Raw genomic sequence first — 47,400 nt, 5'->3', positions numbered from 1 at the left:
TCAATCGGTCGGTTCAGGAACTCCTGAACCTTCTCATCGAGATCTTGCGCAATCCGGGAGACAGCTGAGGGCGAGATCCGGTCCACGCCGAGGTGAGAGACGATCTCCTGAATCTTCCGGGTCGATACGCCCTGGAGGTAGGATTCGATGATAGCATTCTCCAGGGCCTTCTCGACTCGGGAGTAGCGCTCGAAGACCTGCGTCTCAAAGGGGAATTCCCGGAATTGCGGTTTCTGGAGGGTGAGTTCTCCGACTCGCGTCTTCAGCGACCGATCTTTGTATCCGTTCCGATGGGCCTTTCTTCCATCGGTCCTCTCGTACCGGGCAGCTCCGGCCTGTTCCTCCGCTTCTGTCTGCATCACCTGATTCAGGAACCCGGTGAGAAGCTGGATCATCCCCTGCTTGTTGTCGATAAGGTAATGTCGTATGACGTCCTCAGGTACCATTGCCCTGTGTCCCTCCTTTGGTCAATTGGTGTTGGATACAGGGCAATTTCAATTTTACAGAATTATCGGGACACTACCAGAATTTTTCAGTGCAATGCAATTAAATTCCTTTTCGAATTTCTAATCTTTGAATTCTTATAAGTATAGGATATCGGAATAGTAGATCACGACGGTTATTGCATAGGCGCCTGATGATCAAGGGCGCTGTTCGAAAGATGCTGGGGCAGGGCCATATCACATCGTGCAGGGATATCGGCACATGCGGGAAGGACGGACAAAGGAATCGAGCGTTTCTATCAATCCATCGCTGCAAATACGAAGGATCTGGATGCCTGTATGGGCAAGGGGGCCTGCCTGATCAAGATGGGCCACCGTGCACCGCCCCTGAACTGCTTCAACAGAGTGCTTGAGCTTGAGGGCATCTGGGAGCTGCCTTCCGGAAGGGGGGTGTGCCCGGTCTACCTAGGCCTGATCGACGAAGCGCTCAAAAGTTTCGATCTCGTACTCGAGATCAACCCCCGCTACGACGCCGCGTGGGACAACAAAGCGGTCTGTCACCAGCCCCCGGGCAACCGCACCAGGGCCGAAGAGTGCATCGCCATCGGGATGCAGCTCCGCGGCGAGCATCGGGAATACCAGCCCCTGCTCGGGAGCTGGTACACCTCGCGCTGATACCTCGCGCTGATCACTTTGGAAAATTAACCCGCGGAACGGCACGCATCTGCCGAAGTCTACCTCACCATCCCTCTGCATCCAGGCTCCGTTCCATGGCGGAGGCGAGATTCTCCGCAAGTTGAAGACCGGTATCCGACTTTGACAGCAGGCAATCCTTTCGGAAGGACCCTCCGGAACGTACGCTCTCCCCGACCATGCATGATGATGCGAGGATCGTTTGCCGAGGGCAACTTCCCAGTGATCTTTGCGAATGGATCGAAATACCCGTGAATCCAGAAGATGCGAGGGAAGGGATTGCCAAACGCCACTTCAATGCTTTTTTTTCATGGCGACGCGCGCAATATCCACCTGCCCAAACCATATTCCCAACACCCGTGCCGCATTTCCCCGGCAGGAAAACCCCTGCTGACGATTATTTTGACATTATCAATATTTTTAGGGATAGACGAAACATAGACAATATGCATGTCTATATTCTCTTCACTCACCCGAGCAAAATATCCTTCAATAGGGAGGTTCTCGATGCATTCACTCGAGGTCTCAAAGAAGCGGGGCATACATACGAAATTGGCGATTTATACGCGATGGGATTCAAATCAGAAATGGATGCAGACCAGTATCACCGGGAAGTCGGCCTTGATCCCGATGCACCGATACCACACGATGTCGCCAGAGAACAGGAAAAGATTAACCGTGCCGACGCCCTGGCGTTTATCTATCCGGTATGGTGGAGTGACTGCCCTGCAAAGCTCAAAGGTTGGTTTGACAGAGTTTTGACATACGGATATGCTTATTATTATGATGAAAATGGACAAAGGCAGACGAAGATTTCCATCAGAAGAGCAATAGTAATCTGTTCGACAGGTCACACAGGAGAACACCTCGAAGGGACGGGTATTGCCGAGAGCATGCGACGTGTCATGATAAATGATAGATTGCTTGGTGTGGGTGTGAAAGAAGCGACGATGGAAATTCTTGGAGGGATGATGCCGCAGGACAGGTCCTCAAGGGAGACAAATCTGAAAAAAGCCTACAATCTTGGCAAAAACCTATAAAAAGAAGGGTATTGACCATCCGATTCGAGAGGACAACCAATGCATGCCCTTTCATGAGTGGCATTCTGTCACGATAATGACCAGTGACTCCTCTTTTTGTCATACCATGACACTCCGACGCGGCATGGCGATCTTGAGATTTGAATACGATTATCAACAGGGGAGATTCATGGCATGAGACAGTTCCTCACCACACCGGCCGCGGGGAAGAGACTTATCGGCAAAGCACTGGCAGTGCATCCTGAAATGCGAAGGACACTTGATTGTGGGACTCTTGGAATCGTGGCAGGTACAACAAACGGTTACGTGGCCGAGGAAATATTTGCGACAATGAAAAGAAGGGAGGGCTTCAGTCGAACCCGGTTCTTCCGTGGCATCGCCCTTCCCCCATCTCATCCCACAACCGACACCGGACGGCCGCCCGATGAGAGCAAATTCCCCGGTGACGTGATAATCACCGACGGCGTTTGGCAGAAGGGCAAAACAATTTCTGCAATGCGACGCCAATCGTTCCTCCTTCGGGATGACCTATATAAATAGCCGCCCGTTTCCGATTCGGATCGAGAGCATTTGCCCCTTTCAGGATAATATCACCTTTTTTTTTTAAGTCGTCAACCACATCAGGCCGTAGTTGGCCGCCGCGTCCGTTTGATGGTGCCTGTCGGGTTGGAAAAGCGCATTTCTGGCGATCTTGATGACCTGGCAGGAAAATTAAATGTGCCAGGAGCGCATGGCCCACGCCTCCTTCCCGTACCCGGTCAGGTATTTACGGAGATCGACGCCATCGTCCTGTTGACTGGTGCAAAGGCAGAGCTGGTTGCCGGTGGCGGCGTTTGCGGAGCTGAAGGCAGCGTCTGGTTAGCTGTAAGTGGCGAACCAGAACAGGAAGAAGCCGCGAACAATCTCATGAGGTCGATATCTCGTGAACCACCATTTTCTCTCTGATGAGCTTAGTTCCTCTCCGTCATAGAAACAAAAGATTCCGCACTATTAACACATGAAAAAGTGCGCACCGACAGAGGGATTATTGAACGCGTTCAAATATGAGGAAAAACGTAGATGGGATACAATTGGCAATATCTGAAACGAATCAAAGAGAGGGAAGTGCTCAAAGATTTTTCAAAGAATGCCGTGAACCGGGCATGCTTCCTGTGTGCTGAAGCCAGGCATGAGTATCGTCACCGAAGGATTCTTGCCGGGTACCTGAAAAAGCCATTCGACGGAACTGAGATGGTCCATCTTTGGGAATAGAGAGGCAAGACACCTGAGAATATGCGAGGGATGGGATTTGAACCCAAGAACTCCTTCGAGACTGGCCCCTCAAGCCAGCGCCTTTGACCTGGCTCGGCAACCCTCGCTCGACTCTAGTACTTCGTGTTGTCATCTCAAATACCTTGCGTTCGGAGAGGCGCCAGCCATACGCCGGCAGATTGCCGCGGGAAGATCCGGTCTTGCGGCGCTCCGGCGCATGCAACCATCCATGTATATCCCTGTGCCATGCTAAGTAATCCGGTATGTGGGCGGATATCATGCGGGAGTTTCAGGACTCCCCCTCCCAGGCACGGGTGGTGCGGTTCCTGCTGGAGAACGGATTCGGGATCAGCGAAAGCGGGAAGATCGCCTGCAACGGCGTGGAGATTCCCGCCACGCACATAGCAAAGGCGATCGGGGCCGACAGACGGGTGGTGGATGCGACGGCGCAGCATATCCTGGATCGGCCGTTTCTGAAGGATATCTTCCTGAACATTCGGGCGACGCCCGATCTCTCGCGCGTCGCCGAACACCTCGGGCTCTCGGTGATCACGGTGCTCCCGCGCAACGCCCAGGAGCGGGGTATCGTGGGAGCGGTGGTGGGCGTGCTCTCCCGCCACAACCTCAACCTCCGCCAGATCTTCGTCACCGATCCCTACTTCAGCGAGGAGCCACGGCTGGTCGTCATCCTGGACGAACCGCTGCCTTCCGGCGTTCTGGAGGAGTTGAAGAGCCTCCCTGCGGTTCGGAAGATCATCCTCTGAACAGCTCCACATCCAGGCAGAGGCGGTAGATCCGCTTCCGATACCGCCTCTTCAGCCATGTGGACTGCTGCAGCAGCCGATAGATGGAAGCCTCCCGATCGCCTTCAACCAGATTATCCGCGTGGGCGACGATCCGCTCCTCGAGGGTCTGCGGCATGCAGTCTTTCGGGGGAATCTCCAGCAGGCTGCATTCGTCGGCGGTAAGTCCGCCGCCGATGTGCCGCTCCACGATCCGTGCGACCGGCTCCGGCAGACCCCGCGAGCGGCAGAGTGAGGCGCCGATCTGCGCGTGCTCGACCGAATGGGTGACGCTGCGTCCGATGTCGTGCAGCATCGCGCCCGCTCTCAATAGGTTCCGGTCGACCAGGGGGCTGCCCTCCCATGCCCGTGCGACGGCCGCGACGGCCCGGCAGTGAGCGAGCACTCCGGCATCGACACCTGTCTCGATGAGGATCCTCTCGGGGTCCCCGATCACTGCCCCAGACATTCTCGTATGGCTGCCGTCCTCTTTTTCAGGGCACGGAGCAGCATCTCGTTCTCGTAGTGAGCGACCTCCTGTCCGCAGCGGGGGCATATGAAGCCGAGATCGGCCACCTCGATAAAGGTGAACCGTCCGCAGTCGGCGCACATGAAGAAGTCGTTCTCCTCCTCGAACCGCTCACGGGCCTCGAGCTTCTCGAGAATCGCCCGCATATCTTCGCGGATGGCGTCATAGATCGCATTCAGGTTCAGTTTCCAGAGGTAGGTGAGCCAGCCGGTCTCGGCGTTCTTGATCCTGCGGTACTCGGCGAGCCTCCTCTCGTAGAGCGTATAGAGCGTGTGCCGTACTGTGTTCAGGTTGATACCGGTCTTGGCGGCCAGATCCTCGTCGCTGTACTCGCCTTCGTCGGGAAACCTTCTCAGCAGATCCAGACCCTCCTCTCCCACCAGGCGGTGCAGGTAGATCCGAATGGCTGGGTCCTCCAGAAGATCCTCTTTCTTCACCATGCCCGTCTCTCCGTGATCTATCCCCCGTATCGTAAATGATACCAAAAGCTACGTATGCATTGTGATGCTGCACTTAAATAGACTGCGCCTGCTGCCGTTCGGCTGGAGCGCTCTCTCGGGATCGAGAGTCCTCCGCACTCCCGTGAGGAAACCCGGGCAGGCGATTTTCTGCGGGGCTGGCGACCCCGTCCAGCTCGACTCGAGAGGGCATGCTGGGAGCGTTCGCGGCAGGGGGCATAGCCCCCTCACCATTGGCGAGATCGCGCCCGAATAGGGGAGGATGGGATTCTCTGCAACGGGTTGCGAACGCGATCCCTCTCTGAGGGCTGATCAGATCTGCGTTCCAACCGTGAGCGGGACGGGATCGGTCGTGAGTCTCCAAGAAAAATCCCGCAGGGAGCGGTGATACGGGAAGAGACGGCATATGTCGTTCACCCGGATGAATCGCGAGCAGGGGTGTGGGAGCGGAATGGCGGAGGGGAGCGCACTCCATCGCCCTCGTGTGCGATAAGGCATGCATCGCATCCGATCGTCGCCGGGAGAATGGCCCCTCACCGGGCAGGCTGTGCCGTTCTTGAATCCAGAGATCCCTCCCTCTCACCCCGCCGCTGTCTCGGTTTCTCGATGGGCTGCGGGATGACTGAGTGGGCGGATTCTTTCAGCCGTTACTGCAGCAGCCTCCGCACCTGATCAGTCGTCCTGTCGAGCATCCCGAACGCCGCTTCGGGGGTCTCTCCCCAGCCATAGAGGGATATGATCGCCTGCCCCTCCTCCACATCCGTTCCCGGCCAGGGGATGTCCGCCACCCGGGGGGAGAGCGGGGCCAGGTCCGCACGGATGGTCCGATCGCGCTCCGAGAACAGGATGCGGCGCACGGCGAACCGCGAGGGCGCCGGCATGCGCTCCGGCAGCCGCCCACGGCAGGCGTCCATATGGAGGCGGAAGAGGTTCAGCCCCGTCGCCATCTCCACGGTGTCCAGCGTTGCCTGGAACCGGGGATTGATCTCGATGGCGAAGGCGTCCTCACCCAGCACGAAGTCCACCCCGATGGATCCGATGCAGCCGCTTGCCCCGGCGATCTCCTCGGCAAGGCGGATCATCCGTGCGGAGAGCGGATGATTCGGGAGCGGCGTGAGGGAGCCGGAGAATCCAAACTGCCGCTCCCCCTCCCCCCGCAGCAGCTGGCGGTTGGCCGCCACAGCCCGCGCACGCGATCCGTCCGCCAGGCAAGAGACGCTGGCCGCCGTTCCAGAGACCATACGCTGGGCGATGTAGGGGTGATCGCCGAAGACCTCCCGCCAGCGCGCCTCCTCTTCGGTGTTGCGCACCATCTGGTTCCGCCATCCCCCCGCCCCCCGGCGGGGCTTCAGCATGGCGGGATACTCCCCCGCCGCGGCAAGAGGCGGTGCGGGGAAACGGTTCTCCTCCAGGAACCGCTGGATCTCCAGTTTGTCGAGGTAACGCTCGACTTGGCGGGGCGGGGTCCCGTAGAGGGGTACCGGGGCGGCGATCTCCTCGGCGCCCGATGTGACGACCAGGATGTCGATAGAGTGCAGACGCGCCATCTCCGCCACCTTCTCCCCGATCTCGTCCAGTTCCTGGAATTTCACGCACTCCTGCGCATACCAGCCGAGATCCTGATCGCAGAAGTGGTCGATCGCGTACACGGCGTAGCCGGCGCGGCGAGCCGACTGCACCACGTGCCGCGTGGCAAAACCCGCGACGAGAACCCGCCCTAGCATATTTCGTGCGTCTTCTTCCCGTGTTCGCTCGGCTCAACGCGGATGCGGGCGCCGGGGAACTCCCGCTCTAGTTCTCGCCCCTCAAAGAGGCGGTCCAGAAACACCGCGAGGCTGGAGATCTCGGAGTGCGGCTGACCCGTCACGGCGACGTTGAAGTCGGCGAGCCCGTATACCTCGCCCGGCACCTTCTCCGCCCCCACCACGACCAGCACCCGTTCGCAGGCGCGGATTCTCGCCACGACCTGCTGGACGGGCATCCCGTACATGGTGAGGTGGACGACAGTGCCGCCACCCCCCTTCCATTCCTGTATGCAGCGCCGCCATTTCACCCCGTCCTGCACGAAAAACTGCCCGCCCCAGCGCTCCACCACGTCTCGCAGGCTCTGGACGAGGCCCGCGTCCTCGGCCGCGATGTAGATCCCCTCTGCCCCGAAGGCCCGGGCTGCCAGCCCAACGTGCGTGGTCACCCGCTGATCCCGGACCGGACGGTGGCCAAGGCGGAGAACCGCGACGGCCGGCACCATCAGGGCATCCTCTTCTGTCTGACTTTGATCACGCCGTTCTCCACGTAGACGGGAAAGTCGTCGTTGTACCGGGCCTGGCAGCGCACGATGGACTCTCCGATCGAGAGCGCCCTCAGCTCCGCGCCCTCCCGCCCGATGAGAAGGCTCGCCTCCAGCCGCTGCAGGGACTCTTCGATGGTGTCCGGGTCCAGGTCAAGGATGCCGACGATCGACTCCCGTGTCGTTGCCCTGCCTCCGCTGATCAGGCAGTAGACCGCCCAGTCACGCTCTTCTTCTCGCACACATAATCTATCACTCTGGAGAGCGATATACTATCCTGCCCATCGCGGAAGGGGCGGTGGCTTGACAGGGAGGTGCTTCCGAATGGACTACTACGAACTCGCGGAACTGGCGGACGGGGTGCTGGAGATCGGCGGCGATTCGGTTGAAGATCTTGCGGAGGCGCTCGACCGCCTCTCCGAGGGCGAGCGGGAGGATCTTCTCCACTCCGATTTTCTCAACGCCTATCAGGTCTTCTACTACCATTTCCGCGAGAACCCCTCGGAACTGGGGCAGGAACGGCTGATCCTGACGCCGGCCTCCCTCATCGCGGGCGGGGTCCTGGTCGAGGAGGTCGACGACTACGAGATCCTTTTCCTGCTGGAGGGATCCGTTCCGATCGTCGCTGTCTCGGACGGCAAAGCGGTTCTGGCCCGGTTCGAGGGCGGGAGCGCCTACCGGGGTGCGTTCCGCTGGATCGAGGAGAGTTGATAGAGCGCTCTGCCGGCCGTGATTCGATCCCGCCCGACAGCGGCGGGGACGAGGGGCGGGAGATCCCCCCACTGTACCACGCAGTCGCCCATCACGATAAGGACCCCGATCACGTCGGTACCGGCGAGCCGCTCCAGGCAGCGCTGGTCCTGCGGCGTGACTTCGTTGCAGATCGCGGTTGCCCAGGCATCGGCGCTCGCCACATTCCGCGAGAGGACCGTAACGGCGTCCGCCATCCCGAAACTGATGGAGGGTCCGACCGTGGCTGACGAGGTGCAGATCCCGAGAATCTGCTCCTGGGGAGGGACGAGAAGCGCGATCCGGTCCGAGAGCGGTGAATCGCCCGCGTGGATGCCGACACGGAGACTCCGGTCGCTCACCAGGGCGATATCGCCCCCGTTGTCGATCACGGCGAATGGAGCGCCGCACGCCTGCATCGCTTCGACCCCCGCCCAGGCGATCGCCCCGGCAACCGCCGCCATCGGACCCACGCCGGGCGAAGCGGAAGCCTCTGCCATCCGCACCACGGTCCGCAGCTCGCAGCGGGGACGGTAGGCCTCGAGAGTGGCAGCAAAGAAGGGGTCGGCCGCGATGCACCGCTCCACCTCCTGGTGCGCCGCGATCAACCCCTCTTTTGCCGCGGCGACATGCTCTTCGCTGTCGGCGAGGATCGTCGTGATCGTCTCTTTGAACTCGAAGTGCTCCCGCAGCATGGTCTCCCGCTGTCCGTCCCCAACAGGTGGGGGCTGCCCGTACGATGGCTTCTTATATTATCAGTATCATCGTCTGCTCGAAAAAGGTAGCTTACCTGTCTGTAACGGTCCAGAGATTCCGATTGGCGGCGGACGCACGGGGTGGCAGGCCCATGGTAGAGGATGCGCTCGGGGAAAGGAGACGGAAGGCGGGAACGGGGGAATTCCGAGAGAGCAGCACGGTGTGCCCCGAGCGGGACGGCGTGCCGAAGTTCAGCCGCCTGCCCCGCCACATCGGAGTGATTCCGGACGGCAACCGCCGCTGGGCCATAGCGCGGGGTCTCCCCAGACACGCCGGGTATGAGAAAGGAATCGCTCCGGGATTCCAGCTCCTCGACCTCTGCATCGCACTCGGCATCGAGGAGCTCTCCGTCTACGGATTCACGCAGGACAACACCAAGCGCCCCCCGATCCAGCGGGAAGCCTATTCGAAGGCCTGCGTTCTCGCCGTTGACAAGCTCAAAGAGAAAGATGCCGCACTGCTGGTCGTGGGGAACACCGCATCCCCGATGTTCCCGAAGGAGCTGCTGCCCTATACCCGGAGGACGGTCTTCGGGCGGGGCACGATCCGGGTCAACCACCTGATCAACTACAGCTGGCAGTGGGACATTAACCAGCTGACCGCCGCCGGCGGCACTCCCCAGCGAGACGTGCTCTCCTCCATCGGATCCGCGGGCGTCTCCCGGATCGACCTGATCATCCGCTGGGGCGGGCGGAGAAGGTTATCGGGATTCCTACCCGTACAGTCGGTATATGCCGATATCTACGTGGTGGATGCACTCTGGCCCGACTTCCGCCCCGAGCACCTCTACCAGGCGCTGCAGTGGTACCAAGAGCAGGATGTGACCCTCGGTGGGTGAACTGTCCCCCCGTCGGGGCATACCTCACAAAGGTGCAGCATCCCGTTCAGCGCAGTCGAACCGTGGGGAAGAGGGGATGCGGTTCTGCGTCCCTGGAAACCTGCTGATCATCTCCTTCGGGACCTGCCGACATCGCGGATTCCCGTCTGCGCCCGCTCCCGATGTCCCGCCGTATCCCCTCCCGTTTCACCCTGCGCTTTCAGATTGTCTTCTGGACCTCCCAGATGTACTGAAGACGCCCGTTCCCTTCCACTTCCCGCCGTGCCGTCACGCCGAAGGGGAACCTCGATTTTCCCCAGGTCTGGTGGTAGAGGTAATTGAGGAAGTTGGTGAGGATCGGCACGTAGGATAGCGGGAGATCGTAGATCTCCCGCAGTTCGCGGGCATCAATCCAGATTCTATCCGCCCCCTTCTGGCCGAAATGCCGTATGATTACATTGACCAGGTTTTTTTGTATCTCAGCAGGCATATTCATGGACGAAAAATAATTACCCGCATATTTATATTTTACTGATTTAACTATTTTTATTATTGTTATAATATATGATAATATGATTATAGGGAATATTCCACCTGCGGTACATGTGCGATATGCATGGTGGGGAGACACATCCGTGGATGTGGCAATCGCCTTTGCCGTGAGGGGTGCCGAACCCCCCCCGCCGCAGGGTGCGGGGTCCTCCGGTACCGCATGTTTTATATGGGCGCCCGCACCTTCCCCTGCCATGGCAGATCCCGGGAATGCGGAAGGCTGGATCGAGAGGGGAGACGCCCTTTACGCCCAGCAGAAGTTCAAGGATGCGGCGGATGCCTATGCCAGGGCGGCGGAGCTCGAACCGGAGAACGCACGGGCCCACTTCAGCCGCGGGAACGCCCTCTTCTCAATGGGGCACTACGAGGATGCGCTGGACGCCTACGATCGGACTCTCTCCCTGGACAGCGGCCACGCCCGGGCCTGGAACAACCGGGGGATCGTGCTTGCAACCCTGGGGCGGTACGACGAGGCCCTTGCCTGCTACGAGAGGAGCATCGCACTGGATGCCTCCAACGTCTTTACGTGGTACAACAAGGGGCTCGCCCTCGCCAACAGCAATCGCTTCGAGGAGGCGATACCGGCGTACGACCGCGCCCTCGAAATCGACGAGAATAACGCGGAGATCTGGATCCTGAAGGGCATGGCATACCGGAAGCTGGGGCGGGGGGTCGAGGCCGATGCGGCCATGGCGCGTGCTGCCGAACTGAACGAGCGTTACCGCTGACCGACGGCTACCAGAGCCAGGCAAGCAGGAAGATCGCTGCCAGTACAAGCCCGTTCTGGAGCAGCGTGGAGACGATCATGATCTGGGTCCCGAGCCGCACCCCGAAGATGGCGATGTAGAACGATCCGAGCCAGCGGAAGGAGTAGATGACGCTGGAGAGGAGGTTGCCGACGAGGAGCGCCAGGACCGCATCCCTGCCGGAGATGTCCCCGGCCGCCAGCAGTGCGGAGGCCACGCTCGCCGCAGCGACGAACGAACCCAGTTTTGCGGCAACGATGCCGATCCCCTCCGCCGGGATGGGGAAGTAGCCCGACACCCCCCCCAGGTACGCGCCGATCGCCTCGAACACGCCCCCCTCGATGAGAAGCGCCACCAGGACGAGCGTCGGGATCATGATAACGAGAATTCTCCGCAGGGTCTGTGCGGAGGCTGCGAGGGCATCGCGGAGGACCGCCCTCGCGGATACCGCCCTCACCACCCCCGCCCCCTCCTCGGTGCCCGTCTCAACGGCGCCGCGGGGCGGAAGGAGCAGGTGCCCGGCGACCAGGATGATAGCGGTCTTTGCAAAGCCGACCGCGGTCAGGATGAGGAAGTAGATCAGCCCGTAGATTCCCATGAGGGGCAGGTAGACCGGCAGCAGGTAGCGCCAGTGCATCACGATGGCGGGGAACGAGTTCATGAGGGCCGAGAGTTTCAGCTCCCGCTCGCCGAGGCGCCCTGTGTGGTGGTAATCGACGAGCATCGCATCCGCCGCCTGTGAGGAGAAGAATGCCGTCATGAAGCTGACGCCGCTCTCCGGCGGGAGATGGGCAAATGCGGTGATCGGACGGGCGGCCCGGGAGATGCGCTCGGTGAACCGCAGGGCCATCAGAATCTCGGCTGCGACCACCCCCAGGATCACCGCCGGCACCGTCTGCAGGAGGAGCGTGGCGGCATGGACTGCCGCGTCGGCGAACAGCGTCATGGGCGGTTACCCGCGTGCGGAGAGGAGGTGCGGCCCCTCTCATACTCTCTGCGAGAGCGCACCGTGCGGACAGGCGAGTATGCACTTACCGCAGAGGACGCAGCGCTCCTCGCGGAGGCGGACGTGCCATTCGGCATCGTAGCTGAAGACGTCCCGCGGGCAGACGCTGATGCAGGCCCCGCAGTCGATGCACTCCTCCTCGTCCCGGAGGATGGAATCCTCGATCACCCGCACCTCTGCGCCCATCGCCTCCATCCTCTCCCGGAGCATGTCCGCCTGTTTGTCCGGCACGTCGATCAGCACCTCGCCGGAGGTGGAGTCGATATTGGCACGGTCGATGCAGATCAGCACCCCCGTCTCCCGGACCAGCCGCGCGATGATCGGTTCGCGGATCTGCCGCTTGGAGAACTTCACCAGGAGCTTCACTACGGTTCCCTCCGGCTGATGAGTTTGCCGAGATCGAGCGCCGTCAGCATCCCGACCACCTGGTCGCCGGCGTCCACCACGGGCAACGCGCTGATGTTGTTCTTCTTCAGTTTCTGGGCCGCCACATCCACCGCCTCGTCGGGGGTCGTCTTGATTACCCGCCGTGTCATGATATCCTTGACCTTGTGCAGCGTGCCGGGACGGAGCACCGCCTTCGATACATCGTATGTGGTGACGATTCCGACGAGCCGCCCCTCACGGTCCTCCACCGGAATGTGGTTGGTCTCGCCCTTGAGGAGCTTCTCGGCGGCGGTGGCGATCGCATCGTCTTCGAGCACGCTCACCACTGTGCGGTCCATGATCTCCCGCACGCGGGGCGAGCGGGACGTCTCCCGCATCGGGCGCGCGACCTTCCGCCCGTCGATGCGGCGGGTGGGGAGGGCAAGTGTAAAATCGCCCCTCTCTATCCAGCGCTTCAGCTCCTCTGCCACCTCGCGGGCCTTACGGAAGCTGGAGAGCGAGGAGGTCTTCACCTCCTCGCCGTTCAGATCGACCCGCCCGCTCTTCAGCTCCGCATATGTCACCGTGCGGAGCGAGGGCCGATCCCGCTGGGGAATGCCGTAGTCGATGATATTCGTCTGGATGTCGGCATCGGTTATTGCCGTGCTCCGCACGATATCGAGGTCCAGGACCGGGATGGGAACGCCCACGCCGATGTAGAGGGTGACGCCGTAGCCGTGCAGGACCGCCGCCCGCATGAAATCCTGGCGCATCTGCTTCATGTCGCCGCTCACCATCAGTGTTCCGAAGCGGCTGCCGGGGGAGTGCTGCGTCCCCTCCCCGACGATCATCCCCTCGGCTCCGCCCAGGAAGATGGGAACCCCGCGTCCGATGGTGCGGAGCGCGGGATCGTTGGAGATCGGGGAGAGCACGCCGGCCCCGGAGTAGGTGATGTTGCCGCAGTGGGGGAGGAGCATCCCCATGTAGGTGAAGAGCGTGCGGTCTGTGGAGTTGGTCGCGGCGTTGTAGCGCTGATAGGCGTTTCTGGGGTTGCACATGATCGCCTGGTTGAGATCCTCGATCTGGAGCTCGGTCGTCAGCGTTCGGCGGGGATAGCAGTCCGTGCCCCGGGAGACGGCCCGGAGTTCCACCACGTTGCCGGCGACGAACTCCTCCAGCACGTGGGCTCCACCGTAGGAGTCTTCGCGAGTGGTCGAGGGCTGTGTGGCCCCGAGGAACGCGTCGACCGCCGCAATCCCTCCGTAGGCCTCCACGTCATTCAGCCACAGCCGCTCCATCCGGATGGGCGGATCAGCATGGCCGAAGTTCAAAAATGCACCAGACGAGCACATCGCCCCGAAGGTCCCCGTCGTTACCACGTCCACCTCGCGGAGAGCCTCCTCCTCACCAAGCTCACGCACCAGGAGGGGCATCTCTTCCGCCGTCACGACGCGGGCGCTCCCATCCCGGATTCGCTGATTGATGAGCTCGATGGATTTGTCCATATCGTATTGTAGTGAACGGTATTACTTATAGATGTGTTTATCCCGCCAGGTAATACAATCTATTTAACCTCCCGGGGCGTATATATTCTATGAATATTCGGGCAGCCATCCGGGATCTGGAGCGCATCGCTCCTCCGGACCTGGCGGATCCGATGGATGAGGGAAGGATCGGCCTTATCATCGAGGGGCGCGAGGAGATCGAGCGGATCGGCTGTGCGCTGGATGCCACGCCCGCCGTAGCGGAGTCTGCAGTCCTTTCGTCTATCGATCTCCTGGTTGTCCACCACACCCCTCTCTTCACGCCCACGACCTCGGTCCGGGGCTTCCTGGCACGGGCGGTGCGTCCCCTGCTCACGGGCGGAATCAACCTCTATGTGATGCACACTAACTTCGACCGAGCCCGGGGCGGGATCAACGACACTCTCGCGGGTCTGCTCGGCCTCCGCAATGTGGAGCCCCTCTCGATGGGCTGTATCGGCGATGCGACCCTGCCGCTCGCCGAGATGGTGCGAAGGCTGGAGGGCGGGGTGCGTATCTGGGGAAAAGTTGACAGGATCCGCAAGCTTGCTGTGGCGGGCGGCAGCGGATTCGATCCTGTCCTCCTCGAGGAGGCCGCGGAGCGTGGCGCGGATGCATTCCTCTCGGCGGAGCTGCGCCACCACGTGGCCATCGCATCCCCCCTCCCCTGCATCGAGTCCACGCACCACGCCCTGGAGGCCCCCGGGATGCGGGCCCTTGCCCGCCGCATGAATTGGGAGTTCATCGATGAGTCGCCAAGTATCCGTTACCAGGAATGACCTGTGGCAGCGCCTCATGGGAGAGAGCGGTCTCACCCCCGAGGTCGAGGACGAGATCGGGATACGGTTCGGCGAGCGCGGCAGGAAGGCGCTCGCCGCTGTTAAAGAGGGGCGGGTGAAGCGCTACCGCGATTTCTTCGTGGTCGTCGGCTATCACGACGAGTACGTGGTGGAGGAGGACTTCTGCAGCTGCCGTGACTTCCTCTTCCGGGGAAGAGAGTGCTCGCACATCCTCGCCGTCGCGATCGCCGAGGCGACCGGCCTGTACGAGACGTTCAGCCTCTGGTACGTCGATGCCCTGGACAGGGAGACGCCGTAGCAAACAATTTTTATCACTCAAACGTTAATATAGGTGGTAAATCAGGGATTTTCCATGCTCGAAGAAGAATACCGGCTCGACTATTTCCGGGACCAGGGCCTCGTGCGGAAGGTCTGCCGATCCTGCGGCGCCGCCTTCTGGACCCGGAACCCGGAGCTTGCGATCTGCGGCGACGCTCCCTGCGAATCCTATCGCTTCATCGGGAATCCGGTCTTTGCACCGCATACGCTGGACGAGATGCGGGAAGCGTTCCTCTCCTTCTTCGAGCGGCATGGTCACGTACGGATCCCGCGCTACCCCGTGGCGGCGCGCTGGCGGGATGACATCTACCTGACGATCGCCTCCATCGCCGATTTCCAGCCCTACGTGACGAGCGGGGAGGTGCCGCCTCCGGCCAACCCGCTCACCATCTCCCAGCCATGCATCCGCCTGAACGATCTGGACTCCGTCGGGCGCTCCGGGCGGCACCTGACACTCTTCGAGATGATGGCCCACCACGCCTTCAATACCGACGAGAAGGAGATCTACTGGAAGAACGAGACGGTCGCGCTCTGCGATGAGTTTCTCGCCTCCATCGGGGCGGACCTTTCGCGGATCACTTACAAGGAACATCCCTGGATCGGTGGCGGGAATGCCGGCCCGAGCGTGGAGGTGCTGATCGGGGGCCTCGAGGTCGCCACGCTCGTCTTCATGTACCTGGGGCGTACGCCGACGGACTATCCACCTCTGGATCTCGGCGGCGAGCGCTACTACCCGATGCGGACGCGGGTGGTGGACACCGGCTACGGGCTGGAGCGGTTCGTCTGGGCATCGAGCGGCGCCCCCACTGTATACGATGCGGTCTTTCCGGAGATCGTCGGGCGGCTCCGCAGGTCGTCCGGGCTCGCCGACCGCCTGACGGACCGGGAGTACGAGCGAATCCTCTCTCTCTATGCCCGGCATGCCGGGCTGATGGACATATCGGGCGAGAAGATCGAGGTGCTCCGCCGGCGGGTGGCGGATGCGGCCGGGCTGGATCTCGAGACTTTCCACGCGCTGATCACACCGATCGAGCGGATCTACGCGATCGCCGATCACACCCGCTGCCTCGCCTACATGCTCGGGGACTGTATCGTCCCCTCGAACGTGCGGGAGGGCTACCTCGCCCGCCTGGTGCTCCGCCGCACCCTGCGGATGATGAACGAGGTGGCGCCCGAGGAGGACCTGGCGGATCTGATCGAGGTGCAGTTGCGGAAGGCGGACCTCGAATCGTTCGACCAGGACCTGGACGTGGTGCGCGAGATCGTGGCAAACGAGGTGGGGCGCTACAGGGAGACGCTCGCACGGGGGCGGCGCATCGTCCAGAAGGTGGCCGCGCAGTACCGGAAGCGGGACGAGGCGGTGCCGACGAAGGAGCTGATGATCCTCTACGACTCCCACGGCATCCCGCCGGAGATGGTCCAGGAGATCGCGGCGGAGGAGGGTGCCGAGGTGAATCTGCCCGCCAACTTCTACTCCCTCATCGCCGAGCTCCATTCCGCCGCCGCGGCGGCGGAGGAGGATCCGATGGCGAGGTACCGGGAGCGAGTGGCCCATCTCCCGCCGACGACGCTGCTCTACTACGAGCAGCCGGTCGACATGGAGTTCGAGGCGGTGGTGCTGGACTACTTCGACGGCTACGTCGTCCTAGACGCCACGCTCTTCTATCCCGAAGGGGGGGGACAGCCCTCCGACACCGGCACCCTGATCACGGCCGACAGCGTGGTGCGGGTGGAGTCCGCGATCAAGCTCGGGAATGTCGTCCTCCACCAGGTGCAGGGGGGCGTCCTGCAGCGGGGCGAACGGGTCAGGGGGATGATCGACGAGGAGCGGCGGCGCTCGCTGATGCGCCACCACACGGCAACCCATCTGCTTCTGCGGGCGGCAAAAGAGGTGCTCGGGAGCCACATACACCAGGCGGGCGCCCAGAAGGGGAGCGAGAGTTCGCGCCTGGATATCCGCCACTTCCGGCATATCACGCCCGAGGAGCTGAAGCGGATAGAGGTCGTTGCCAACCAGCTGGTGATGGCGGATCTGCCTGTCTACATCCGCTGGGAGGAGCGTGTGCGGGCCGAGCAGAAGTTCGGGTTCGACCTCTACCAGGGAGGGGTCCCGCCGGGACAGCTGATCCGGGTGGTGCAGGTGGACGGCGAGGTGCAGGCCTGCGCCGGGACGCACTGCAGGAGCTCCGGCGAGGTCGGCACCATCAAGATCATCCGGGTGGAGCACGTCCAGGACGGCGTGGAGCGGCTGGAGTTCGCCGCCGGAACAGCCGCCATCTACCACATGCAGAGGCAGGACGATCTGCTGGCAAGCGCGAGTGCGGCGCTATCAGTCCAGCCGGAGCACCTGCCGGCGGCGGCCCAGCGGTTCTTCAGCGAGTGGAAGGAGCGCGGCAAGGAGATCGAGCGTCTGCGGGAGCGGCTGGTCGAACTCACCGTGCAGCAGATGCTCGACAGGGCCGAGCACATCGGGGGCACGCCCGTCGTCGTGCGGACGGGCGAAGAACCGTCGTCCATGCGGGACCTGGTGCTGCTGGGGACCCGGATCGCGGAGAGCGGGGGGGTGGCCCTCCTCATCGGCGTGGACGAGCGGGTGAACGTGGTCGCGGCTTCGGGAGATCCCCGGGTGAACGCGGCCGAGATCGTCCGACCCGTCTGCGAGGCGGTCGGAGGCAGGGGAGGAGGCAACCCGCGGCTCGCGCAGGGGAGCGGTGCGGATGCCGGAGGGGTCGGCAGGGCCGGGGAGATGGGGCGGGCCCTGATCGAGGAGCGTCTCCATGGCTGAAAATCTGGTTGTGTTAAAGCCCGGCGACGACCGGGCGCAGAAGATCGCCAAGGCGATCTCGAGCAAGACGGCCAACGATATCCTGACGCTTCTGCGGGAGGGGGGGCATACCTCAAGCCAGATCGCCGAGAAACTCTCCCTCCCGATCACCACCATCCAGTACCACATGGAGAACCTGCTTGATGCGGAGATGCTGGAGGTGGTCGAGAAGCGATGGAGCCGCAAGGGGCGGGAGGTGAAGGTGTACGGGCTGCGCGACCAGCTTGTGATCGTGGCGCCGCAGGCAACGGATATCCGCTCCCTGCTCCTGAAGTACGCGTCGCTCTTCTGCTGCCTGGTGGCGGCGAGCATCGTCGCGTTTGCCGTTGCCTCCCTCATTCCCGGGGCGGATCTCGCGCCGCAGAACTTCGTGGAGAAGACGGCTGCGCCTTCAGAGGACCGGCTCCTGGGCGTGGCGGCCGCTTCCGAACCCGACGCCGCATCCCCGACTAATCCCTATCTATCCCTGATCCTGTCGTTCTTCGTCGGCGGCGTGGCGGTCCTGATCGCGCTCATCCTCTACGAGCTTCTGGTCCGCAGACGGGCGATCCGGTGGGCTGGATCGGTCTGAAATCAGGCTTCTTCATTTTTGAGAGTCCCCTATCGCAGGCGGGGATACGGTCATGCCACTGAAGCGGTTGCCATCCTCCCCTCAATCGTACGTTTGTATTGCGGCGCGGCAGGGTGCCTAGAGCGCACCCTCTCCCCTCGGGCTCCACCCAGGATTGCGATAGGGCCAGATCCTGTATGCGGTGTCTATAGGACGAGGTGTTGCCGTGTACAATGTCGATCTGAGTGCTTACCTCCCTTGGCGGCTATCGTTCTAGCGGGTTGGGGGTTCGGTGACGTAGCGCTCCCGGATCTGCCTCCCTTGTAGGGCATCGCACCAGCGGGGGTGGGGGTACAGGGGGGGTGCGCCCCCCTCCCCCTTCAAATCCCCCTCCCCCCAATGGTGCGATAGGCCTGGATTGGAGTAATCACGAAGATGATGCGCACTTCATGCCAATACGCGGATCAGCTGGCTTTCTCGTTATCGATTTTACGATCTGCCCAAGAGGGCTTGTCATACTGCGGGTTAGAATTGAGAAAACCGGATTGAAAAGAGGCGGGCCCAGATCACAGGAGATGGATGAAGTTCTCCAGGATCCGCAGCCCCGCGGATCCGCTCTTCTCCGGGTGGAACTGCACGCCGTAGGTCTGCCCACAGCGGACAGAGGATGCGAAGGGGAGGATGTACTCGGTGGTGGTGAGGGTATGGGCGGGAACGGTCTCCGCGTAGTAGGAGTGGACGAAGTAGACGTACTCGTCCCGAGAGAGCCCCTCGAAGAGAGGGTCGTCCTCCTCTACGTGGATGGTGTTCCAGCCCATGTGCGGCACCTTCATCCCGGCTGCCGACGGAAACCGCCGCACGCGTCCCGGAACCAGGCCCAGCCCGGCGTTGCGCCCGTGCTCCTCGCTCTCGTCCATCAGCATCTGCATTCCCAGGCAGATACCGAGGAGAGGCACGTCCCTTGATACCCGCACAACCGTCGACTTCAGGCATCCCAGCATCTCCATCCCCTCGCGGAACGCACCAACACCGGGGAGGACAATCCCGTCGGCCGCCTCAATGCAGTCCCGATCCGCGGTGACAACGACTCTTGCCCCGGCCCGCTCCAGCCCCCTCCTCACGCTCCGCAGGTTGCCGAGACCGTAGTCGACGATCGCCACCCTAGCCATGGGAACTCCCTCTGCGTTGCCGCCAGAGCCCCTCCCGCGACCACTCCGGCGGCAGGCCGCGGGACGCACGGTACGCCTCCAGCCGCTCCTCCCAGGACGACCAGAGATCGGGATGCAGCTCCCGGATCCGCTCTATCACGGCCATGTCGCTCGCCGGGCACATGAAGCAGCCGATCCGATCGAGCCCCTCCGCGTAGAGGCGGTTGTACGGGGCGTCCTGACTGAAGAGATAGAGCCATACGTGCAGGGCGGTCCAGTGCTGGAGAGGCGCCGCGGCCAGCTGCCGCGGGATCTTCGGGTTTCTCCATATCCTCCGTGAAGCGGCCCTTCTCACGGACTCGTACCTTCTCTGGCCGATGAAGGAGAGACATTCCCCGAAACGCTCCCCGATCAGCTCGTTCACCGGCGTGAGCTTGCAGACCGCGCAGCACCAGCGGGCGTCGATCGCCGGCGGCCCTTCGCGCTCGAAGAACTCCCAGAACTTCCCGCCGTGGCGGGCCACCTCCAGCGGAAGCCCGTACCGGGCCGCCACCTCCTCGACATTGGCGAGGGTCTCGGGAAACTCGAGACCGCTGTCCGCGAAGATCAGCGGGACCTTGCCGATCGCTTTGCAGACCACCAGCAGCACGGCGAGGCTGTCCTTCCCCCCCGAGTAGGAGACGCTGGGAGGCAGGGGGTGCTGTTCTGCCGTCTCCCGCACGAACTCGATCGCCTTCAGTTCGTACCCGGCGAGCACGGCGGCATTGGCCTCGACCGCCCTCTCCCAGCCGGCCGCACCGGGGATACAGGGTGTGGAGGTGTTCTTCCGCGTGCGCACGATGGCGCCGCGTTTCATCTCCCTCGCTTCTGCCGCCGGGAACCGGGCGCGCCCGACGCCGGCCGCCTCACCCGATCGCCCGATCAGGAAGACCTCGTCACCGGCGGCAACGGCGTCGTCGATGGCAACGAGCCCGGGAGCAAGGAGACTGGCACCTTCGCGGATGGAAGCGACGGCGCCGTCGTCCACCGTCACCACCCGCCGCGTGGGCTGCATCAGGGCGAGGGCGGAGACCCTCGGGATCGCCTCCCACCGTCCGATCTTCGGGAGGTAGCGGACGGCGCCGACAACGGCGCCCCCGACGATCACCTCCTCCATCCGATCCGCGTCCGGCACCTTGTTCAGCAGCGCAAGGTGACCCTCCGGAATCAGCGGAGCCCCGAAACAGTCGGCATAGATCCGGTTGATCGTCTCGACATCCGAGGGAAATGCCGGGCGGACGTCCCCCGGGGGGGTCAGGGGCACTTCGCGCGTTGCGCCCCCGCAGGAGCAGCGCCGCGCGAGAACCGGCACATGGCAGGCATCGCACCAGTGCAGGTGATTCTTCCCGAGAAAAGGGCGGTGCATCTCTTGGTAAATATGGGATCGGACAGATGATAACCTTGATCCTGCGGTTCCGGACTCCCGTCTCTGGATCGGATCGAACGCTTTTCCTGAGATCCGCCCGCGGGACAGGTCGGCGCGCCGGATGGCAACCGGACCGCTGTCTCGATACCGCTCTCCCAAACCTGGCAGGAAGCGATGATATGTTTTTAATTAGAAGAATATGTAATAATTAATCATGATAGACCGGACCGGCCGCATTCGAACAATCACGCTTTTGCTTTCAGCCGGTCCATCCTCTACTATCCGATGGATGTGAACTCGAACTATGGAGATACGTGAACCATTCAGGGTGAAGCCATGATTCCGTTTGTCGTGACGGCATTGTTTGCATTCCTGATCTACCTGCTGCTGGCGGCCGGCAGCGGCGATCTCCTCGTCTGGTCCCCGGCGGAACTGGCGATGGGGCTACTGCTGGCGCTGCTGGTCGCAGCGGCTTCCCGGACCTTCTTTGCGGGGAGGGGGGACTACCGGATGGCGAACCCGCTGCGGTGGCTTCTGCTTCTCTTCTACATCGTGCCCTTCTTCCTGGAGATGGCAAAAGCCAATCTGGACGTGGCCTACCGCGTCATCACCGGCCGCATCCGCCCGGGCATCGTGCGGGTGAGATCGGGTCTTGCGACGGATCTGGGTGCGGTCATGCTGGCGGACTCGATCACACTCACCCCGGGGACGCTCTCGGTGGACATCGACGAGACGAACGACCTCTTCATCCACGTCATCAACATCCCGCCGGGCGAGGAAGGGAAGGACATCGTCGAGGCCGGGGACCTCTTCACGTTCACCGACATCCCGGCCTGGATCCGGAGGATCGCCGAATGATCGACCCCTGGTTTTCGGCGGCGATGGTCATCGCCGCGTTCATCGCCCTTGCCACCATCCGCCTCGCCCGGGGGCCGACGGCAGCCGATCGAGCGGTCGCCCTGGACACAGTCAATACCTTCGTCGTCGCGATCCTGATCCTGCTCGGCGTCGCCTTCCAGCAGTTCATCTTCGTCGATGTGGCGATCGTCTACGCACTGCTCTCGTTCGTCTCCACCATCTTCATCGCCAAGTACCTGGGAGGCGAGCTGTAGTGGATCCACGGGACATCCTTCTGATCTCCCTGCTGGCCGTCGGGCTCTTCTTCAACGGGCTCGGTGTGCTCGGGCTCCTGCGGTTCCCGGACGTCTACACCCGCCTGCACGCGACCACCAAGGCGACCACCTTCGGTTCGATCTTCACATCCCTAACCGTGGTCGTCTACGGGCTCTACAACCTCTCTGCCTCGGCAGACGGGCAGTATCTCACCCTCGCCCTCCACACCCTGGTGGCGGTCTTCGCCCTCGCGATCACCAACGCCACGGGGGCGCATGCCATCGCCCGCGCCGCCCACCGCAGCGGGGTGCGCCCGAGCCCCGCGGTCGTGGACCGCCTTGCGGAGGTGAAGCGATGATCGAGACCGTCCTGCACCTTCTGGTGCTTATCGGACTCGCCGTCTCTGCGCTCCTGATCTACTGGTTCCGGGACCTTCTGGCCGCCGCCATCGCGGCGGGTCTCTTCAGCTTCCTGGTGTCGGTCGAGTTCTACATCCTTCAGGCGCCGGACGTTGCGATCGCTCAGGCCTCGATCGGGGCCGGCCTCACCACCGCAATCTTCATCGTCACCATCCGCACCGTCGGTCGGGAGGAGGGGAGTCCATGACCGCCAGAACCGTGGCGGTCGCGCTCACCATGCTGGTCCTGGCGGGCGCGTTCTTCTCAGTCGCGCTCCAGCTGGAGTTCGGGGATCCGCCTGCAGCGGACGTCGACGACTACTACATCGAGCACGGACAGGAGCAGACAGCAACCAACAACATCGTCACGGCGGTCGTCTTCGACTACCGTGGCTTCGATACGCTCGGCGAGGCAACCGTCCTCTTCACGAGCGTGCTCGGCGTCGGGATCCTCTTCCGCAGGTTGCTTGCCGGAGAGGAGCGCGAGAATGCTGAAGAAGGTGAAACGGGAGGCGAACCGCATGCAGATGAGTAAGATCGTCCGTACCGCGGCGAACCTGCTCTACCCTTTCGTCCTGACCTTCGGGTTCTACGTCATCATCCACGGCCACCTGACTCCCGGGGGCGGGTTCCAGGGCGGAGCGGTGATTGCCACCGGTACCGTGCTCGTGATCATCGCCCACGAGTACAGCGCCGTATCGAAACGGATCACAAAGGAGGGGATGAGCATCCGCGAGTCCTTCGGACTCCTCCTCTTCCTGGTATCTGCCCTCGCCGCGCTCGCCGTGGGCGGTGCGTTCTTCGCGAACTGGCTTGCGAACAGCGGTATCCTCCTGTTCGGCAATCCCGTGCCCGCAGGACCGAATCCCGGTGATCTGCTGACAGGCGGCGTCGTGCCCATCATGAACGTTGCCGTCGGGCTGGAGGTGTGGGGAGGACTCTCCCTGATCCTCCTCTACATGCTCTCCAGCGTCTCCAGGGGGGAATCCTGAATGCTTTACAACGTGCCTCTCATCACCGTGGCGCTGCTCGCCCTGATCGGGCTCTTCACGATTCTCACACGGAGGAACCTGGTGAAGATCCTGCTCGGGCTCACCGTGTTCGAGTCCTCGGTCAATCTCTTCCTGATCACCCTCGGCTACAGGGAAGGCGGCATTGCGCCGATCTACACGGGTGCCCCCTCCCCGTTCATGGTCATGCCCACGGTGCAGGCGCTGACGCTCACATCGATCGTGATCGGCGTGGCCACGAGCGCGATGCTCCTCTCTTTTGCGATCGTCATCTACCGTAGGTATGGAACCGTGGATACGGAGAAGATACGGAGGCTGCGCGAATGAACGGGGATCTGATCGTCCAGAACGCACCGGCGCTCCTTATCGCCGTGCCGCTCCTGGCGGCGTTTTCGATGCCCCTCGTCGGGAGAATCAGCCGCTTCGCCCGGAACCTCTGGGCGGTGCTGGCGATGGGGTTCACGGCCTTCTTTGCCGCCGTGCTCGCGTATGCCGTCTACACGACGGGGACCGTGATCTACGTCTTCGGGGCGGCAGCCCCGCATCTGGCCATCCCCCTGGACTCGGGCGGCATCCCGGTGCGGATCGTCTTCACTGTGGACGCGATGGGCGCTCTCATGGAGCTGATCGCCGCGATCGTCGGGCTGTCCGTGATCCTATACTCTCTCGCCGGCGACAGCGGACGCTCCCGCCTGGAGAGCTACTACACGCTCTTCCTGCTGATGATCACCGCGGTCTTTGGCATGGTCTCCACGGGCGACCTCTTCAACTTCTTCGTCTTCCTGGAGATCTCCGCCCTCGCCTCGTCGGCGCTCGTCGCCTACAGAATCGACCACGGGCGGGCGGTCGAGGCGGGGATCAAGTACGCCATCCTCTCCACCCTGGGCGCCCTCCTGGTGCTGGTGGCGGTCGGAATCTTCTACGGCCAGTACAATTTCCTGAACATCGCTGCCATCGCTTCCCGGATGCAGTATACGCTGCTGGACGAGATCGCCCTGGCGCTGCTGGTAGGCGCGCTCGCCATGAAGGCGGGAGCGGTCCCGATGCACTTCTGGACGCCGGACGCCTACTCCATGGCACCCTCCTCTGTCACCGCGATGCTGGTCGTGACCAGCCAGGCCAGCCTCTACGGCCTCTTCCGCGTCATCTTCAGCCTCTACAACATCACCCTGAACGCATCCACCGTCGGCTGGATCATCATCGTCCTCGGCGTGCTCTCCATGGTGGTGGGCGTGACGATGGCGCTGCCGCAGAAGGACGTCAAGCGGCTCATGGCCTACCACGCGATCTCCCAGACCGGCTACATGCTTCTCGGCGTCGGCGTGGGGATCGCTGTCCTCAACGATCCGGCAGCGCTCTCCGCGTTCGGTTTCACGGCGATGTCGGGCGGGATCTTCCACATCTTCAACCACGCGATGTACAAGGGGCTGCTCTTCCTGACCGCGGGGGCGATCATCCACCGCGTCGGCCACCAGGACATGAACCGTATGGGCGGTCTCGGGCACACGATGCCGTTCACCATGGTCTTCTTCATCATCGGCGCGCTCGCCATCGCGGGTATTCCGCCGTTCAACGGGTTTGCCTCGAAACTTCTCATCTACGAGTCGGTCTTCCTCTTCAACCCGCTCCTCTCCATCATCGCGATGGTTGTGTCGGTACTTACCCTGGCCTCGTTTGTCAAGGTGTTCCACTCAATCTTTATGGGGCCGCGGCTCCCAGAGTACACGGAGGCAGAGGAAGTTCCGCTGTCCATGCTCGTCGGTATGGGGATCCTGGCGGCGGTCGTGATCGTCTTCGGGATCTTCCCGGAGGTGGTGGTGAACGTGCTGATCGAGCCGGCCGCCCGCGCCCTGGTGGACCAGGGGGGCTACATCGCCGCTGTGCTGGGAGGTGCGTGAGATGGCTCTGGAGACCGCGCTCGAGACCGGCTACGGGTTCTGGGACCCCCTGGTCTGGATCCTCGCCGTCGCGATCGCCGCTGCCGTCGCCTACCTGATCTGGCGGGCAGGGGAGGAGGGCTACAAGCGGGGAACCGCCCAGACCGAGGCATTCCTCTCCGGGAACGTCCAGCCGGAGAAGGGAGCCATCCACGTCCGGGCGGGAAATCTCTACTGGGGGTTTTTAGAGGCCCTGGCGCAGTACTACCGGCGGACTGTCCCCGTTCATACGGGCGTGCTGAACGACTACGTGCTCTGGTTCCTCGGGATCACGGCACTCATCATAGTGATCATAGGGCTGATGCCATGAAATCTCTGCGATCGTTCAAGAAATCGCTATGGGTCTACCATTTCAACTCGGGCTCCTGCAATGGATGCGAGATCGAGATCGTCGCTGCAATCACGCCCCGCTACGATCCCGAACGGTTCGGGATCCGGCTGGTGGGGTCCCCGCGGCACGCCGACGTGATGCTCGTCACCGGACCCGTGACCCGCAAGATGGAGCCGAGGCTCCGCCGCGTATACGCCCAGATGCCCGATCCGAAAATGGTGGTGGTGGTGGGTGTCTGCGGGTCATCGGGGAGCCCGTTCTACGAGTCCTACAACCTTGTCGGCCCCGTGGATCAGGTGATTCCCGTGGACGTCTACGTGCCGGGCTGCCCGCCGCGGCCGGAAGGGATTCTCTACGGCGTGGTGAAGGCGGTCGAGAAGCTGGAGCAGCTGGAGGGGAAGGCATGAGAGAGAGAGTCCAGGAACCGCAGGAGATCCTTGAGGTTTTCCAGAAGCGGTTCGGCACGGGCATCCGCAGCGCCGAGATCCGGGAGTATCGCTACGGACGGAAGAAGAACGCCAACCGCGAGATCTGGATCCGGGTCGATCGCTCGATCTTCCGCGACCTGATCTCGGCGCTGGTTGCGATCGACTACCCTCACCTCGGGGTGATCTCCGGCGCGGACAACGGCGAGGAGGTGGAGCTCATCTACCACCTCTTCATCTACTACGGGGAGCACCTGCGGGAGACGGCGGTGAACATCGGGGTCTCGCTCCCGAAGTCCGACCTGACGATCCCGACAATCACCGATATCATCCCGGGCGCCCTCACGAGCGAGCGGGAGAAGCAGGAGATGCTCGGGGTGACGGTGGAAGGGATACCCGATGCAAGGCGGCTCTTCCTGCCGGACGATTTTCCCGCCGGTGTGTACCCCTGGAGAAAGGACGCGAGCGGCGTCCCCGATGAGATGGTGAAAAACCTCTCGGAGGTGGGCAGGCCCGCCTACCGGGAGGCGCACAGGCCCGTGGTGGAGCCGGGCGGCGGGGTCTGCGAGACCTGTGCCGGGGAGGGGGAGCATGGCAGCAAGTGACAGGAAGAAAAAATCCTTAATCAACGTCCCCATCGGGCCGGCGCACCCCGCACTCAAGGAACCGGTCCAGTTCACCTTCCAGATGGACGGGGAGCGGATCGAGAAGGTGGACTACGCGCCGGGGCAGGCGCACCGCGGGATCGAGTGGATGGGGATGCGGAGGAACCCCATCCGCACCCTATACCTCTCCGAGCGCATCTGCGGGATCTGCGGCATCTCCCACTCCTTCGCCCTCTGCCAGGCGGTGGAGAAGATCGCGGGGATCGAGGTGCCGGAGCGGGCGCAGTACATCCGCACCATCATCGCCGAGCTGGAACGGATCCACTCCCACCTCCTCTGGGCGGGAGTCGCCGCCCACGAGCTCGGGTTCGACTCGCTCCTCTTCCTCTCCTGGCGGGAGCGGGAGGACGTGATGGATCTGCTGGAGTACATCTCCGGCAACCGCGTGAACTACGGGATGAACCAGTTCGGCGGCGTGCGGCGGGACATCACGCCTGAGCAGTACCCGCGGGTGAGGCAGTCCCTCGAGCACTACCGCAGTATCTTCGACCACCTGGCGACGCTGTTCCTGAAGGACACGACGATCCAGCTCCGCACGCGGGACACCGGCATCCTGACAAAGGAGGACGCGCTCCGGCTCTGCGCCGTGGGCCCGAGCACCCGCGCCTCCGGGGTCAAGAAGGACGTGCGGCAGGACTTCCCCTACGCGGCGTACGCGGATCTGGACGTCCACGCGATCACGCCGGACGAACTGACGGGCGAGGTGCGGGGGGACGTGTACGACCGCATCGTGGTGCGGCTCCTGGAGGTCGCCCAGTCGGTTGAGATCATCGATCAGTGTCTGAAGGACATGCCGGAGGGAGAGATCCTGGCGGAGCGGAAGATTCCGAAGCTTCTGGCAACCCTGCGGAAAGCGAAGGGCGAGGCGATCGGGCGCGTGGAAGCGCCGCGGGGCGAGGACATGCACTACGTGCGGATGGCCGGCAAGGAACCGCTCGATATCTGGAAGGTGAAGGCGTCCACCTACAGCAACATCATGTCCTGGGTGCCGATGCTGGAAGGGGAGCAGATCGCGGATATCCCGATCGTCGTCGCCTCGATCGATCCCTGCCTATCCTGCACGGATCGGGTCGCGATCGTGCAGGACGGCAGGAAAGAGATCCTCACGCGGGACGACCTGCACCGTCTCTCGGTCGAGAAGACGCGGAGGCTGGAACGATGCCGCTCGTGACCGAGATCGTGCTGACCGTGGGGGGCATCCTCGCCGTCACGGTCTTTGCCATCGTCGTCGGGCTCCTCTACCTTGGGATCGACCGAAAGATCACCGCCCACATGCAGGCCCGCATCGGCCCGCCCGTCACCCAGCCCTTCACGGACGTGGCGAAACTGCTCACGAAGGAGAGCATCGTGCCGGGGGACTCCATACCGCTCCTCTTCAACATGGCCCCGCTGATCGCCCTCGCCGGGGGGATCGCGATTCTGTTCTACCTGCCCATCGGGGGCTTTCCTCCGCTGCTCGGGGGGAGCGGGGATCTGGTCCTCGTCATGTACCTGCTCACGGTGCCGGCGCTCGCGATGGTCGCAGGCGGGTTCGCTTCCGGCTCCCCCTACGCGACGGTAGGGGCGCAGAGGGAGATGGTGACGATGATGGCCTACGAGCTGCCCATCGCCATCATCGTCATCGCGATCGCATGGCGGCTCGCCGTTGCGGGTGTTGCGCTCCCGTTTGCGCTCACCACGATCGCCGCCAACCCCCTCTGGGGGGTGCTCGGGCCGCTCGGCATCGTCGGCTTTGCGATCCTCCTGCTGGTGCTCCTGCTTGTGACGCCGGCCGAAGTATCCCGCATCCCCTTCGACACCCCGGAGGCGGAGACGGAGCTGGCGGGCGGGCTTCTCGTCGAGTACTCCGGGCGGAACCTCGCACTCTTCCAGATCGCCCACGGGGTGAGGACGATCGCCATCTCCGCCCTGGTGGTGGCGCTCTTCTTCCCGTATGCGATCGCGCCGGTGCTCGGTATCGGCGGCATCGCCGCCGGGATCGCGGACACCCTCTTCTTCCTCGCGAAGCTCTTTGCCGTGATGTTCGTCTCCATCAGTCTGATCCGGGTGGCGGCAGCCCGTCTGCGGATTACCCAGGTGGTCTCGTTTTACTGGACCTACCTCGGCGGGCTCGGCATCCTGGGTCTCGCCCTCATCGTGCTGGATGCGGGGGTGCTGCTGTGAGATTTCCGATGGTCGCCGAGCTTCTGAGGCAGCTCTTCCGGAAGCCGGCCACGAATCCGTTCCCGGCGAAGTACCTGCCGCCGTCGATGACCCAGTTCCTGCAGAAGGCGTCCCGGGGGGAGGCGGCGATCCACCCGCCGGTGGAAGTCCCGCCGCAGTATCGCGGGAAGCTGGCGAAGGTGGGCGAGGAGTGCACGGGCTGCGGTCTCTGCGTGCGGATCTGTCCGGGCAACGCGATCGAGCTCGTCCCGGAGACCAAGCAGATCCGGATCTACATACCTTCTTGCGTCTTCTGCGGGCAGTGCACCGAGATCTGCCCCAAGGGCGGCCTCGCGATGAGCGAGATCTTCCTCCTCGCCGACACCGACCGCTACTCCGCGAATCTTGTCGTGGAATAGAGCCTATCCCCTCCCGCTGTCGGGCGGGGGTCTTCCTATTCCCTCCGGAATGTGCAGCAGGATACCGGGGCTGTCCACCCCCCGTATTCCCCACCTTCTTCCGCGGAGCGGTGCCGTTGCATCGACTTCCGATCGGGATAGATGCACGGATTCCGCCCATCGCACTGCAGGGGGAAGCAAGGATGCGAGAGGGCGGAGCGACGCTGCTCAACTCCCCTGGCGCAGGGCGGCGGCATGCCACCTCCGCGGGGTATGATAGAGAGGGCGGAGATTCTCGAGACCCTTCAGCCCCCGTGCGATTGGGCCGGTCTCCCGCGGCAAGGAGTCTGACGCACCGGGCTCTGCCAGGACACCGCGTGCCGAGATCGCTGAAGATAGATGGTCAGCACAGGGAAGGGGCATCTGTCGGATTCGCATGGATCTCCCGGCGACGATTGTACAGCGGGGAAGGGGAGGGAGTCGTGGCCTGTACCGGACATCTTCCCCGGATCTCGCAGCAGCGGGACCCCCTCCCTCCTTGCCCCCGCTCTTGGGTGCGAGAGGCCTGGATCAGGGCGGCGGATGTTCCTGCGCATCAGGCTTCGATCGAGCATCGGAGCGCAGAGACAGATCGGGGGAATCAGTATCCCTGCCTCTTTCGCAACGCAGCCGCGAACCGAAGGGATGGCCGCAATTCCCTTCAGCCCCCCGATGGGGTGAAATCAGGCAGAAATCAGCAGGAAAATGGAGAAACCCGACGGCCTGCAGCGGGATCTGCCACAGGACGAAAATCCAAGCAACATGCCGCAGGCTCGGGCTCCCCGAAGAGAGGGCTGATGGTTCTGCCCCCGCCCTTTCGGAAGACGAAATTTATTTATCTCCCAGGGTGAGCCGCCCGGGAGGAATACCGGCAGATTCCTGCGCCCTCCTCCTGCGCCTCCGGAGGGCTTCGCCCCTCGCACTGCAGCGTTCTCCCTCATCTCTCTCGCCCAGCTCCTTCAGGCAGGAGCCTTTCCGGATCCAGGCTTCGGCGTAATCGGGATCTGCCTCGATCGCCCGATCGAAACTGGAGGATGCCTCTCTGTACCTGCCCAGCTTCTCCAGCGCGATCCCTCTGTTGCACCAGGCGGCCGTATATCTTGCATTTACCTCGAGCGCATGCTCGAAGCATCGGACGGCTTCTCCGAACCTCTCCAGGTGCATGAGGCACACACCCCACCGGTTCCAGGCACCCGTGTACCCGGGATCGATGCCGGTAGCTTTCGCGTAGCATGCGATGGCGTCCGAGTAGCTGCCTGTCCGTGCATAGCACGTACCCTTGATGAACCAGGCCAGCGGGAAGCTGTCGCATGCGGTGAGGAGATCGTCGCAGCACGCGATCGCCTCCGGGTATCGCCCCGCGTTCATCAGCCGTTTTCCGCGGTTGAGGAGGCTGCGGCATTCATTGCCTGCCTTCTCCGCCGCACCTCCCGCACTTCCGCCGGGGGCCCCCCGGATTGGCGCGTGAAGGCAGGCGCTCTTCCGCAGCCTTCTTGAGACCGATGCGAAAATGCCATCTATCAGATCGGACATGCACCCCCCTCCGATAGCAACTGCAGACTCACATCAGGTCCTCTCTCGGGATCACAATGGCATTCTGCATGGCAGATGGAATACTATAAAGGGCTGCTTTAGGCCCTGTTAAGGCATAAATGTTTCCCAATACCCGGCACTTCTGCAGAGAGATTCCCGCGGAAGGGGAATCCAAAGGAGAGAGGGAGTCGTGCGCCGTTCATTTCGGGCGGCCAGCCTGTCCGCAGGCGGAGCCAAACCCCCTCTGAGGGCAAGCCCGCCGCTACGGAGCAGGGACGGCCTCGCGGATTGCGGCAGAGCCGCATCGTTCGGATAGAAGGGTTCATGCGGTCTCTAGAGCGGGGATCGCATCCAGATCCCCGCTCGAGATGACATCAACGAGCCTCCGCACCCCCGCCCGGACCTCGGGCGACAGCCCGCCCGCACAGCCGATCGCGGCGGGCTGGATGCCCACAAAGACGATCTCGCCGGCGGCATCCGCCAGGAACTCCATCAGGAGGGAGAGGGGCATGTGGTGCGTGCTGAAAGCGACGCGTTCCACCCGATCCATCCCGATCCTTCGGAACTCCCCCGGCGGGACGCCCATCTCCGCCGCGTCCACCAGCAGCAGCACCTCCGGGTGCAGCCTGCGCACCACCGGGGTACAGTTCTCCGGGACCGTGCCGCAGTTGACGGCCACCCAGCCGGGCGCCTGCAGTATGTCCGCCACGAACGTGCCCGCTCCGTCGTCTCCCCGCAGGGGATTGCCGATACCCATGAGCATCTTCACCATGCCGGATCAGGTATCGCCCGCCCGCCGCATTACGGTTGCTGCGCCCTCTCCGGCATCGCCGCATTCCGGACCCCCGTCGCAATCTGCCGCTGACCGGGAGCCTCTCCATGGGTCGATCCTGAATCCTGTGCGGGCGGCAAACGGGATTGCCCTGCTCTCCCTGATAGCCGTTCCGTGGCTGCAGGATCCCGATCCGGGGCTGTCCCTCATCGCATGCAGGGGGCGACGGCAAACTGGCGACCGGGATGGTCCCGCATGATCCCGAAGGACTCGGGGTAGTTCTCGATGAACCAGACCATGAATGCCGTGATATCGATCTTCTCGGCGAGCAGCCTCCTCCGCTTCTCCGCACACTCCCGCCGGAGATCTTCCCGCTCCAGGAGTCGGAGAGCCGTATCCAGTGCCGCCTCTTCGGAGACGTGGCGGTAGACCAGCCCGTACCGCTCCTCCAGCTCCTGGTGGTTGCCCAGGTTTCCCGCCACCGAGGAGACGTAGATGGCAGGTGTCCCGAGGACCGCCGCCTCGGTCGCAGTCGTCGCCCCTTCCCCGATGTAGAGGTCGGCATGGGCGAGGAGGTCGTGCAGCCGCTCCGGAGGCGATCTCGAGCGGAACCTCCCCAGGCTCTTCGGAAGTGGAGTCTCCGACGTGACGATGACCCGCCCCTGCCGCTCGAGCCTCTCCAGCAGCTTCGTCCTGTCCCGGATCCCCCTCTGCCCGATATCGTGCGTCGCCGTCCAGGAGACGAACCGCACCACGCAGAACGGTTCGCCCCTCTCCAGCCCTTCCATCTCCAGCACGGCCGGATCGGGGCGGAAGTAGCGGGGGTGCAGGTAGGCGAGCTCCTTGTAGCTCTCCACGCGGATGTGCTTATCTCCGTAGTCGCCGCGGAAGCAGGCGGGCGTCACGACGGCATCGCTGAAGGGCACGAAGAGGAGCTGCTGCTCACGGGCCAGTTCCGTATCCGTGAACTGGACGCAGGGTTTTCGGAGCACCCTCGCTACATGGGCGCCTTCGATCATCGCAAACCCATATAAGATGTCGGGATCGAACCTCTTCACCTCCCGATAGAGACGCAGGTCGATCAGCGGCAGATGGAGCAGCTTCTGTAGCGGTGTATTGCCGTAGAAGCCCAGATCCGTGTAGGAGATCCCGAAGCGATCCAGCAGGTGCAGCGAGATGTCCTTGTTGAGCGCTGTCAGGATCAGGTCGTGGCCCCGCGCCTGCATCTGGAGGATGAAGTTTCTCATGAAATGCACCTGGCCGGGCGTGTACACCTGCAGCGCGATCCTCATCCGTTCCCCTCACCGGCAGATCCCTGCGGCGATTCCGATCCGCGCATGCCCCTTACACGATCCATCGCCGCAGCTCCGGCCCCAGGATTCGTGCGGCCACCAGGGGAACCCGGCTCCAGACCTTTGCCAGACGCCCATACTCCGCCTGCGGCATCCCTCCACCTGCGCCCGCCGGGTAGACCCAGTGACGGAGGGGCACGTCCCGGGCACCCCACCGCGTCTTGAAGGCGTGGATCCCGGAGCCCTGCAAGCTCCGCCCGAAATCGAAGGAGCGGTATCCCCTCTCGATCGCCTCCTGGATTGCGTGCCAGTAGATGAAGTTGTTCGGAGCGGACGTGCGGTACTCCCAGCGGCTCACCGCCCATCCCGAGACGAGGGTCTTCCGCATGCCGAGGAGGAAGAGAGCGGCAACGGGCGTGTCGCCCTTCCACGCCTCCGCGATCAGGATCCCGTCCCCGAACTCCTGCAGGAGGGCGGAGAAGAGTGCGGGCGGATGGGGCGGGGTCCCCAGACGCTGCATGGTCTCGAGGTAGATGTCGTAGAACCTGGCCACGCCGGCGGAGTCGGACGAGAACTTTGCGGCATAGTCTGCTCTCTCCCCCTTCCGGATGGCGGTGCGGCATGTCTTGTCCATCGCGCCGAGGATCCGATCCGGGCCGGGCGAGAGATCCAGGATGGAGGTGCAGTAGCCGTTCCGGCTCCCGAAACCCTCCGGCGGGGCGCCGTCTCCGACGTGCCGCAGCTCGATCGACATGCCCCGAGAGGCCATTCTCTTCAGTTCTTCCAGGAAGGCGTCGGATACGGCTGCATTCCGGCAGTATATGCCACCGTAGGGGGCGTATGGGAGCGACACCAGTCTCGGGCCGGAGAAGGGCGATCGAACCTGGAAGAGGGGGAGGATCCCGATCATCTCCCCGCTCCCGTCCTCCGCGTAGAGGTAGAGAGGTTGGTGGCGGTAGACCCCCTCCACGACATTTCTCCAGCCGATCTGCGTGAAGAACGTCGTCTCCTCATGGGAGCGGACGAACCGCTCCCACTCCTCCTCCCGCCCCGGCTCGAGGGGGCGTATCCCTACTCGCATACGGCTTCCCCGCACAGCTCGAACAGGGGCTTCTTCTTCACGCCGTTGGTGCCTCTCAGAATCTGCATGAGGCGCCTCTCCACGAGATCCCCCTTGATCGCCCAGTAGAGCGGCCGGCCCCTGCCGACTCTCGGAAACTTCTCCCGTGATATGTCCAGCGGGTGGAAGTAAAACACGGTATGCCCTCGCTTCAGGCTCTGCCGCAGCCCTTCCAGGATCATCCGGCTCCCGAGAAAGCGGAGTACGGGCCCCCCCGACGCAGGTATCTTCACGCCCCCCACATCCCAGTAGGCAAACGGAAACTCGATGAAATCTCTGTCTCCCCCCCGGTCCAGGGAATGGGGACGGGGTGTGTAGGGGCAGGACGTGACCCCGATCAGGCGGGAGTCGGTCTTGTTGTAGAGGGAGTTGACTGATACCGATGCGTCGTACCGGAACCCCAGTTTCTCGAGGGAATCGACCATCCAGCCGCTCACGAGGGCGTTGGGAGCGCGGTAACCGTATACCTGCTCCCCGATCGCCGTCTCGATGAGATGTTTGGCGTCTTTTGTCCTCGCCTCGAACTCCGCCGCGCTCATCAGGGGCGACTTCGTCTGCGGATCGATCTTGCAGGCATGCGAGAGTCCGTGCACGGCAATCTCGTGCCCCTGTTCGCAGATGCATTCGATCAGGCCCGGATAGTGGCGCACGACGTCGGCCACAACGAAGAAGGTGGCAGTGACGTTGCAGGTATCGAGGATTCCCAGCACCTTCCGGACCGAATCGGTGAGGTAGTCGTATCGTCCGTTCCACTTCTGATAGAACTCCGATGCGTCCCGGAACTGAGAGAAAGGCGAACCGGTCACCGACGGAATGTGGTACCAGTCTTCGATATCGACGGTTACGGCAAGCGAATTTCCGTTGAATCCTGTGCTCATGCGATCGCCTGGTCTGCCATGTCTGGACTCTGATTTTCTGTATTCCTATAAAATTGTTTTCCCGGTGCGGCTGTCTTCCGGTCGGTTTCGGGCTCGGGGTGTGCATTGTCGGGCTTTAAGGATTGCGCTGAGGTTGGAAAGAGAAGGTATCGGAGAAATTTTTAAATTCATGGAATCTCCTTCAATCCGGTATCCGGACAGGCCGGGACGCCGTCCTGGCAGCCGCCCAGCGATCTCCCGACTTCCGGGACGGTACCGGGGGAGCGTTCTCAGTTTCCATCTCCGCCTGCAGGACCTGCCGTGCGTTATCGGAGGTACCTGCTCAACCCCTGAACTCCGTAGTGGAACGCAGGCATGGGATCGTCTGCCGAAAATATGCCGAATTTCACGTCCCTATCGAAGAATGGTCCGACTATCTCTTTCAGATACCGTACATCGCGGGTTTTCCTGAAGTAGTGCATGCAGGCGATGATATCCTGGAGGACAAACCGGGTCCTGATGCCGGCTGCATACTCTCCGGCGGGCTCGATATCCCCGTCGACGGCCAGTCGGTAGAGGAGATACGGGAAGTCCACACCCGCATGGATCGCCAGCGACATTGAACCCCAGAAGCGCGGATTGACCTCGATCAGCTTCGGCACGCCATCTTTCTGATCGAGTTTGAACTCGACCATCGCAATGCCGTACCATTTCAGGGCATCCAGCAACTTCAACCCGTACTGCAATATCTCACCATTCTCCACGCTTTCGCAGTACGTGCAGGGTCCGCCGCTGATGGGATACTCGCGCAGCCTCCTGTGCACGAAGACCGCACGGGGTTTGCTGTCCCGATTGTAGATCGCAAACGCGCCGTATCCCTGGCCACGGATATACTCCTGGATGATGGGCCGCTCTTGGATCCCAGCTAGACGCTCGTATCTGTCGATCAGCTCCTGCGGGGATGCGGCATACTCCACGCCCCGCGCCGTCGATCCTCTTCTGACCTTGATCACCGCAGGATACTCGATCTCTCTGGAGATCCGAACGATGTCCGCGCTGTCCGCGGGAAAATAGGTTGCCGGGCAGGGGATGTCATTGTCCAGTGCAAACCGAAACGTCTGTTCTTTGTCGATCGCGATCATCAGCTTATTGTAGGGTGGAATCGGGATTCTGGTACGCCGATCGAACAGATCCAGATGTTTCGCGATGCTCACCATCGAACTGATGCCGGCGGGCAGGATCGCGTCGTGTGCATCCGCCAGATCCAGCAGGAATGCGATATAATCCTCTTCGCTGCTGACCCTCGGACTCCACAAACGCTTTTTGCAGTATACGGACCGGAATCCGATCGGGATCACGGAGCGGCTGTGCTCCTCGACCGCCGTCACGTCGATGTTTCTCCTTCCCAGAGAGCGTATGGCGTAAAGGGCAGTTCTCAGGTTTGCATCGCAGACGATAGCATTCATACGGTACCCGCTGCTTGTGACACCGGGAGTCGCCGCAATTTTACCGCCTTTATCAACCTGCTCGCATAATGCGCATACCGAGGCGATCGACTCCCCGTCCCCCATCCCTTTCCATCCATAAGAGCCTTTCGGATATCCGGGTCGTCGTGCAGGACAATCCGCCCCAGACCTATCTCGGCGGCGGTATGGGCATCGCTTCCGGCGGATGCGGGCAGACTGTATCGCCTTGCCATCTCCTGCGACTGAACGTTCTGCGTCTCCGATGCCCGGGCATTGAACACCTCGACGGCATCGATTGACCGGATCACAACGTCCGACAGAGTATGACCCCTGAACGGGTGAGGCAGGACGACAAGGCCGTCCTGCGAGCGGATCTCGTCGATCACTTCGGGAAAGGAGGTAGAGCGGATCTCGTCGTGCAGAAAGAGCCCCAGGATATCGCCGATATCCGTCAGGATCTCGCAGCCGACGATCACGGTGAATTCCTCGTCCCGATTTACCCTGTGCGCCCGCAGTGCACCCTGAATGGTGCCGTGATCCGTGATCGCAACCCCGGTGAGACCCATCGCTTTCGCCCTTCTCAGGATCGTTTCTGGCCGCAGGAGAGAGTCGTACGAGTAGCATGAATGCACGTGCAGGTCGAGTTCCATCCGCCTACACCTCCTCCGCACTGGGTAAAAACATTTCCTGCATCCCCGCGACGCGGGGAAGCAGCTGACCGGTGTATCCGACAACGGCACCGGTCCGGCGGAGAGACGCTCGTTTGTCCGCTCTCACGGATGCGATGATGGTCACGGGCATACCGTGGGAAAAGAGATTCATGCGCCGACCGGGATTCGAACCCGGGTTTAGGCGTTGGCAACGCCTAGTGATAACCACTACACTATCGGCGCGTGCAGATCTACTTCGTGCTGGGAACTAATAAGAGTATCGAAGGTCCCGTCAGCCGAGGAAGGCAGCATCAATATCCCGTCTTTTCAAGAAATAAAAGCTGATAGCAGAGTTTTAGAAAGTTGAGAATTGCAGGCGACAGTCCGGCATCCAGGACGGCATGGCATCCCTTCCTGCGATCTTGCCCCAGCCGGAGGATCCCTGATTTTGCATGCTGGCGGCGCGGTCAGCCAGAGCCTGCTCCGCTGCCGTGCAGGAAAAGAATAAATATTCGCCCGTCGTCTATTCCCCGATCGCTGTCTGGATACAATGCCGGTGGGCGTGCAGGCAGCAGGATGTTCTGGATAGGTAACCAACGCAACGAACTTCCGGGCAGATTGTATCACAGGAGGAGGGAGAAGCACGTACGCAAAGCATAGGGTCGCCGTCGCGGTTCCGGCCTACAACGAGGAGCTGCTGATCGAAGACACACTGCGTTCCATACCGGAGTATGTGGACCGGATCTACGTCGTCGATGATGGTTCTACAGATCGGACGGCTGAAATCGTGCAGAAGTGTGCTTCGGAAGATCCCCGTATCGTGTGCGTTCAGCACCGGAGGAACGGCGGCGTGGGCTCCGCCATCTACACCGGCTACAAGAAGGCTCTTCAGGAGAACATGGACATCGTGGCGGTGATGGCAGGCGACAACCAGATGGATCCCAGATTCCTGCCCCATCTGTTCGATCCGATCGTCTGGCGGAAGGCCGATTACACCAAGGGAAACAGGCTGTTCAGCGCCGAGTACAGGAAAGGAATGTCGGCATGGCGCTCCTTCGGCAACTCCGTGCTCACCTTCCTCACCAAAGTGGCATCCGGATACTGGGACATCATGGATCCGCAGAACGGCTATACCGCGATATCCTGGAAGGCGCTACGCACCCTGGACCTGGATTCGCTGTACACGGGCTACGGCTACTGCAACGACATCCTCGTGAAACTGAACGCCCACGACTTTCGTGTCATGGATGTGGTGCACCCGGCGCGCTACGGGCGGGAGAAGTCGAAGATCCGGTATGGAAGCTACATCGTTCGAGTCTCCCGCCTTCTGGCATCCGATTTCCTCTGGCGCATGAAGACCAAGTATGCATCTCGCGGCCTCTACTCGATCCCGTTCGTCTACGCCTCCGGCATCGTCCTCACCCTCGGCGGTGCGGGCGGAGCGGTCTATGCGCTGTATCAGACGTTCGCCCGAAACGGCGATTTCGTCATCAGCGGTGGACTGGCGCTCATCGGCTTCTTTATCGGGCTTCAGTTCCTCTTCCTTGCGATCCTGCTGGACAACCAGCAGAAGTCACGATGGGAGAGTACGATCAATCCGCGGGAGCGCGTGCATTCGATGCGGAGGTCGACCGCATCCCGCCACGGGGGTGCCGACGATGGCTACGAGTGAGTCCGCGGGGCGTGCGGAGGAAGCCTTCCCGAATATCGGCAGAACAGACCGCATACCGTCGGACAACGGACTGGAGGCGTTCCTGCACGATTGTACCCTGCTGGGGCTGAACAACGCGTATGCCATATCCTGGAAGGATCTGATAAACGAGATCGCGCTCTATGTCGACCAGTACCATATCTACATCCGCTACAATCCGTTGTCGGATCTATCGAAGTACATCCCCCTGTCCCCCATAAAGAACCACCTGGACCGGTTCCAGAAGGATCGCCTCATCGATCCGTCGGGCAAACCCGATAACGTCCATCTGCACCCTGTCGGAGTCCACTATATCCCTGTCTGCGACTATTTCCGGAAGCTCGGGGAGAAGCACTATCGGCGGGTGAAGAGGCAAGTTCAGTCCGATGGGATCCGGTTCGACCTGATGCATGCGCACTTCACCTGGCCGCAGGGGTATACGGGGTTGCGGCTGAAGGAGGACTACGGCGTTCCCCTGGTGCTGACGGCCCATGGATTCGACATCTACGAGCTGCCGTTCCAGGACGACGCCTGGAGGGAGAGTATCACCCGGGTCCTGAATGCGGCCGACTACATCATCACGGTCAGCCGCCGCAATCTCGGCTGCATCGAGCATCTGGACGTGGACACCCCCGTTGCGGTCATCCCGAACGGTTTCAGCGAATCCAAGTTCTACCCCATGGATCCGGTGAAGTGCCGCAGGATGCTCGATCTGCCGCAGGATAAAAAGATCGTCTTCACGGCCGGCAATCTGGTCGAGGTGAAAGGGCATGCCTACCTGATCGAGGCGATGGAGAGGGTAGTGCGGGAGCGGAGCGATGTGCTGTGCGTCATCGTGGGTGACGGACTCCTGCGGGATCATCTGCGGGCGCTCATCCAGGAGAAGCGCCTGGAGGATCACGTATTCCTCGCCGGGCGGCAGCCGCACCACCGTATCCCGATCTGGATGAACGCATGCGACCTCTTCGTCCTGCCCAGCCTCTCGGAGGGTAACCCGATGGTGCTGTTCGAGACGATGGGCTGCGGCAAACCGTTCATCGGATCGGCCGTGGGCGGAATCCCCGAGGTGATCCAGTCGGAGGACCACGGCATGCTGATGGAGCCCAAAAATTCCGAGCAGATGGCCGCCGTAATCCTGAAAGCGCTGGATAAGAGGTGGAATACGGAGGAGATCCTGCAGTACGCCCGGCAGTTCACCTGGAAGAGTATCGCCAGGAAAACAGCAACTATCTACAGAAAGTGCCTCTCGTGAAGGGGGCTTATGGGGGTATCTTCCGACCTGCGGGAGGTTGGTGGGCTTTCTCGCCAGCCATCACTCCCGCGGGGGTGCGTTCCATCCTCCAGCGTGCGATGGTGGCGGATCGACAGGATCGCGGGATGCTGCGTAACGGATTCCGCGCATCATCCTCTTTGCGGGCCGTGCCGATACCAGCGATCCCTCCGCTCTGCCCGCTGTCGCACTGCATGAGGCGGGCTCGCGCGGAGAGAGAGTGCCATTTCCTTCTCCTCTGTGCGGCAGTCTTGGAGGGGGGAACCGGGGAGATCCGCCCTGCGACCGCTGCACCTGCGCACGGCATCGGATCCCCTCCTGAAAACACTCCGATCGAACCGGATCCACGGCTTCGTGGCGGCAACGATCGCACGGCGGGGATGGGGGAGGGAGGATGCACAACCCCTCTCTCCCGCTACTGCGGCAGGGCTCGGTTCGGATGGCGAGTCGTGTTCACCCGTCCGATTCCCGCCCCGCTCTCCGGAATGCCCGTGGAGATCTCGAACGCCCCTGCCGCGGCATCGCAGGGATGGACCGGGGGAGACCCCGCCCCTCCCGTCTCCTCCTCCCCGAAACCCGCAATGAGCAGTCGGGATCGGCCCTGGATCTCCCGCAGGATATTCCAACTGCGGGGGACAGCACGGGGCGCCTCCCTCCCCCAACCACCAAGCGTGCGACAGGAACGGATCGGTTATGCACGGTGCCGGCACTGATCCGTCCCGGGTGCAGCGCTATCGCGCCCGGGCACTCATCCCCCAGAACCGCTCCTGGGATCCGACAGGATTTGTCCCGGCTTCCCCATGCAGGAATCTGGACTGATTCGAGCGCGGATCGGATCCGCCGCGGGATCTCTCCGCATACTGGCAAAGCGGATTCGCACCGCTCTGCCTCGATAGAGCGGGGAATCCGCCTTCCCACGCACCGGACTGCCCCGATGAGGGCAGGGCTGCGGACAGGGTTCCGGGTGAGTGAAAATCGTTGATGCATGGCATGAGATACGGCCGATCCCGTTCAGCCCGCCGACCGCGGGACACTTTTCAGGAACTGAACGACTCTGGAGATATCCTCCTCCCCGACCGAGGGATGGACGGGGAGGTTGATGATATTCGCGGAGATGTACTCGCTGTTCCTGAGCTTCTCCCGGTCGTGGGGAATCCTCCGCCCGAGTAGAGGCACCCGGTGGACCGGGCAGTGCCACTGGAAGTTGCCCAGCTCCAGACCCTCTTTCAGCGCCCGCGCCGTAATCTGCGGAAGGGGAACGCCTGCGGTATTGAGGACGTTGTACTTCAGGAACGCCGCCGATCTCCTCCCCCCGACGATCGGGAGCACGTAGGAAGCGGAGCCTCCGTCCAGCTCGTCGGCATACACCTGCGCATTCTCGTTCCGGATCCGGTTCACGCGGTCGAGATGCTGAAGGTTGAGGCTCCCGACGAGCGCCCGGAGCGCGTTCATGCGGAGATAGCCGTCGTCGATCCGCAGCCGGTCCGAGGCGAGCAGATTCCGCAAGGCATCGATCGTACTGAACGGCGGGCGACTGCGGCGGATCGCCTTCTCGATCACCCGGTTCCTGCGCAGGTAGCCGAGGATCGCCTCCTCCAGCTCCGCACCCGTCGTGCCCCCCTGCAGCATCCCGTCCACCAGGGCAAAGAGCCGCCTGTCCGCGCGCATGAGATCCTGCCCGAAATAGGCGGTGAGGCGGGTCCTGTAAAGGTCGCTCCGGGTCGCCAGGTAGAGGAGGATAAGCCCGTAGACATGGTGCTTCTCCCGCAGCAGAGGAACTCTCTCGTAACCGGCGGCGACCGCCTCGATCGCGGGGGCGAGACCGCGGTTATTCAGGATCAGCATTCCCCCTTCACCGGTCGACATGTGCTTCTCGAAGTTGAAGCTGACGAAAGCCGCATCCCCGAACGTCCCGATCATCCTCCCCCCGCACCTCGCCCCCAGGCACTGGGCGCAGTCCTCCAGAACGGGGATTCCCCGCTCGCGGGCGATCGCCACGATCTCCTCGATGTCAGCCGGAATGCCGAAGAGGTGCGTGGCAACGATCGCCTTCGTCCGATCCGTGATGGCGTCCCCTATCGCTTCGGGGGATGCGAGGAGATCCCGGATCGAGCTGTCGACGAGAACGGGAGTCGCCCCCGCTTCCATGATGGCATTCATCACCCCCCGGTAGGTGAAGCTCTGGACGATCACTTCGTCCCCCTTCTGCACCTTCAATGCCTTCAGGGAGAGATACAGCCCGGATCGCGCCTGGTGCATGGCGATACAGCGGTACGCCCCGAGATACCGGGCGAATGCATCCTCGAAGGCCTGCGTATGCCCCTCGTGCGAGAGGTCCGCAGAGCAGATGGCGTCCACCAAGGTGTCCAGATCGATATGGGGTCTTGATCGCGGCAACATAATCTATTCTCGCAAACGTTCTCAGGCAGTCCGCTATGTGTCCGCGCAATCTATATATAATTTTTGCCCGTTCGGAAAATCGGCGTATCCATGGGAGTCTTTTTTCAAAACCAGCCGGTATCCCCGCCCCATTCAGGGCCCCCTCTCCGGCGCCACGCACCCGTGCGGCAGTACGACGATCAGCGGATTATCTTCATGTAGGCCGTTTCGGCCAGCTTTCCCCGGATGTCCTTGCTGCTGATGCGGAAGTACAGCTCCAGGGATGGGTTGAACTGGCTCTTGAACTGGCAGAGATTCTGGGTGTTCGCCCCGATGAACTCGCAGGATTCATACCCCTGCCTCTGCGCCTCCTTGATCACCTCCCAGATCAGGAACTCGTTGCTGTTGTTGTCGGAGCGGGCCCCTCCGACCCAGAGCTTGACGTCCCGGTACTGGACGACGAGGACGGCACTTGTCACCTGCCCCTCATCCAGGACGCTGAATGTCTTCAGGTTGTCCGGAAATGCGCTGCAGACGTCCCGCAGGTAGTCCACGCTACGGAACGGGCTCGAGAGCCCCTGCTCGCTGTACCTCTCCGAGACCATGCCGTACAGGCGGGAGACGTCATCGCTCACGGCAATCTCCAGCCCTTTCTTCTCTGCATCCCGAATCTGCTGCCGCCTCCTCACGGAGAACCCCTTCCAGAGTCTCTCCTGGCCCTGCCGGAGATCGAAGACGTACGTATAGAGCGGTTCGACGGAGAAGCCGCTCCATACGAAACTGCGGATGTCCAACAGGGAGGGCGGGCTGGAGATGGACAGGAGGTTGGGAGCATAAGCGTCCATCTCGGCCCTGAGATCCTCCGCGATGATGCGCAGGATGTGCTCGCGTTTGTACTGCTTCAGGTCCGCGTACGTGGCATCCAGCAGTAGACCCAGGTACGGGATACCGGTCTTGGGCGGCGGGGACATCACGCTCCTCACCCCCATCGTGTTCCTGTAGAAGAGGGGGAGGATACCGACGATCTGCTCTCCCTTCGTGATGGCATACGGCATGAACCGGAAGCCGGTATGCCGTTCGACGATCTTCAAAAAGTCCCAGTGATGAAAGAGCTGTCCATAAGGGCTCTTCTGCACAAACGAGTCCCATCGTGCCTTGTCGTCAATCGGCTCGATACCCATGGCGCACCCACCAGCGGTAGATCTCCTCTCCGCTCGTCATCCAGGCATTATTCTGCCTGCCGAGATCCAGTATCTTTCTGAACACTCTCGATCGCCCCCGTTTCCCCGCGTTGCTGAAGGTGTCGTTGTGGAAGTTGAGCGTCAGGATCCCGCGGCACGCGGCCACCACATCCACCATCCCCGCAACCGCACTCCAGGCCTCTGCTGAACCTCCGGCCGGAAGGTGCACGTCCATGATGCCGAGCGGGATCTCCAGCACGTCGATGTATCGCCCGCTTTTTAGGTCGAACGGCCAGTAGGGATGGCACATGCCGTTGCGGAACCCCATCGCGTCCGGATACCCGAACGTGCTGTCGTACTTGAAGCCGCTCTCATGCAGGAGGAGCCAGGTCTGCGGCACCCGGAACTGGAGATAGTGACTCCTGTAACCGATGATCTCGTGGTTCACCACTCTCTCCAACCTCGCCTTCTCCAGGGTCATGGCCGCGTGGTCGCAATACGTGCCGCAGCCCCCGTGGAGACCCACCTCGTGGTTCTGGTCACAGATACAGCCGATGTCCGCCTCGAGATCCTCGAGACGGTACCGGAACCGGCGGAAGTCGCGGTCTGCGGCGAGGAAGAAGAACGAGGATGTTGCCCCGTACTCCTGCTCCAGCCGCATGATCTCCCGAAAGTTCCGGTAAACGCAGGGAACGAAGCGATTTTCGAGATCCCGCCCTCGCATGGAGTTCACTGCGTGCGAGAGGCGGTGGAGCAGCGTGGGGTGGATGTCATCGACGTCGTGCGTGAGGCAGATGGCGAACGGGTGATCTTCGGGGTACTCTATATCGAGCCCCTCCCGCACGAGAAAGGCCGATACGACGGGATGCTGCAGATTCTTCCGCTGGCTGCACTTCGCGGTGAACCTCCCCTTTGCCTCCTGTCGAAGCGGGTCGTACTCCTCTCGGCTCGTGAACACGTCCCAGAGCTCCCCGTCGCGCCCGAGCGTCTCCCGCAGGATCTCTCTATCGGTCATCGAGTGCACGTCTCTTCCCCCGTCCGGCCAGTTCGATAGCGGTGCGAACGGTCCATCCATGAAAACCGCTTCAGGAACGGATCAATCAGGTGCTACAGTGCATTCATAGGATATAATTGTTATTGCGGGCCTCTGATCCACCGGAATGGAAGGTGGGGCGGAGTACGACCTCCTGCATGGCATCACCCCGGTTGCCTCCCCGAAGGAGTGGTTTCCGGATGCTTATGGATCAGTCGAGGAGCCGCGACGTATACTGCTGTACGGGCCCCTCGTTTACGAGGGTCCGTTCCTGCCCGAAGATATTGTTCTGCATGACGATGTTGCCGAACGTGTCCTTCTGTCCGACGGGATTGGGCGTGGAGAACCAGTTGTTGTGGATCCGCGCCCCTTCGGACGGGACGCCGCGTATGGCGATCGCGTAGGAGGTCCTCGTGAGGAAGGTGTTGTGGTGTATGTGGATGTAGGCGCCGGCTGTTCCGGAGCCTCTGGGATCCCCGTGCATGTCGAAGGCGGCGCTGGTCTGCGTATCCGAGATCATGTTGTAGCGCGCCTCGTAACCGTCTCCGGCCATACCGGAGCCCGATATGCAGTGCCGCGTGTAATCGAAAGCGTTCGCCTCGATCTGCGCGAATGCCTGATCCCCGATGAGAATGCCGTAGCCATAGCCGTTCGTGCGGCAGTGGTGGATGTGGTTGTGGTGGAAGTAGCCGCCGTTCTCCGGTCCGGTCTTCTGCAGGGCGATACCCGCATAGCTCCATCCGAAGATCTCGCAGTTGTCGACTTCCAGGCCGGGCCAGGTGGAGTGAATCCCGATCGCGAGATTGTACCTCCGCGTCTCCTTGAACGGGCCCTCCAGACGCAGGCCTGTTATGCGCACGTCCCTCCCTTCGGCATGAAGGGCACTGAATATAAAGTTCGGATCGTCGCCGTCGCTCGAGGTGTAGAAGATCCGTCCGCCGGGGGAGCCCTTCTCCCCGCGATTGCTGGCGAGTGTCACCCCCTCGGGAATGCCGATGCCGCTCTCCAGCCCCGTAAGATCGATAGCGGCGTTCTCCTCGATGTATACCACATCCCCGCTCTTCGCCTGGGAGAGGGCCTGCAGCAGCCCCTCCCTGTCGGAAACCACGGCGCGGACCCGGGGATCGTCACGGGCGATGATGTCCGCGTATCCCTCGCCGCCGCCGATCGGGCTGCCGGTGGGATTGAGCTCGGCTCCGAAAATCTCGATCGCGTCTTTATCGACGATAAGGGCAGAGATCACGTCGCCGTTCGGCGCATCGAAGAGGATGACGAAGATCGCTTCCACACTCCCTCCCGGGGAAAGGCGGACGGGTATGTAGCTGGCATCCCTCCCGTTGATCGTCAGGAGTACATTCGCCTCGATATCGGCGTCTCCCCGGTTGGTGCAGGTCACCTTTACGGCCTGGAGGTGTCGGAGAATCGGGAAGGGAGGATAGACCGTTTCGATGGAAGTGATGGCTACGGGAATGTCCTGCTCGAGAGGAGCGACGACGTGAGGAGGGGTGGGGGTGCCGTCCGGGTAGAGGGCCCTGGGCGGGGGGGGCCAGTGGACGAACGTGGTCTGTCTGCTCGCGATCTTCGGTCCTCCGGAGTCGTCGATGCCGAAGAGCCGAAAGAAATCCGGGAGGCTCACTCCCAGGACGCGGAGGGAGCTGTAGATCCATGCGTTTTCACCCGGCACGAGCGAGAGGAGCGGGGCACCCGCATTATCTCCGCTACTCCCGTGCACGGGGATCGCTGTTGCCAGCATGAGCATGGCGATGGCTGCCGCCAATAGTGAGGTGGGAAAGAGACGCCGGTATGGTTTCAAAGTAATCCTCCCCGCCGTATCTTCGGATGGAGAGCACCCGTGAGTGGGCCGCTTTGCTGACCTTTCTTCAGAGGGATATAAATAAGTATCGCGAATCCGCCGCCCCGTGGTGGCGGAATCGGGCGAGGATCGGTAGGAACGGAGACCGCGCCGGTGACGGGATGCTCCAGGATGGCGCAGCATACGGATTCTATAAAGTTTCACCTCAAGGAGACGACCATCCCCGTTGCATCCTGTAGCAGGGTCTATCGCAATACGGAAGTTGGGATTGCAGGGATTCTCACGGGTCTCCCCATGCAACAACCGCGCCCGGATGTCCTGAAGAGAAGGCTGGCATGAGGATTACGATACAGAATGCCGCCGTCATATTCTCCCACGCGTTCCCTATCGCACCTTGGTGGCGGGAGCAACAGGAAGTATCGCACCGGTTCTTCTGCCCCGGGCATCGCACGGCAGAGGCGGGAGCAACGGGGGTGGGGCGGACGGGCAAACGAGGTGCGACCGGGCCTTTCAGGAATATCGGGAATCGTTGAATGCGACCTCTCCCGCGTTCAGGGAGAGTATCCTGCGCCTCATGGCGCTGTATGCAGAAGATAACCTGCATCATCACCGCGAGAGACCCGCCGCACGCGGCGGGTCATGCCCTGTTCGGGTGCCGCTGTCCGTATCTGCGTGCCACACGGCAGCATGGGATCAAAAGGCGCGTGAACGAGCCCCTCTCCTGCCACGCAGGCCCCGGTGCATCTCCCGATGTATCCGGCTGATATTAATAATTGTTCAAATTTTATAGTAATTATAATATAGTTCTGTAACCCCCTCCACAAACCATACTAAAATCGAATTGCGATTAATTCCTGGATCTAT

52 protein-coding genes and 2 tRNA genes are annotated in these 47,400 nt (G+C 62.2%); 28 read left to right on the top strand and 26 right to left on the bottom strand.

The annotated features are described in order from the left end of the window. On the bottom strand, window positions 1-446 hold a 446-nt coding region (locus QMC96_10660), incomplete at its 3' end, for a transposase (GenBank protein MDI6877216.1). Window positions 447-782: 336 nt separating this feature from the next. On the opposite strand from QMC96_10660, the gene QMC96_10655 reads away from it, so the two are divergent. From QMC96_10655 to QMC96_10640, 4 genes are all read left to right on the top strand, one after another. Next, on the top strand, window positions 783-1,118 hold the full coding sequence (locus QMC96_10655; protein ID MDI6877215.1) for a hypothetical protein: 336 nt from the start codon (window positions 783-785) through the stop codon (window positions 1,116-1,118). Window positions 1,119-1,582: 464 nt separating this feature from the next. Next, window positions 1,583-2,176, top strand: coding sequence for an NAD(P)H-dependent oxidoreductase (locus tag QMC96_10650; GenBank protein MDI6877214.1), 594 nt, complete (start codon window positions 1,583-1,585; stop codon window positions 2,174-2,176). Window positions 2,177-2,350: 174 nt separating this feature from the next. Next, window positions 2,351-2,716, top strand: a complete 366-nt coding sequence (locus QMC96_10645; GenBank protein ID MDI6877213.1) for a hypothetical protein — start codon at window positions 2,351-2,353, stop codon at window positions 2,714-2,716. 126 nt (window positions 2,717-2,842) lie between these two features. Next, on the top strand, window positions 2,843-3,121 hold the full coding sequence (locus QMC96_10640) for a hypothetical protein (GenBank protein ID MDI6877212.1): 279 nt from the start codon (window positions 2,843-2,845) through the stop codon (window positions 3,119-3,121). Between the two features lie 328 nt (window positions 3,122-3,449). Here the strand turns inward: QMC96_10640 and QMC96_10635 are convergent. Next, window positions 3,450-3,534, bottom strand: a tRNA-Leu gene (locus tag QMC96_10635). Window positions 3,535-3,690: 156 nt separating this feature from the next. Here QMC96_10635 and QMC96_10630 point away from each other — a divergent pair. Then, entirely contained in the window at window positions 3,691-4,191 is a 501-nt protein-coding gene (locus QMC96_10630) for a regulator of amino acid metabolism, contains ACT domain protein (GenBank protein MDI6877211.1), read from the top strand. Here the strand turns inward: QMC96_10630 and QMC96_10625 are convergent. From QMC96_10625 to QMC96_10605, 5 genes are all read right to left on the bottom strand, one after another. After that, a complete protein-coding gene (locus QMC96_10625; protein MDI6877210.1) occupies window positions 4,181-4,678 on the bottom strand; it encodes an HD domain-containing protein in 498 nt (165 codons plus the stop codon). The two genes, QMC96_10630 and QMC96_10625, sit on opposite strands and share 11 nt — an antisense overlap. Next, window positions 4,663-5,178 carry a transcription factor gene (locus tag QMC96_10620; GenBank protein MDI6877209.1) on the bottom strand — a complete coding sequence of 172 codons (516 nt, stop codon included), beginning with the start codon at window positions 5,176-5,178 and terminating at the stop codon, window positions 4,663-4,665. The genes QMC96_10625 and QMC96_10620 overlap by 16 nt, the downstream gene beginning before the upstream one ends. A gap of 665 nt (window positions 5,179-5,843) precedes the next feature. Beyond that, the gene (locus QMC96_10615; GenBank protein ID MDI6877208.1) at window positions 5,844-6,920 is read right to left on the bottom strand and encodes an ATP-grasp domain-containing protein; all 1,077 of its coding nucleotides are present in this window, start codon (window positions 6,918-6,920) and stop codon (window positions 5,844-5,846) included. After that, on the bottom strand, window positions 6,914-7,444 hold the full coding sequence (locus QMC96_10610; protein MDI6877207.1) for a tRNA (cytidine(56)-2'-O)-methyltransferase: 531 nt from the start codon (window positions 7,442-7,444) through the stop codon (window positions 6,914-6,916). The genes QMC96_10615 and QMC96_10610 overlap by 7 nt, the downstream gene beginning before the upstream one ends. Then, window positions 7,444-7,725, bottom strand: a complete 282-nt coding sequence (locus QMC96_10605) for a MarR family transcriptional regulator (GenBank protein MDI6877206.1) — start codon at window positions 7,723-7,725, stop codon at window positions 7,444-7,446. The genes QMC96_10610 and QMC96_10605 overlap by 1 nt, the downstream gene beginning before the upstream one ends. Before the next feature lie 82 nt (window positions 7,726-7,807). Between QMC96_10605 and QMC96_10600 the strand changes: the two genes are divergently transcribed. Beyond that, a complete protein-coding gene (locus QMC96_10600; GenBank protein MDI6877205.1) occupies window positions 7,808-8,194 on the top strand; it encodes a hypothetical protein in 387 nt (128 codons plus the stop codon). On the opposite strand, the gene QMC96_10595 is transcribed toward QMC96_10600, so the two are convergent. Further along, window positions 8,158-8,907 (bottom strand): UPF0280 family protein, encoded by a 750-nt coding sequence (locus QMC96_10595; protein MDI6877204.1) that lies wholly within the window; start codon window positions 8,905-8,907, stop codon window positions 8,158-8,160. The two genes, QMC96_10600 and QMC96_10595, sit on opposite strands and share 37 nt — an antisense overlap. Before the next feature lie 152 nt (window positions 8,908-9,059). Between QMC96_10595 and QMC96_10590 the strand changes: the two genes are divergently transcribed. Continuing rightward, the gene (locus QMC96_10590; protein MDI6877203.1) at window positions 9,060-9,806 is read left to right on the top strand and encodes an undecaprenyl diphosphate synthase family protein; all 747 of its coding nucleotides are present in this window, start codon (window positions 9,060-9,062) and stop codon (window positions 9,804-9,806) included. 199 nt (window positions 9,807-10,005) lie between these two features. Here the strand turns inward: QMC96_10590 and QMC96_10585 are convergent, their stop codons facing one another. Beyond that, window positions 10,006-10,281, bottom strand: coding sequence for a hypothetical protein (locus QMC96_10585; protein ID MDI6877202.1), 276 nt, complete (start codon window positions 10,279-10,281; stop codon window positions 10,006-10,008). A gap of 250 nt (window positions 10,282-10,531) precedes the next feature. On the opposite strand from QMC96_10585, the gene QMC96_10580 reads away from it, so the two are divergent. Further along, entirely contained in the window at window positions 10,532-11,065 is a 534-nt protein-coding gene (locus QMC96_10580) for a tetratricopeptide repeat protein (protein MDI6877201.1), read from the top strand. Window positions 11,066-11,072: 7 nt separating this feature from the next. Here the strand turns inward: QMC96_10580 and QMC96_10575 are convergent, their stop codons facing one another. From QMC96_10575 to QMC96_10565, 3 genes are read right to left on the bottom strand one after another with little or no spacing between them, the layout of a single operon-like run. Continuing rightward, window positions 11,073-12,029, bottom strand: a complete 957-nt coding sequence (locus tag QMC96_10575) for a nucleoside recognition protein (GenBank protein ID MDI6877200.1) — start codon at window positions 12,027-12,029, stop codon at window positions 11,073-11,075. 39 nt (window positions 12,030-12,068) lie between these two features. Next, complete coding sequence (locus QMC96_10570) at window positions 12,069-12,455, bottom strand: 4Fe-4S binding protein (protein MDI6877199.1); 387 nt, start codon at window positions 12,453-12,455, stop codon at window positions 12,069-12,071. Beyond that, window positions 12,455-13,960 (bottom strand): homocysteine biosynthesis protein, encoded by a 1,506-nt coding sequence (locus tag QMC96_10565; protein ID MDI6877198.1) that lies wholly within the window; start codon window positions 13,958-13,960, stop codon window positions 12,455-12,457. Before QMC96_10565 ends, QMC96_10570 begins: the two co-directional genes overlap by 1 nt. A gap of 89 nt (window positions 13,961-14,049) precedes the next feature. Here QMC96_10565 and QMC96_10560 point away from each other — a divergent pair, with 89 nt between their 5' ends. From QMC96_10560 to QMC96_10545, 4 genes are read left to right on the top strand one after another with little or no spacing between them, the layout of a single operon-like run. Further along, window positions 14,050-14,757: a Nif3-like dinuclear metal center hexameric protein gene (locus QMC96_10560; GenBank protein ID MDI6877197.1), complete on the top strand. Its 708-nt coding sequence runs from the start codon at window positions 14,050-14,052 to the stop codon at window positions 14,755-14,757. Next, on the top strand, window positions 14,726-15,076 hold the full coding sequence (locus QMC96_10555; protein MDI6877196.1) for an SWIM zinc finger family protein: 351 nt from the start codon (window positions 14,726-14,728) through the stop codon (window positions 15,074-15,076). Before QMC96_10560 ends, QMC96_10555 begins: the two co-directional genes overlap by 32 nt. Before the next feature lie 54 nt (window positions 15,077-15,130). Then, complete coding sequence (gene alaS, locus QMC96_10550; GenBank protein ID MDI6877195.1) at window positions 15,131-17,881, top strand: alanine--tRNA ligase; 2,751 nt, start codon at window positions 15,131-15,133, stop codon at window positions 17,879-17,881. Further along, window positions 17,874-18,491 carry a helix-turn-helix domain-containing protein gene (locus QMC96_10545; GenBank protein MDI6877194.1) on the top strand — a complete coding sequence of 206 codons (618 nt, stop codon included), beginning with the start codon at window positions 17,874-17,876 and terminating at the stop codon, window positions 18,489-18,491. The genes alaS and QMC96_10545 overlap by 8 nt, the downstream gene beginning before the upstream one ends. A gap of 545 nt (window positions 18,492-19,036) precedes the next feature. Here QMC96_10545 and hisH read toward each other — a convergent pair. Both hisH and QMC96_10535 read right to left on the bottom strand, forming a co-directional pair. Then, window positions 19,037-19,639 (bottom strand): imidazole glycerol phosphate synthase subunit HisH, encoded by a 603-nt coding sequence (hisH, locus tag QMC96_10540; GenBank protein MDI6877193.1) that lies wholly within the window; start codon window positions 19,637-19,639, stop codon window positions 19,037-19,039. Continuing rightward, on the bottom strand, window positions 19,632-21,023 hold the full coding sequence (locus tag QMC96_10535; GenBank protein MDI6877192.1) for a phosphoadenosine phosphosulfate reductase family protein: 1,392 nt from the start codon (window positions 21,021-21,023) through the stop codon (window positions 19,632-19,634). The genes hisH and QMC96_10535 overlap by 8 nt, the downstream gene beginning before the upstream one ends. Window positions 21,024-21,359: 336 nt before the next feature. Here QMC96_10535 and QMC96_10530 point away from each other — a divergent pair, with 336 nt between their 5' ends. The 14 genes from QMC96_10530 to QMC96_10465 are packed head-to-tail and all read left to right on the top strand — an operon-like array spanning window position 21,360 to window position 29,462. Next, window positions 21,360-21,881, top strand: a complete 522-nt coding sequence (locus QMC96_10530; GenBank protein ID MDI6877191.1) for a Na+/H+ antiporter subunit E — start codon at window positions 21,360-21,362, stop codon at window positions 21,879-21,881. Beyond that, a complete protein-coding gene (locus tag QMC96_10525; GenBank protein ID MDI6877190.1) occupies window positions 21,878-22,135 on the top strand; it encodes a monovalent cation/H+ antiporter complex subunit F in 258 nt (85 codons plus the stop codon). The genes QMC96_10530 and QMC96_10525 overlap by 4 nt, the downstream gene beginning before the upstream one ends. Then, a complete protein-coding gene (gene mnhG, locus QMC96_10520) occupies window positions 22,135-22,494 on the top strand; it encodes a monovalent cation/H(+) antiporter subunit G (GenBank protein MDI6877189.1) in 360 nt (119 codons plus the stop codon). The genes QMC96_10525 and mnhG overlap by 1 nt, the downstream gene beginning before the upstream one ends. After that, window positions 22,491-22,742 (top strand): DUF4040 domain-containing protein, encoded by a 252-nt coding sequence (locus QMC96_10515; protein MDI6877188.1) that lies wholly within the window; start codon window positions 22,491-22,493, stop codon window positions 22,740-22,742. The genes mnhG and QMC96_10515 overlap by 4 nt, the downstream gene beginning before the upstream one ends. After that, window positions 22,739-23,068, top strand: coding sequence for a hypothetical protein (locus QMC96_10510; protein MDI6877187.1), 330 nt, complete (start codon window positions 22,739-22,741; stop codon window positions 23,066-23,068). Before QMC96_10515 ends, QMC96_10510 begins: the two co-directional genes overlap by 4 nt. Then, on the top strand, window positions 23,022-23,525 hold the full coding sequence (locus QMC96_10505; GenBank protein MDI6877186.1) for an MnhB domain-containing protein: 504 nt from the start codon (window positions 23,022-23,024) through the stop codon (window positions 23,523-23,525). The genes QMC96_10510 and QMC96_10505 overlap by 47 nt, the downstream gene beginning before the upstream one ends. Next, window positions 23,526-23,870, top strand: a complete 345-nt coding sequence (locus QMC96_10500; protein MDI6877185.1) for a cation:proton antiporter subunit C — start codon at window positions 23,526-23,528, stop codon at window positions 23,868-23,870. It abuts the gene before it with no gap. Next, window positions 23,867-25,441: a proton-conducting transporter membrane subunit gene (locus tag QMC96_10495; protein ID MDI6877184.1), complete on the top strand. Its 1,575-nt coding sequence runs from the start codon at window positions 23,867-23,869 to the stop codon at window positions 25,439-25,441. The genes QMC96_10500 and QMC96_10495 overlap by 4 nt, the downstream gene beginning before the upstream one ends. A 1-nt stretch (window position 25,442) precedes the next feature. After that, complete coding sequence (locus QMC96_10490) at window positions 25,443-25,790, top strand: hydrogenase (GenBank protein MDI6877183.1); 348 nt, start codon at window positions 25,443-25,445, stop codon at window positions 25,788-25,790. Beyond that, window positions 25,787-26,218: an NADH-quinone oxidoreductase subunit B family protein gene (locus QMC96_10485; protein MDI6877182.1), complete on the top strand. Its 432-nt coding sequence runs from the start codon at window positions 25,787-25,789 to the stop codon at window positions 26,216-26,218. The genes QMC96_10490 and QMC96_10485 overlap by 4 nt, the downstream gene beginning before the upstream one ends. Continuing rightward, window positions 26,215-26,841: an NADH-quinone oxidoreductase subunit C gene (locus QMC96_10480; protein MDI6877181.1), complete on the top strand. Its 627-nt coding sequence runs from the start codon at window positions 26,215-26,217 to the stop codon at window positions 26,839-26,841. Before QMC96_10485 ends, QMC96_10480 begins: the two co-directional genes overlap by 4 nt. After that, window positions 26,828-28,072, top strand: a complete 1,245-nt coding sequence (locus QMC96_10475) for a nickel-dependent hydrogenase large subunit (protein MDI6877180.1) — start codon at window positions 26,828-26,830, stop codon at window positions 28,070-28,072. The genes QMC96_10480 and QMC96_10475 overlap by 14 nt, the downstream gene beginning before the upstream one ends. Next, the gene (locus QMC96_10470; GenBank protein ID MDI6877179.1) at window positions 28,060-29,064 is read left to right on the top strand and encodes an NADH-quinone oxidoreductase subunit H; all 1,005 of its coding nucleotides are present in this window, start codon (window positions 28,060-28,062) and stop codon (window positions 29,062-29,064) included. Before QMC96_10475 ends, QMC96_10470 begins: the two co-directional genes overlap by 13 nt. After that, window positions 29,061-29,462: a 4Fe-4S dicluster domain-containing protein gene (locus QMC96_10465; GenBank protein ID MDI6877178.1), complete on the top strand. Its 402-nt coding sequence runs from the start codon at window positions 29,061-29,063 to the stop codon at window positions 29,460-29,462. The genes QMC96_10470 and QMC96_10465 overlap by 4 nt, the downstream gene beginning before the upstream one ends. Before the next feature lie 849 nt (window positions 29,463-30,311). On the opposite strand, the gene QMC96_10460 is transcribed toward QMC96_10465, so the two are convergent. From QMC96_10460 to QMC96_10425, 8 genes are all read right to left on the bottom strand, one after another. Continuing rightward, entirely contained in the window at window positions 30,312-31,013 is a 702-nt protein-coding gene (locus QMC96_10460; protein ID MDI6877177.1) for a tetratricopeptide repeat protein, read from the bottom strand. 322 nt (window positions 31,014-31,335) lie between these two features. Further along, window positions 31,336-31,785, bottom strand: a complete 450-nt coding sequence (hycI, locus tag QMC96_10455) for a hydrogenase maturation peptidase HycI (GenBank protein ID MDI6877176.1) — start codon at window positions 31,783-31,785, stop codon at window positions 31,336-31,338. A 206-nt stretch (window positions 31,786-31,991) separates the two neighbouring features. Next, window positions 31,992-33,077 (bottom strand): DUF354 domain-containing protein, encoded by a 1,086-nt coding sequence (locus tag QMC96_10450; GenBank protein ID MDI6877175.1) that lies wholly within the window; start codon window positions 33,075-33,077, stop codon window positions 31,992-31,994. A gap of 52 nt (window positions 33,078-33,129) precedes the next feature. After that, window positions 33,130-34,158, bottom strand: coding sequence for a GNAT family N-acetyltransferase (locus tag QMC96_10445; GenBank protein MDI6877174.1), 1,029 nt, complete (start codon window positions 34,156-34,158; stop codon window positions 33,130-33,132). Then, entirely contained in the window at window positions 34,149-35,075 is a 927-nt protein-coding gene (locus tag QMC96_10440) for a polysaccharide deacetylase family protein (protein ID MDI6877173.1), read from the bottom strand. The genes QMC96_10445 and QMC96_10440 overlap by 10 nt, the downstream gene beginning before the upstream one ends. 305 nt (window positions 35,076-35,380) lie before the next feature. Further along, complete coding sequence (locus tag QMC96_10435; protein MDI6877172.1) at window positions 35,381-36,520, bottom strand: ATP-grasp domain-containing protein; 1,140 nt, start codon at window positions 36,518-36,520, stop codon at window positions 35,381-35,383. Then, on the bottom strand, window positions 36,517-37,170 hold the full coding sequence (locus tag QMC96_10430) for a PHP domain-containing protein (GenBank protein ID MDI6877171.1): 654 nt from the start codon (window positions 37,168-37,170) through the stop codon (window positions 36,517-36,519). The genes QMC96_10435 and QMC96_10430 overlap by 4 nt, the downstream gene beginning before the upstream one ends. A gap of 171 nt (window positions 37,171-37,341) precedes the next feature. Next, window positions 37,342-37,413, bottom strand: a tRNA-Gly gene (locus QMC96_10425). Between the two features lie 379 nt (window positions 37,414-37,792). Between QMC96_10425 and QMC96_10420 the strand changes: the two genes are divergently transcribed. Both QMC96_10420 and QMC96_10415 read left to right on the top strand, forming a co-directional pair. Continuing rightward, the gene (locus tag QMC96_10420) at window positions 37,793-38,842 is read left to right on the top strand and encodes a glycosyltransferase family 2 protein (protein MDI6877170.1); all 1,050 of its coding nucleotides are present in this window, start codon (window positions 37,793-37,795) and stop codon (window positions 38,840-38,842) included. Continuing rightward, window positions 38,829-40,112 carry a glycosyltransferase gene (locus tag QMC96_10415; GenBank protein MDI6877169.1) on the top strand — a complete coding sequence of 428 codons (1,284 nt, stop codon included), beginning with the start codon at window positions 38,829-38,831 and terminating at the stop codon, window positions 40,110-40,112. Before QMC96_10420 ends, QMC96_10415 begins: the two co-directional genes overlap by 14 nt. A gap of 1,029 nt (window positions 40,113-41,141) precedes the next feature. On the opposite strand, the gene QMC96_10410 is transcribed toward QMC96_10415, so the two are convergent. The 4 genes from QMC96_10410 to QMC96_10395 form a co-directional block, all read right to left on the bottom strand. Continuing rightward, window positions 41,142-42,530, bottom strand: coding sequence for a DegT/DnrJ/EryC1/StrS family aminotransferase (locus QMC96_10410; protein ID MDI6877168.1), 1,389 nt, complete (start codon window positions 42,528-42,530; stop codon window positions 41,142-41,144). A gap of 179 nt (window positions 42,531-42,709) precedes the next feature. Next, window positions 42,710-43,690, bottom strand: coding sequence for a GNAT family N-acetyltransferase (locus QMC96_10405; protein MDI6877167.1), 981 nt, complete (start codon window positions 43,688-43,690; stop codon window positions 42,710-42,712). Beyond that, window positions 43,671-44,705 carry a polysaccharide deacetylase family protein gene (locus tag QMC96_10400; GenBank protein ID MDI6877166.1) on the bottom strand — a complete coding sequence of 345 codons (1,035 nt, stop codon included), beginning with the start codon at window positions 44,703-44,705 and terminating at the stop codon, window positions 43,671-43,673. The genes QMC96_10405 and QMC96_10400 overlap by 20 nt, the downstream gene beginning before the upstream one ends. Window positions 44,706-44,934: 229 nt before the next feature. Further along, window positions 44,935-46,536, bottom strand: coding sequence for a hypothetical protein (locus QMC96_10395; protein MDI6877165.1), 1,602 nt, complete (start codon window positions 46,534-46,536; stop codon window positions 44,935-44,937). Window positions 46,537-47,400: the final 864 nt, after the last annotated feature.

The organism is Methanomicrobiales archaeon, assembly GCA_030019205.1.
Taxonomy (GTDB): domain Archaea; phylum Halobacteriota; class Methanomicrobia; order Methanomicrobiales; family JACTUA01; genus JASEFH01.
Note: the sequence above shows the minus strand (reverse complement) of the source record. Positions and strands in the feature narration are given on the sequence as shown.

Excerpts from the sequence above, each read along its gene's own strand:
- QMC96_10475 (MDI6877180.1), top strand. The coding sequence starts at position 26,828 with ATGGCAGCAAGTGACAGGAAGAAAAAATCCTTAATCAACGTCCCCATC.
- QMC96_10495 (MDI6877184.1), top strand. The coding sequence starts at position 23,867 with ATGAACGGGGATCTGATCGTCCAGAACGCACCGGCGCTCCTTATCGCC.
- QMC96_10450 (MDI6877175.1), bottom strand. The coding sequence starts at position 33,077 with ATGAGGATCGCGCTGCAGGTGTACACGCCCGGCCAGGTGCATTTCATG.
- QMC96_10580 (MDI6877201.1), top strand. The coding sequence starts at position 10,532 with ATGGCAGATCCCGGGAATGCGGAAGGCTGGATCGAGAGGGGAGACGCC.
- alaS (MDI6877195.1), top strand. The coding sequence starts at position 15,131 with ATGCTCGAAGAAGAATACCGGCTCGACTATTTCCGGGACCAGGGCCTC.
- QMC96_10590 (MDI6877203.1), top strand. The coding sequence starts at position 9,060 with ATGGTAGAGGATGCGCTCGGGGAAAGGAGACGGAAGGCGGGAACGGGG.
- QMC96_10650 (MDI6877214.1), top strand. The coding sequence starts at position 1,583 with ATGCATGTCTATATTCTCTTCACTCACCCGAGCAAAATATCCTTCAAT.
- QMC96_10460 (MDI6877177.1), bottom strand. The coding sequence starts at position 31,013 with ATGTCCGATCTGATAGATGGCATTTTCGCATCGGTCTCAAGAAGGCTG.
- QMC96_10585 (MDI6877202.1), bottom strand. The coding sequence starts at position 10,281 with ATGAATATGCCTGCTGAGATACAAAAAAACCTGGTCAATGTAATCATA.
- QMC96_10610 (MDI6877207.1), bottom strand. The coding sequence starts at position 7,444 with ATGGTGCCGGCCGTCGCGGTTCTCCGCCTTGGCCACCGTCCGGTCCGG.
- QMC96_10620 (MDI6877209.1), bottom strand. The coding sequence starts at position 5,178 with ATGGTGAAGAAAGAGGATCTTCTGGAGGACCCAGCCATTCGGATCTAC.
- QMC96_10560 (MDI6877197.1), top strand. The coding sequence starts at position 14,050 with ATGAATATTCGGGCAGCCATCCGGGATCTGGAGCGCATCGCTCCTCCG.
- QMC96_10525 (MDI6877190.1), top strand. The coding sequence starts at position 21,878 with ATGATCGACCCCTGGTTTTCGGCGGCGATGGTCATCGCCGCGTTCATC.
- QMC96_10655 (MDI6877215.1), top strand. The coding sequence starts at position 783 with ATGGGCAAGGGGGCCTGCCTGATCAAGATGGGCCACCGTGCACCGCCC.
- QMC96_10575 (MDI6877200.1), bottom strand. The coding sequence starts at position 12,029 with ATGACGCTGTTCGCCGACGCGGCAGTCCATGCCGCCACGCTCCTCCTG.
- QMC96_10480 (MDI6877181.1), top strand. The coding sequence starts at position 26,215 with ATGAGAGAGAGAGTCCAGGAACCGCAGGAGATCCTTGAGGTTTTCCAG.
- QMC96_10530 (MDI6877191.1), top strand. The coding sequence starts at position 21,360 with ATGATTCCGTTTGTCGTGACGGCATTGTTTGCATTCCTGATCTACCTG.
- QMC96_10545 (MDI6877194.1), top strand. The coding sequence starts at position 17,874 with ATGGCTGAAAATCTGGTTGTGTTAAAGCCCGGCGACGACCGGGCGCAG.
- QMC96_10535 (MDI6877192.1), bottom strand. The coding sequence starts at position 21,023 with ATGCACCGCCCTTTTCTCGGGAAGAATCACCTGCACTGGTGCGATGCC.
- QMC96_10500 (MDI6877185.1), top strand. The coding sequence starts at position 23,526 with ATGCTTTACAACGTGCCTCTCATCACCGTGGCGCTGCTCGCCCTGATC.
- QMC96_10485 (MDI6877182.1), top strand. The coding sequence starts at position 25,787 with ATGAAATCTCTGCGATCGTTCAAGAAATCGCTATGGGTCTACCATTTC.
- QMC96_10505 (MDI6877186.1), top strand. The coding sequence starts at position 23,022 with ATGCTGAAGAAGGTGAAACGGGAGGCGAACCGCATGCAGATGAGTAAG.
- QMC96_10410 (MDI6877168.1), bottom strand. The coding sequence starts at position 42,530 with ATGTTGCCGCGATCAAGACCCCATATCGATCTGGACACCTTGGTGGAC.
- QMC96_10435 (MDI6877172.1), bottom strand. The coding sequence starts at position 36,520 with ATGAATGCTATCGTCTGCGATGCAAACCTGAGAACTGCCCTTTACGCC.
- QMC96_10625 (MDI6877210.1), bottom strand. The coding sequence starts at position 4,678 with ATGTCTGGGGCAGTGATCGGGGACCCCGAGAGGATCCTCATCGAGACA.
- QMC96_10490 (MDI6877183.1), top strand. The coding sequence starts at position 25,443 with ATGGCTCTGGAGACCGCGCTCGAGACCGGCTACGGGTTCTGGGACCCC.
- QMC96_10630 (MDI6877211.1), top strand. The coding sequence starts at position 3,691 with ATGTGGGCGGATATCATGCGGGAGTTTCAGGACTCCCCCTCCCAGGCA.
- hycI (MDI6877176.1), bottom strand. The coding sequence starts at position 31,785 with ATGGTGAAGATGCTCATGGGTATCGGCAATCCCCTGCGGGGAGACGAC.
- QMC96_10595 (MDI6877204.1), bottom strand. The coding sequence starts at position 8,907 with ATGCTGCGGGAGCACTTCGAGTTCAAAGAGACGATCACGACGATCCTC.
- QMC96_10510 (MDI6877187.1), top strand. The coding sequence starts at position 22,739 with ATGACCGCCAGAACCGTGGCGGTCGCGCTCACCATGCTGGTCCTGGCG.
- QMC96_10400 (MDI6877166.1), bottom strand. The coding sequence starts at position 44,705 with ATGACCGATAGAGAGATCCTGCGGGAGACGCTCGGGCGCGACGGGGAG.
- QMC96_10615 (MDI6877208.1), bottom strand. The coding sequence starts at position 6,920 with ATGCTAGGGCGGGTTCTCGTCGCGGGTTTTGCCACGCGGCACGTGGTG.
- QMC96_10515 (MDI6877188.1), top strand. The coding sequence starts at position 22,491 with ATGATCGAGACCGTCCTGCACCTTCTGGTGCTTATCGGACTCGCCGTC.
- QMC96_10555 (MDI6877196.1), top strand. The coding sequence starts at position 14,726 with ATGAGTCGCCAAGTATCCGTTACCAGGAATGACCTGTGGCAGCGCCTC.
- QMC96_10440 (MDI6877173.1), bottom strand. The coding sequence starts at position 35,075 with ATGAGCACAGGATTCAACGGAAATTCGCTTGCCGTAACCGTCGATATC.
- QMC96_10565 (MDI6877198.1), bottom strand. The coding sequence starts at position 13,960 with ATGGACAAATCCATCGAGCTCATCAATCAGCGAATCCGGGATGGGAGC.
- QMC96_10405 (MDI6877167.1), bottom strand. The coding sequence starts at position 43,690 with ATGGGTATCGAGCCGATTGACGACAAGGCACGATGGGACTCGTTTGTG.
- QMC96_10430 (MDI6877171.1), bottom strand. The coding sequence starts at position 37,170 with ATGGAACTCGACCTGCACGTGCATTCATGCTACTCGTACGACTCTCTC.
- QMC96_10600 (MDI6877205.1), top strand. The coding sequence starts at position 7,808 with ATGGACTACTACGAACTCGCGGAACTGGCGGACGGGGTGCTGGAGATC.
- QMC96_10445 (MDI6877174.1), bottom strand. The coding sequence starts at position 34,158 with ATGCGAGTAGGGATACGCCCCCTCGAGCCGGGGCGGGAGGAGGAGTGG.
- QMC96_10470 (MDI6877179.1), top strand. The coding sequence starts at position 28,060 with ATGCCGCTCGTGACCGAGATCGTGCTGACCGTGGGGGGCATCCTCGCC.
- QMC96_10415 (MDI6877169.1), top strand. The coding sequence starts at position 38,829 with ATGGCTACGAGTGAGTCCGCGGGGCGTGCGGAGGAAGCCTTCCCGAAT.
- hisH (MDI6877193.1), bottom strand. The coding sequence starts at position 19,639 with ATGGCTAGGGTGGCGATCGTCGACTACGGTCTCGGCAACCTGCGGAGC.
- QMC96_10645 (MDI6877213.1), top strand. The coding sequence starts at position 2,351 with ATGAGACAGTTCCTCACCACACCGGCCGCGGGGAAGAGACTTATCGGC.